The following is a 57,671-nucleotide window of genomic DNA, read 5'->3' on the forward strand; positions in this document are numbered from 1 at the left end:
GAAGATGTTGTCAGTGTGAAAGGCAACTCAAGTTCAGTGGTGACTGAGTTTGAGTTGTTTTTATTCCCTACAATTGCCACGCAGTGTAAACCAAAAATCTTTATATTGTGTGTGAAGATGTTGTCAGTGTGAAAGGCAACTCAAGTTCGGTGGATTCACTTCCATAAAGAACGAGTTTGAGTTGTTTTTATTCCCTACAATTGCCACGCAGTGTAAACCAAGAATCTTTATATTGTGTGTGAAGATGTTGTCAGTGTGAAAGGCGGCTCAAGTTCGGTGGTGACTGAATTTGGGCTGTTTTTATTTGTGCCACACAATTATTACTCCCTCCTGAAAACCTATAATCCTATTAAATATTTCTCTTTAAATTGTTTTTTATTTTAGCTAACCAAATGTTTTTTATCGTGTTATTTTTTATTAACAAAATAGCTTCGAAAGCTTAACTCAAATTAATTGATTTTTAGTTGAACAGAAAATTCTCTTTGTTATACTCACGTTCGAACTTTCAGTAAGTTTTGAAAGTTTGGTTGATACGGATCAATTTTCGCTAGGTAAATATGTGCTAGCTGGATTTGATTGTATTTAGCACCTGGTTTTAGGGTTTACAACAGCAATGTTTTTTAAATTTTTCCATTGCAAACTGTATTACTCTAATTTTGTTATAGTCATTTTAGTAGGTTAATGTTTTTGAACACACTTTCTTTGCATCATACAGCTACGGAACTTGCCTCTGGCGAGCCGCAGACGTGTGAACGCTTGAATAAAGCAGGCAAGGGCGTGTGTGTAGCTATAACTTTATTAGTGTTTAATACTGTAATGTTGCTAAGCGGTGCACTAGAGGATGCCTTCAAGCTTGAAGCGCTATTAAGTGATGGGTTTATTGTAGAGCCACTGTTACTTAATCTTGCGCAATTTTTAGCTCATCCGATCATATCAAGTCAGTTACTTATTGGCCTTTGTTGGTTATTGTTCCATATTTGTCCAGCGCGTCGTGCTGGCATAATCCTCCGTAAAGCAGCCTTTGCTTTTAGCGAGGCTAAAGTTCTTCAGCCTGTGATCTCTTCACATGGTTGTCGTGCTCCACCTAGCTTTACAGGTTGCCTGTAACGCTGCATCTTGTTGCTGGTTTTAATTATTTGTTCTTGCTGTAAATAATTAAGGTTAGCTAAAACAAAGTAGCTCCGTGTTTTTTTAAACACATTTCAGCCAACCACCACTCACCCAAGTTAACTTTTATTACGTTATATAAATGCGTTTAGAAAGCTGGGTTTGTTGCTAGGTCATTAATGGCATGAGCTTTAGGTTTTTTTGAATAGCCCCCTTATTTTTATAATTTAATTCTAGTTAACTTGGGTTTTTATTGAAAAATCGTTGCTTTGGTTTTTATTTTAAGCAGCAAATTGAAACTCTAGGTTTGTAGGATACTCCCTTGTTAATTCGTAACCTTTGTAATATTGCTTTAGCTAGTACAGTGCTGGCGTTGTCAGGCTGTAAAGGCGGGATACTCGATCCAAAAGGGCAGATAGGCATTGATGAGAAAAATTTAATCATCATCGCAACCGTGCTTATGTTGCTTGTAGTCGTTCCCGTTATTGTGATGACTTTGTATTTCGCTTGGAAATATAGAGACACTCAAAACCAAGAAATTTATGCTCCAAAATGGGCTCATTCAAATAAAATTGAAGCCGTTGTTTGGGCTGTTCCTATTGTTATTGTAATCATTTTAGGTGTTATTACCTGGCAGTCTACCCAAGACTTAGACCCCTATAAACCCATTGAAGGTAAAGGTGAACATCTTACTGTTGAAGTGGTTTCACTAAACTGGAAGTGGCTATTTATATATCCTGAGCAAGGTATTGCTACGGTTAATGAATTAGTGTTCCCAGCAAATGTACCTGTTGAATATAAAATCACCTCAGAGAGCACAATGAATTCATTTTTTATTCCGCAATTGGGTAGTCAAATATACTCAATGGCTGGGATGGAAACCAAGCTTCATTTAATTGCAAATGAGCCAGGTACGTTTAAAGGCTTTTCAGCAAATTACAGCGGCGCAGGTTTCACTGGCATGAAATTTAATGCCATTGCTACACCTACTCAAGCAGACTTTGATAAGTGGGTGAGTGATGTGAAAGCGAATTCAAGCGCTAATAACCTGACTCATGCAAATTATGTTGAGCTTGCAAAAGCAAGTGAAAATAACCCAGTAGCATATTACGGAAAAGTTGATGACGGCTTATTTCATACCATTGTTATGAAGTATATGCAGGCGCATGGCGATATGAACAAAAAACACCATGCATTGGGCGAACATGGGCAAATGAGTAAAAAGCATCATGAAATGAGTGAGCACTCAATGCCTTCATCTCACAGCCAAGGCGAGGAATAATAATGTCGTTATTAGGTAATCTTTCACTCGACGCAATTCCGTTTCATGAGCCAATTCTTGTGTTCACGATGTCGGTTATTGCGATAGCTGGGCTTATTATTGCCGGGCTTATTACAAAGTATAAAAAATGGGGCGTGCTTTGGCGCGACTGGATCACGTCTGTTGATCACAAACGCTTAGGCGTAATGTATATTCTTTTAGCACTAATAATGCTGTTTCGTGGTTTTTCTGATGCAATAATGATGCGTGCGCAGTTGGCACTTGCTACCAGTGGTGCGCCAGGTTATTTACCACCAGAACACTACGACCAAATATTTACTGCCCACGGCGTAATCATGATCATATTTATGGCAATGCCATTTATGATTGGTCTAATGAACATCGTATTACCACTTCAAATTGGTGCTCGCGATGTTGCTTTTCCATTTTTAAATAATTTAAGTTTTTGGTTTACAGCCAGTGGTGCAATTTTAATTAACTTATCACTTGTGTTTGGTGAGTTTGCAAAAACAGGTTGGGTGGCATATCCGCCGCTTTCGGAGCTGACCTTTAGCCCTGGGGTGGGGGTCGATTATTATATTTGGGCCTTGCAAATATCCGGGCTCGGTACACTTCTAACAGCCGTAAACTTTTTAGCAACCGTGTTTAAAATGCGTGCACCAGGTATGACCCTAATGAAAATGCCAATTTTTACATGGGCATGTACATGGGCAAACATCTTAATTGCAGCATCATTCCCAATTTTAACTGCTGTACTTGCAATGCTAACGCTTGACCGTTATCTAGACTTCCACTTCTTTACCAATGAATTGGGCGGTAACGCCATGATGTACATCAACCTGTTTTGGGCATGGGGTCACCCTGAGGTATACATATTAGTATTACCAGCGTTTGGTATTTTTTCTGAAATTATTTCGACCTTTGCCGGTAAACGTTTGTTTGGATACAAATCGATGGTTTATGCCAGCGGTGCAATCTCAATTTTAGGCTTTATTGTTTGGTTACATCACTTCTTTACTATGGGCTCAAGTGCTAACGTTAACGCGTTCTTTGGGGTAATGACTATGGTTATTGCCGTACCAACTGGGGTTAAGTTGTTTAACTGGTTATTTACTATTTACCGAGGTCGATTACGTATAAGTGTACCGGTACTTTGGACTCTTGGCTTTATGGTTACCTTTACCGTAGGCGGTATGACCGGTGTATTACTTGCCATTCCTGGCGCCGATTATGTACTGCATAACAGCTTATTCTTAATTGCACATTTCCATAACACAATTATTGGTGGTGCTGTGTTTGGTTACCTGGCCGGTTTTGTATTTTGGTTCCCTAAAGCAATGGGCTTTAAACTTAATGAAAAATGGGGCAAAGCATCATTTTGGTGTTGGATTATTGGTTTCTTCGTAGCATTTATGCCGCTGTACGTACTTGGTTTCTTAGGTATGACACGTCGCTTAAACCACACTAACAACCCAGATTGGAACATGTGGTTATACATTGCCGCAGGCGGTGCTGTAATTATTATGTTTGGTATTATCAGCCAAGTAATTCAATTATATGTGAGCTTTAGAGACCGTGAAGCGCTTGACGATACAACAGGCGATCCGTGGAACGGCCACACACTTGAGTGGGCTACAAGTTCACCTCCGCAAATTTATAACTTTGCAACAATTCCACATATTGATGATATTGATGCATGGACCGATATGAAAGAAAAAGGTCAAGCATATCAAGATAAAGCAAACTACAGTCCTATTCATATGCCTAAAAACACATCAGCTGGCGTGTTAATGGCAGCAAGTTTAACAGTATTTTGTTTTGCAATGATTTGGCATATTTGGTGGTTAGCTGTGGTTGGACTAGTAGGCGGAATTGCCATATTTATCAAACGTTGTTACACCAGCGATGTAGATTACTATATACAACCTGATGAAATTGCACGCATTGAAGCTGCATATAATTCAAGTGGCGTTAAGGAGTTAAAAGCGTGAGTACACTTTCTGCAAATTTAGACTCTGTATCACACGATGATCATGCCCACGCGCATGATCACCACGATACTTCGGGTGATACCGTATTTGGTTTTTGGTTATACCTAATGACCGATTGCCTACTGTTTGCCTCGTTTTTTGCCACTTACGCTGTGTTATTTATGAACACAGCCGGTGGCGTATCGGGTAAAGATATTTTTGAACTCGACTTTGTAGCAGTAGAAACTGCAGCACTACTGATTAGTAGTATTACTTTTGGTTTTGCCATGATTGCCGCTCAAGGGCAAAAAAAGGCACTAACACTGACTTGGTTATTTGTTACGTTTTGTTTAGGTGCTGTGTTTATTGGTATGGAAGTATACGAATTTCATCACCTAATTGTGCATGGCAATGGTCCACAACAAAGTGCCTTTTTAACATCGTTTTTCTCATTAGTTGGCTTACATGGTTTACATGTAACAGCGGGTCTAATTTGGATGACCATAATGATGATTGAAGTTGCTAAACGCGGCTTAGGTAAAGCAACCGTAACGCGTTTAAGCTGCTTAAGCCTATTTTGGCACTTCTTAGACATTGTCTGGATTTGTGTATTTACCGTTGTTTATTTAATGGGAGCAATGTAATGAGCCACAGCGAAACGCATGCGTTAAAGCAAACGCAAAGTGATCATCATGATGAATCTCATGGCAGTGTTAAAACTTACTTAATTGGCTTTGTGCTATCGGTAATTTTAACTGCTATACCGTTTTACATGGTAATGGAAGGTGACTTCTCAAAAGCAACAACGCTTTGGAGCATTGTTACTTTAGCAATCGTACAAATTTGGGTGCATTTAAAATACTTTTTACACCTTAATTTTACCACCGAAGATGGCCGTGCAAGTACTTTTTCATTCCTATTCAGTGCTCTGATCATCGTAATGGTTGTTGGGTTATCTGTTTGGATCATTTATGAATCTAACGCAATGATGATGTACTAGGAGTTGAAGATGTTTCGTCGTTATTTATCAGTGACAAAGCCGGGTATTATTATGGGCAATTTGATCAGCGTAGCGGGCGGGTTTTTACTTGCCTCGCGCGGTGATATAGACCCATGGTTAATGATTGCCACATTAATTGGTTTGTCGCTAGTGGTTGCATCAGGTTGCGCTATCAATAATGTTATAGATAGAGACATAGATGTGGCCATGGCGCGTACTCGTACGCGGGTTACAGTAACGGGCGAAATGTCGGCCTTTGCTGCACTTAGTCACGGTATTTTATTGGGTGTTGTGGGCTTTGGTTTACTTATCGCCTACACCACTCAAGCCGCGGTATTTTTTGCAGCCTTTGGCTACGTAATTTATGTAGGGGTTTATAGCCTCTACATGAAACGCAACTCAGTATATGGCACTTTTGTAGGCAGCCTTTCTGGCGCTGTACCGCCAGTAGTAGGTTACTGCGCCGTAACAGGGCTGTTCGATATGGGCGCATTAATACTGCTAGTCATGTTTAGCTTGTGGCAAATGCCGCACTCTTACGCTATTGCTATTTTTCGCTTTAAAGATTATCAAGCTGCAGGTATTCCTGTATTACCAGTAGCGCAAGGTATCGACAAAGCAAAACGCCATATCGTACTTTACATTGCTGTATATGCCCTAGTTGTGATGTTACTGCCAATTACTGGCTACACAGGTGCTGCTTTTATGGCTGTTGCTTGTATTACCAGCTTTTGGTGGTTGCTAATGGCGCTGCGCGGTTATCGTCGTAATATTGATATGAGTAGCTGGGCACGTAAAGTGTTCGCATTTTCAATTATTAATATTACAGCGTTAAGTATTGCTATGGCTGTTGATTATCATAGTGTTGCTCCACAGCTATTAACGCTTACCTAATTTAAAAATTTTTAACTATTCCAAAGTTAATCCAAAGGCTCGAAAGGGCCTTTTTTTATGCCTAAATATTAAAATAATTGAACATCAGTATTCTCACCCTTTTACTTTCTAAAATCATCAGCATTGTAATAAAGTGGTTTAAGGGTGCCGCAGTTAATAAATTTATAGGTAAGCTCATTTTCAGCTGGGACACGTTTTGAGGTACGAAGCTTTTGCATACATGCATTAACTAAATCAACAAAAATAAGATGGTTATAGCTCGGCGCTTGTTGAATTTTATGAATATAAATATGCTCAGTACCGCCTAGATTAATCATGTCGTAATCTTGCCATTGCGATGATTCACTTAAATCTTTTAGCTCTCTGGCATACAGTTGCTTACTCAGTTCAAGCTCTTTTTTTGAGTAAATTAAACTACCACCTTGTTGATAATCACCCTCGTAAATATCGGCAATAATCGTAATTTCTTCACCACGCATTAAATGTTGAATATTAAACGCTTGTGGCTTAACCGTGATTAGCTCAGCATTTCTAACAAAGTTTAAGAGTGCGACATCGGGGGGTTCCTATTTTATAAACAACTTGCACATCATCTGGAGAATTATAACTAGGTAAGTTAATCGCAATTATAGATGAGCCTTGATTAACCAAAGCCATAGGATGCTCAGCATTGTAAGCGGGGTCTACCGGTGGTAGTTCTGTTTTTTCTTCTTCTGCTACAGCAAAGCCACTTAAAGTAACTAGTAATAAAGTAAGTAGTAGGCGCATTATAATCTCAATTAATTTATGAGCTTAAATTTTAGTATAAAATATACATTACATTGAGTTAATTGCACTTAATACTTAAACGCCAAGCATTGTATAAAAGGCTCAAATGAGCCTTTTATACAATTTCAAGGTAATCTCAAAGCGACATTAAAATAATGGCGACTAAATAAGCACTACTTAATTGCTTTTTTTACTTCTCGCCAATCTATTATTTTAAAGTTTTGAGGCTGCTGTGGCATACGATTATAACCATCTTGTACAACTAAAATACCTTCAGGATAACCCGGAAGAGACTTAGATGTTACTGTTAACCCGTCGGTTTCTGATGAGCCATCAATACCATTAACCAAATCACTTATTACACTAAACTTACCTGCAAACTCTAAGCTAGGTGTTTTAATGCCCGCAGTACCATTCTTTATTTTATACAGTACGTAGCTGTTATCACCTTGGCTCGAAACAACTAAATAACGTGTTTTGTCGCTGTGGTAAATTTCCATACCTTCAACATCATCAACAAGTTGCTCATTTATACCTTGCAGCATAACCGGTGTACTGCCTGCCGTTGGCTCTGCACCTATAAACCAAATACCGGCATCTTCTTCGCCTACAAATAATTGTCCTAGTTCATCATCTGCACTACAGCCTTCTGGTTGGCTTGGTAGGTTAAACTCGCGAACAAGTTTACCTGTTATTTTTTCGTTATTCTCACTGATTTTATATTGCTGATATAGCCCCGATTTATCATTTACAAATACATAGTTCCCCGTATTTGACGAGTACATACATAAGCCATAAATTTCATCAAGATTGGTATTAATATCAGCAATGTACTTCACACTATTATTAGCTTGTACTGAAAATACACTAATACCGTTAAGCGTTCGGTTACTGGCAGTTATTAATGTATTGGTACTGTTTTTAATCGTGCTATTTTGTCGCAGGTCTACGTTATTTAAACGACCAACTTCAAGTGACTGTTCAAGCTTGCCATTTAGGCTGTATACCATTAGTCCACGGCGTTTATCGGTGCCTAAAATTAAGCTGTTTGCTGCATCTTTAGGGTTAACCCAAATTGCCGGATCGTCTGCTGCATCACCAAATGCTTGAACGGGAGCCGTTTGTGCACTTGCCTTTATTTGAGTGATTGATTGAGTGTTGGTTTTTAATGATTTTATGATAGGTGTTACAGGTAATGTACTTTTAATATAAGCGCCTGTTTCGTCGTTATACAGCACTGCCGTTGCCGCGTTGTTACTTGTGTAATTTACCGCTACCGATTCTAAGCTCAAGTCACCATTTAACATCCAGTTATTAAGCATTTTACTAATTGGATCATAAGCATACACAGTATTGTTTTTGGTACTAGTAAACCAGATAATACCATCTTGCGAAGCTGAAATAGCTCCTAGTTCACTGTGTAACTTTCCAAAGGGGGCGACTAAAGCAATCGGTTTTTTATCTGCTTGCGATTCCGCGTTCGCGTTTATTGCCCAAATGCCTACTTCGCTTTCACTTACATATAAGGTATTTGTTGTTGTACTTACAGCACAACCCGACGCCTCACTAACGCCAGAAAATTCACGTACATTTACGTTAACCGCTTTATTATTCGCTGTATCAAAAATAATAGTTTCGGTAATTAGCCCGCGTACATCAGGTACAAATGCCGATATTGATTCACTCGCTTTATTAGCAAATAAACACACCGTATCGGGTTGTGCTTGTGGTGGGTTAATGCGGGTTAGTTCAATTGTATCCCAGCCACTTTGAGTGTGCTCAAGCTTAAATATAACAACGTTATCTTGATTGTTATCAATAGTTGCAACCAAAAATGAGTGTGCTGTTAGCTTAGTGACAGCAAGCGCTTCAAAGTTACCTTTTTTTATAATGCGGCTTTGTTGCGTTTCACTTTCAACTAACACTAAGCCTTTGCTTTCGCTTGCTAGCAACCAATTGTTATTATTTAACCATGCCGCTTGTGAGCCTTGCATGTTATCTGTTGGACCAAATTCAGTACTATTAATGACTATTTTATCGGATGTGTTTTTTACTGCCGTATTTGTAGCCATATTACTATTGCTACACGCACTTAATGTACTAAGCACTAAGCTACTTACAATTAAGCTAATAGATGTTTTTAATTTAAAGTTCATGTTGTAACCCTTTATTGGTCAAAGCGCTTTTGAGTGCTGTAACGCACTTCGCCTTTATAGTTAATAGCCGTTGCTTTTAGTGCTTCATTGTTAATCGAAAAGCTCAAAAATCCTGGAGTAGCTTCTGCAAAACGCGTAAATTCACGTTGTTTTACGTAACGCGCTTCGCTACCACCACCAGATACAAAGTGGTCGAGTTTACTGCCATCTATTTGGTTATGTTGCAGGTCATGTTCGTGTCCTGCTATGTATGCTTGCACACCATTTTGCTCAAATATGGGCTCGAGTAAATTACGTAAACCTTCAGTAAGTCCGTAACGTTTTCCACTGCTATAAAGTGGGTGATGACCAACCACTATTTTCCATCGTGCCTGGCTATTTGATAGTTGGCTATCTAACCATGTTAATTGCGCTTGGCTGTTTTGCCCTTGAGTTGCTTTGTATTTTTCGCGTGTTTTGTATTCAGGATTTAAAGTATTAGTGTCTAAAAACACCATTAATATCTGCTCGCCACCTTTTAAAGTAAAGGTTTTGCTGTAATAGCGTGCAGGTAAATTCCAGCGCTGACTTTTTTTACTGTAATCAAGTTGTGCTTGCGCATTACCTAAATAATCATGATTACCCAGTACTACATACCAAGGCTCGAATGTATGTGGACCATGGTAAATATCTTCATAGGCACTTTGCCAAAGCGGGTCGTTAACACTTGCCACGCCATTGGGATAAAAGTTATCGCCAGTTGAAATAGTAAAATCACCATCCGTTTGAAACATCGCTATTTCTAACTGGTGTGCTACGTCTTTTTGATAAAAGTGCCCGTTATGTCCCCAATCACCAATAACCGTAAAATTTAAGCTCTTAGGCAGCACCGTCAAGTTGGCAATTTTTTGTTGCTCGTATAATACATCTGTGTACGTTACGTTTGCCAATACGCTTTGTATACTGCATAAGCCAAGTGTTATTAGCAGTAATGTTTTTTTTATCATTATAGTTCTCTCATGTTTGGTAGCGCTAAATAAAGTGATTAGCATTACCTCATAAACTTATTTAAAACGCGTAACGCAGCATAAGTTGATAAACCGGTCCCGCTTCTTCAGATTCAATTTCGTACTCATCAAAGCTTCTACTAAACTGATCTTCAACGGTATCAAATTTATTAAAGGTTTCGTCTTTACTTGCATCAAGTAGGTTTGAACCCACCAAGCGTAGCGTTACATCTTCCCAACGTTTTTCTAAAAACACTTCAAAGTCGGCACTGTAAGATGTAGTTATTTCTTCACCTACAATACGTCCATAGGCATCACCTTGCTTACGGTAAGTTACGCCAAATGCAGCTTTGAGTTCGGGTAAGTCTTGAATAAACCCAATGTTATAAACGTAGTCTGATTGGTCGTTAAATTTGCGAGTTCCAAAAAAATCGGTTACTTCACTATCAAGCCATGAGTAGTTTAAAAATACACCCGTATTAGGCATGCTAAATGCGCCAAGTGGAGTAGATAAATCAAGCTCAACTCCTTTAACATTACCATCGCCGGTGTTGCGTGGTTGCAGTACAAATGTACCTTCGCCCTCAGAGCCTTCTTGTCCTGTATTTGCTATTTCTATTAGGTCATTTACTTTGCGATAAAATAAATTAATACCTACAACGCCACTTTTTCCTAAGCGATACTCGTAGCCTAAGTCCATACCCCAAGCTGATTCTGGTTTTAATTCAGGGTTCCCTAGTTGGTCGTTATCGCCAAGCTCTTTTTCGATAAGTGCCGGCGTTAAAAAATCAAACTCAGGGCGGCGTAAACTACGCGCAATCGATGCACTTATACGCCCATTTTCGCTAACGTTATAACGAAAGTGTGCCGAGGGGAGGATAAAGTCGTAACTATTATTTTCGGTCACGCCAATTGTTTTATCATTAATTTTAGAATCGGTAGACTCCCAGCGAACGCCCAGCTCCCAAGCAAATAAATCATCTTTGTGCTTAACAAGGGCAAATAAGTCAAAGCGATCTTCTTCTAAAGTATTTACACCACCAGTAACCGCTTCGTACTCGCTATTAAATGCAGCAAGCGTTAAAGGTGATGCTGCGTATTGATCCCAACTGGTAAGTGCAAGTTCTAATTCGTTTTGCGATTCTAAAATTTCACTGTCGCGTTTTTTATTTTGTAAAAATGCACCAAGCTGAATTTCTTTGCTGTCACCCCAAGGTTGGCTGTGTTGCCACTGTAGAGTCCATTCTTTATCGTCTATGTTGCTGCGAGCTTGTTCTTCTTCAAATATCATTGGCAGCTCAGACGTATCTAGTTCTACTTCTTGCTCATAAACAGACTCTTCAAACCGAGCAAAGCCAAATTTAAACTTACTTGTGCCGCTTAGTAGTGGAAATTCATAAGCGGTATTGATGTTGTAATTAGTTTGGTCAATATATTTAACATTGGCATTATCTGTTTCTAAGTTACCGCCATTTACAATATCGTTATTGGTTGCAGTTGGGTCGTTGTATTCAAATGAACGTTCATCCTCAGTACGCTCTGTATCAACCCACATAGCGCTAATATTAAACTGACTATCGTCGTCAAAAACAATTTCGTAGCTGGAGTTAAGTGACGTGTCGTCGCCATCGCGAGTGTCTGATTGGTCTTCGCGGTTATCAAACTCTTCTGTTTGAAAATTTATATTGTTTTCAGGGCTATCGCCGTAGCGCAAACTAGTTTTTTGTTTTGGGTTATATCTGCCTTGTAAATTTGCACCAAGTAATAAGCGCCCACCACCAAATTCAGTACCGTACACAGCAGCCAAGCTTTCTTTAAATTCACCATCGTCATAAAGCAAGCCACCAGCACGCAAGTAACCGCCATCTAAACTGTAACCATCGCGCAATACAATATTTAATGTGCCCGCAATAGCATCGGCTGAGCGGTTAGCACTTGATGAGCGAATAATTTCAACGCGTTCAATTAACTCAGCCGGAATTCGGTCAACAAAAAATGAACGGTCGGCACCAGCGCCAGGTACTTCTTCACCGTTTATAAGCACCTTTGTATAAGCAGGGCTTAACCCCCGCATACGTGCACCATCCGATTCAAGCACATCCGATAAAAATGTAACACTGGGTACTCGTTTTAATGCATCACCTGCGGTCAATGGTTCAAAACGTTGAAAGTACTCTTGTGAATATTCTAAGGTTGGTGCGAGTTCGTCTGAGCGGTTTCTGTAGCCAATTTCACCGTATACAACAATTTTGTCAGAAACTTCGATGTCTTTTTTTGTGGTTTCTTTTGCATCATCTTCTGCATAAGCCGTTAAATTACATAAGGCTAATGCGGCTACCAGTGCTTTTATTTTAAAGTCTTTCATTGTATTTGCTCTTGGTTATTGCTGGGTTGTTTCTTGATATGGCGAGCAAGCTAAAGATATTTGATTACGTAAATGTGACAGTGTTCAGTTTAACTACATGTATTTAGAGGTGTTTGAGCAATATCTAGAGCGTATTGAGCTTTTATCACTCCTCGTAAAGTCAGGTGTTATGTACCGTGCAGGGCTGTTTTTAAAGTAGGTATCATTTAGTTGTCATATAGCTGAGCTAATATGACCCTGCTAACAAAAACTTGTATGAACTAACTTTAAAACTCATTTATAAACGAGATACCGCACATGCGATTTAACCCCTTTATCAGCCACCGATTATTAATAAACGCTATTATTGCGATGTTTTTTAGCGCTGTGTTTTTAAGTAGTTATTTAGGTGTATTAAAAACTTACGCCAGTATTCAGTGGCTCGATATTATGGGGGAGGGCGGTATTGTATTAATGACTCTCGTATGGATTGCCGCGTTATTAATTTCAAGACCACCGGGTAAAGTAACCACTTACTTAGTGATAGGTGTTGGGTTATTTATGTTCTCGGCAACCCTCGATTTACTTGATGAATGGCTAATGCATCCCGCCCATCAATGGCTCAGTTGGATTGAATCTCTGCCAGCACCTTTAGGCATGTTGTTAACGAGTGTGGGTTTGTATTATTGGCATCAAGAGCAGTACGTATTAAATCTTCAGCTACGCCGCCGTGAAGCGCATTTACGTGAGCACGATAAGGTGTGTTCAGTTACAGGTCTTTATAAGGCGCAGTACCTAGATTCTGCAATTAAAGAGCAACTTACGAGCAAACAACCACTCTGGCTTGGGGCTATTGATATTCGTGATTTTTCGCATTTTAATAGTGAGTTTGGCTTTAGTGAGGGCGACCGGTTACTGCGTGAAATTAGCGAGCTATTGTTAATGAATTGCCGACTAAGTGATGTAGTGTGCCGCTACGCAGGAGATTGCTTTATGGTATTGATGCCAGCCACCACAGAGCAGCAAGCTAAAGAGTTGATGGCACAAATTAAAGGAGCTCTAAAGCATTGTGCATTTAAAGTTGAAGCATCTAAAAAAGCAAAGTTTCAATATGTCACTACCGCCTTAATACAAGGTAATACGCATAGCAGTACAGGTAAACTAACAAGCCAATTGCATAGTCAATTACAACAAAAAAAGCATCAACTAAAAGTAGCGCACCGTGCACATGTTTGTTAGCCAAGACGACAAATATTTAAGCGCTCAAGGGCTTATTACGTCAGCTGTAGAGCTTGCTCAAAGCCGAAACATAAATTTACATAAGCTGCTACGCGGTACCGGTATTTTTGAACAAGACTTACTTAATTTTCAGCATACATTTAGTGTGTCTCAGCAGGTGCGTTTATTAGCTCAATTTAAGTTGTTGATGAAAAGTACTGACAGTGGTTTTTTACTCGGTAGCCAACTTATTAACGACACTCGAGCCGAAGCTCAGGCATTAAAATATAGCGATAATTTAGCTCAAGTATTAAAGCAATTATCACTTTTAAGAATGCAATTAGCGCCTTTGCTGTTTAGCCAAACGTATATTAAAAACGATAATGTTTATATTTATATTCAGCCAGCACATGGGTTTGATGAAAGCCTTTACCACTATGTGCTAGAGATATACAGCACTGCATTTTATAGTTTACTTAAACGAGTGAGCGAAAGTTACCCGCATTGTCAGTTTGACTTTGCTTTTAAACGCCCTCGGCATATTCAAGAATACGAACAAAATTTAGGGCTAAAGGTAAATTTTGATAAGCCATGTACTCGCTGGGTATTAAATAAAACTATGTTAAGGGCTAAAAACCCGCACGCGAGTCAATTACGATTTATGCAAGCGCAGTCGCAGCTACATAATAAAAGCGTAGTTAGCATGACTTTTATTGAAGCCGTCTGCAGATACTTATACTCTCACCCAAGTGCTAATTTAGAGTGCACCGCAAAGCACTTTGCTATGAGCTCAGCTACATTTAAGCGCAGACTCAAACTCAATGGGGTACGCTTTTCAGCGTTAATAGATGAGCAAAATAAGCACAAAGCTATTTACCTACTTACTCTGTGCGCTAAACATAACGAACAAGTCGCTGAACATTTAGCTTTTTACGATATACCTAACTTTCGGCGCGCCTTTAAACGCTGGACAGGCTTAACACCTAATCAGTTAAAAGCGCAATAAGTTACTCAGTTGCCATGTCTATGGAGTGCAACAATGTTCGTGCATTTAAATGAAGATTTGGATCTTCTGGGTTTGACGTATTAGTCAGCCAAATTACATTGCCTTCTTTATTTACAAACAATGTAGTAGGTGTGCCTCGTATACCTAATTGCTGTGCTATTGCATCGGCTTTTACAGCTGTTTTAAAAGTATAACCTCTTTCGCTAAGTGCTTTAGCGGGAGTAGCATCGTCATCTTCTTTAAAGCTCACGGCAATAACTTTTAAGCCCATATCATCAATTTTTTGAAGTGCTGGCTGTAGCTTTTTACAGTACGGGCACCACGTTGCCCAAAAGTGTAAAACGTAAGGTTGACCTAATAAATCTTGAGTGTTGAGTGGCGACCCATCAGCCATTTGTAAATTTAATGTAGGCAATTTAGGATATGTTGCTTCTGAGCTTGTATCTTGTGCGTAAGCTGTAAAGCTTAATAAAATTAGCGTGATGGTAATAAATAGCTGTTTCATAATATGCTCTTTTTTATTTTACATATTAAACAAGAACGATAATTTAACATTTTCATTTCAAACTAAAAGCCAGCAGCTTGTTCAACAACAATAGCGTGGCGTTTAGCGAGGCGTAGGTGATCTCTATCGTAACCTCCACCTATCACAGTAGCTACAGGTGTATTGTGTTCAAGGCAGCGTTTTAGCACTAAATGGTCACGTTTAGCTATGCCATCCCAGCTAATATCTAACTTACCCAAGCCATCACCTTGCCAAATATCAACGCCAGCATCGTAAAGTACTAAGCTTGGGTTTAGCTCTTTAAGTAAATAACTTAGTGTTTCGTTAACTATGGCAAGGTATTCGTCGTCCTTCATATTATTTGCCAGGCCAATGTCTAAATCGCTAGCGGACTTTCTAAAGGGGAAGTTTTTTTCACAATGGATAGAGCAAGTATACGCATAGGGTTGATGCTGTAACATTGCAGCTGTGCCATCACCTTGGTGCACGTCTAAATCAAAAATAAGTACGTTAGTTACCTCACCCGATTTAATTAAAGTTTGCGTGGTAAAGGCCAAATCGTTAACCATACAAAAACCTGAACCAAAGTCATTATGTGCGTGATGTGTACCACCAGCAAGATGACACGCTATACCGTGTTTAAGTGCTAAGCGGGCTGTCTGTAGCGTTCCTTGAGGGGCTGTAAATGTACGTGCCATAAGCTCTTTTGACCAAGGTAGACCAATGCGACGCATGGCTTTTTCATCTAAGCGGTTGTGCCATAAATCTTGGATATAATTATCGCAATGCACAAGCTCAAGCGGCTCTGGCGTGCCTAATATTGGCTCAACTAGGTTACTGCCGATTAAACCAAGCTCTGCAACATGTTGATATAAATGTGCAAATTTACTCATTACAAAGCGATGCTTAGGATCAAAGCTAAACGAGTAGTTAGGATGGTATACCAAAGGCAAATGAGGATTTAAGCGCATATTTACAAGCTTTATAAAGTTTGCGCTATGGTAATCAACTTAAGAGAATGAGTCTATTGTGAGTCATTAATAAGTGACGCTAATTCGCGATGCAGTAGCTCATCATCGGCTAAGTTTAGCTCTATTAAACGCTTTAAATAAGTAATACTGTCTATATCAATGTGATGGCATTTTAAACCAATATGATCGGCTTCAATATGGCAAATCACTACTTCCATTTTTATTTCTATATCGCTTTGAGGTAATGTAAAACGCAGTATTGCTTGCGTATTGTGGCTGCCAATAAATGCATCACAATTAGTAACCAACGCGCCATGTAACGATAGATCGAGTAATTTACACGGATACTGTTGGCTATCAAAACATAACAGAGCGTTAGTTGAAAATAGCACACGAGAAAACTGTCGACGATTTTGCATAACCTAATTTAGCCTTACTGTTTTTATAATAAATTAAGCATAGCGGGTAATTCTCTACATGCTAGCAAGATGTACTCCTGTAATGCTGGTGACATAAAAAAGCCCTGCAAAGTGCAGGGCTTAAGTTATACAAACATAAAATTAACCAATATTTTTAGCCAATTTTTTTGTACTTAATACGTTTAGGTTGAGTTGCCTCAGCGCCTAGGGTCTTTTTAAGCCACTCTTCATATTCAGTGTAGTTACCATCAAAGAAGTTAATTTGACCTTCATCACGGTAATCTAAAATATGTGTAGCGATACGGTCAAGGAACCAACGGTCATGCGAGATACACATTACACAACCTGGGAACTCTAAAATAGCGTTCTCCAGTGCACGTAGTGTTTCAACGTCCAAGTCATTGGTTGGCTCATCGAGTAGTAACACATTGCCGCCAGCTTTTAATAACTTAGCAAGGTGTAAACGGTTACGCTCACCACCTGATAGGTCTTTAACAAACTTTTGCTGATCGTTACCTTTAAAGTTAAAGCGACTTACATATGCTCGGCTTGGGAACTCAAAGTTACCAATTTTCAGTACGTCTTGTCCGTCTGATATTTCTTGGAAAACAGTTTTGCTTTCGTCCATACCGTCGCGGAACTGATCAACAGTAGCTAGGTGTACTGTTTCGCCAACGCTGATGTTACCGCTGTCTTGCGTTTGCTCACCGCTTATCATTTTAAACAGCGTTGATTTACCCGCGCCATTCGCGCCAATAATGCCCACAATGGCACCTTTTGGCATGCTAAAGCTTAAGTCATCAATTAAAACTCGATCGCCAAAACTCTTACGAAGATTAGTTACTTCAAGTACTTGGTCACCTAAACGCGGACCAGGTGGAATAAACATCTCGTTAGTTTCGTTACGTTTTTGGTAATCAGACTGCTGCATTTCAGTAAACTGAGCCATACGTGCTTTTGACTTAGCTTGACGACCTTTAGGGTTTGAACGAACCCATTCAAGTTCTTGCGCAATTGATTTTTGACGTGCTTTTTCAGATTTTTGTTCTTGCTGTAAGCGCGCATCTTTTTGTTCAAGCCAAGAAGAGTAGTTACCTTCCCATGGAATACCTTCACCACGGTCAAGCTCTAATATCCAACCAGCTACATTATCAAGGAAGTAACGGTCATGCGTTACAGCCACAACAGTGCCTTCGTAATCGTGTAAGAAGCGCTCTAACCATGCAACCGACTCAGCATCCAAGTGGTTAGTAGGTTCATCAAGGATAAGCATGTCTGGTTTTTCAAGTAATAATCGACATATAGCAACACGGCGACGCTCACCACCTGAAAGGTGCTCAATTTTAGCATCCCACTCTGGCAGGCGAAGTGCATCAGCTGCGCGTTCTAAAACGTTGTCGATGTTATGACCATCGTGCGCCTGAATAACAGCTTCAAGCTCGCCTTGCTCTTTTGCAAGTGCGTCAAAGTCAGCGTCTTCCATGGCGTATTCGTTATACACTTCGTCAAGACGTTTAAGTGCATGTTTAACTTCGCCAACAGCTTCTTCAACAGTTTCACGTACTGTTTTACTTTCGTCTAAAACAGGTTCTTGCGGTAAATAACCAATTTTAGTACCAGGCTGAGGATGTGCATCACCTTCAAAATCTTGGTCAACACCGGCCATAATACGTAGTAACGTAGATTTACCAGAACCGTTTAAACCAAGCACACCAATTTTAGCGCCAGGAAAAAAGTGCAACGAAATATCTTTTAAGATAGTGCGCTTAGGTGGCACAACCTTAGATACTCGACTCATCGAGAATATAAATTTATCAGGTAAAACCATGGAGGAAAGCCTTCAAATAATAATAAAAATTTCAATGTTGTATTGTAGTGGCTGACGGGTGAAACAGTCAACGAATGGCGGGTTTTAAAGCACCAAAGGATGCTTGTAAGTAAAGTATAAAATCATGAATAAATTTCATTTGGACATCTATACATCTAGAGGTTGATATTTTTTACTTTCAGTTCATAATTAAGCCTCGGTTTTTATGAGCAGGAGTAAAGTATGCCAATTACAGTAAAAGACGAGTTGCCGGCAATTGCACGTTTACGTCAAGAAAACGTATTTGTAATGCCAAAAAGTCGTGCAAAAACGCAAGAAATACGCCCAATGCGTTTGGCTATTTTAAACTTGATGCCTAATAAAGTAGAAACCGAAGTTCAGTTTATTCGCTTACTTGCCAATTCGCCTTTGCAAGTAAACGTAGAACTACTGCGCCTCGACACTCACCGCAGTAGCAGCAACTCAGAAGAGCACCTTGATACCTTTTACCGTTACTTTTCTGAGGTTAAAGACAACAATTACGATGCATTAATAGTAACCGGTGCGCCACTTGCGCATTTAGAATACGACGATGTAGCGTATTGGGATGAGCTAAAGGTCATTATTGATTGGGCTGAGCAACACGTTACCTCTACGTTATTTTCGTGTTGGGCAGCGCATGCAGCGTTATATCACCGTTACAATTTAAAACGCGATTTAAAAGACGATAAACTGTGTGGCGTATTTACTCACCAGTGTTATTTTGATCACGGTGCACTGACTCGCGGATTCGACGATACCTTTTTGGTACCGCACTCACGCTACGGCCATATTGATATAAATAAAATAAACGCCTGTGAAGAACTCGTTGTACTGGCAGGTTCTGAGCGAGTAGGGGCTTACTTACTTAAAAATAAATCGGGTAGCCAAGTGTTTATAACCGGCCACCCAGAGTACGACGCCGACTCGCTAAAAGCAGAATACGAGCGCGATTGTAAAAAAAGCCCTAATGCACCAAAGCCCGAAAATTACTTTCCGGATGACGATGCAACCAAACAACCTTCAAAAACGTGGCAAAGCCATGCTTTTTTACTTTTTTCGAACTGGTTAAATTACTACGTGTACCAAACCACACCGTATGATATTAATTTAGTTAGCCAAGACGTGAGGACTAACAACTATGCCGAATAACGCGCCTACAAATAATAAGCAAGCCGAAATAAGTGCCGCATTAAAAGAACGCATTTTAATTTTAGATGGCGCAATGGGCACCATGATCCAAGATCATAAGCTAGAAGAAGAAGACTATCGCGGAGAGCGTTTTAAAGACTGGCATGTATTAATTAAAGGTAATAACGATTTATTAAGCCTAACCAAGCCCGACTTAATCACTGATATTCATCGTGGTTTTTTATCAGCGGGCGCCGATATTATCGAAACCAACACGTTTAACTCGACCACTATTTCGATGGAAGATTACGACATGGCAAACCTAAGCCGTGAAATAAACCTAGAGTCGGCTAAATTAGCACGCGCAATTTGCGATGAATTTACGGCTAAAACGCCAGAAAAACCGCGCTATGTAGCCGGTGTTTTAGGGCCGACATCTAAAACGTGTTCAATTTCGCCAGACGTAAACGATCCGGGTTACCGAAACGTTACTTTTGATAAGCTAGTTACTGCGTATGTAGAGTCTACCCTTGCATTAATGGAAGGCGGCGCCGATTTAATACTAATCGAAACTATATTCGACACGCTTAATGCAAAAGCCGCCTCGTTTGGTGTAGAAGAAGCCTTTGAACAAGCAGGGCGCACATTACCAGTTATGATCTCGGGCACTATTACCGACGCTTCTGGTCGTACGCTTTCTGGGCAAACAACCGAAGCATTTTATAACTCTATTCGCCATATTAAGCCTATTTCGATTGGTTTAAACTGCGCGCTTGGCCCTGATTTACTGCGCCAATATGTAGAAGAGCTTTCGCGCGTGTGCGAAACCTTTACATCGGTACACCCTAATGCGGGCTTGCCTAATGAGTTTGGTGAATACGACTTAGAAGCGCCTGAAATGGCAGCCGAAATTATCGATTGGGGTAAATCGGGCTTTATTAATATAGTAGGTGGATGTTGTGGCACCACGCCTGCGCATATTCGTGCTTTTGCAAAAGGTCTAGCGGGCGTTAAACCACGCCAATTGCCAGAGCTTGAAGTACGCATGCGTTTATCAGGCCTTGAAGCCTGTAACTTAAATTAAGGAGCCAACATGACCCAACAAATAGCAGTATTTACTAATGTCGGCGAACGTACCAATGTAACCGGTTCTGCCATGTTTAAACGTTTAATCATGGAAGAAGACTTTGAAGCCGCGCTAACAGTGGCCCGCGAACAAGTAGAAAATGGCGCACAGGTTATTGATATAAACATGGACGAAGCCATGTTGGACTCAAAAGCCGCGATGGTTAAGTTTTTAAACTTAATAGCCTCAGAGCCTGATATTTCACGCGTACCCATTATGGTCGACTCCTCTAAATGGGAAGTAATAGAAGCAGGCCTAAAGTGTATTCAAGGTAAGGCCATTGTTAACTCTATATCGCTAAAAGAGGGCGAAGAGCCGTTTATTCGCCAAGCTAAAATAATAAAACGTTTTGGTGCAGCTGCCGTTGTAATGGCGTTTGATACTGACGGGCAAGCTGATACAGCAGACCGCAAATATGAAATATGTGCCCGCAGCTACAAAATATTAGTAGAAGACATTGGTTTTCCACCAGAAGATATTATATTCGACCCTAATATATTTGCCGTAGCCACCGGTATAGAAGAGCACGACAACTACGCAGTAGAATTTATTGAAGGCACACGCCGCATTAAACAAAACTTACCGCACTGTAAAGTGTCGGGCGGGGTGTCAAATGTATCGTTTTCATTTAGGGGTAATAACCCAGTACGTGAAGCTATTCACTCGGTATTTTTATACCACGCCATAAAAGCGGGTATGGATATGGGCATTGTAAATGCAGGGCAACTCGCCGTTTACGACGACATCCCAGAAGAGCTTCGTAAAGCCGTTGAAGACGTAATACTTAACACAGACCCAGGTGCAGGCGAGCGTTTAGTAGAGCTTGCACCAAAATACTCTGGTATGGCACAAGCCGAGCGAGTAGAAGATTTAGAATGGCGCACATGGCCTGTTGAAAAACGCCTTGAGCACGCGCTTGTAAAAGGCATTACTACCTTTATAGATGAAGATACCGAAGAGTGCCGCGCTGCTGCCGATAAACCTATTCACGTAATTGAAGGGCCGTTAATGGATGGCATGAACGTGGTAGGTGATTTATTTGGCGCAGGTAAAATGTTTTTACCACAAGTGGTTAAATCGGCGCGCGTAATGAAACGAGCCGTAGCCTACCTAGACCCATTTATTGAAGCCGAAAAAGAAGAAGGTTCAACCAATGGTAAAATAGTGATGGCGACCGTAAAAGGCGACGTACACGACATAGGTAAAAATATTGTAGGCGTGGTACTACAGTGTAATAACTACGAAGTTATTGATTTAGGCGTAATGGTACCTGCCGATAAAATACTGCAAACCGCCATCGACGAAAAAGCCGATATTATTGGTTTATCGGGCTTAATTACCCCATCGCTTGACGAAATGGTGCACGTAGCAAAAGAAATGAAACGCCGTGGTTTTGAACTGCCGCTACTCATTGGTGGTGCAACTACCTCTAAAGCGCACACCGCAGTAAAAATTGAGCCGCAATATGACAAAGGCGTTGTGTATGTAAATAACGCAAGCCGTGCAGTTGGTGTGGTTTCAAACTTACTATCAAGAGACATTAAACCTGACTTTTTAGCTAAAACTAAAGCTGAATATGTAAAAGTACGCGAGCAACAAGCGCGTAAAAAACCACGCTCTAAGCCTGTTACAATCCAGCGCGCACGCGATAACGCAGCAAAGCTTGATTGGGATAACTACACACCACCAGTGCCTAAAAAGCTGGGCGTGACCGAGTTTAAAAATGTACCAATTGCTACTTTGCGTAAATACATAGATTGGACGCCATACTTTATGACGTGGTCAATTGCCGGTAAATACCCGCGCATAATGGACGATGAAGTAGTAGGCGAGCAAGCGCAAAGCTTATTTAAAGACGCTAACGATATGTTAGACGACCTTGAAAAAGCAGGCAGTTTGCAACCACTTGGTGTAATTGGTTTATTCCCGGCTAACCGCGTGGGTGATGACATAGAAATATACACCGACGAAACACGCAAAGAAGTATTAACTACTTCATGCCATTTACGCCAGCAAACCGAAAAAACCGACTTTGCTAATTATTGCCTAGCCGACTACATAGCACCAAAAGGCACGCCTGATTACTTTGGCGCGTTTGCAGTAACGGGCGGCCTAGAAGAGGACGACTTAGCAAATGCGTTTGACGCACAGCAAGACGATTACAACAAAATAATGGTTAAAGCGGTTGCCGACAGGCTCGCCGAAGCGTTTGCAGAATACCTGCACGAAAAAGTACGTAAAGAGTATTGGGGTTTTGCACCAGACGAAAACCTAGCAAACGATGAGCTAATACGCGAAAACTACCAAGGTATTCGCCCTGCGCCAGGTTACCCAGCGTGCCCAGAGCACACCGAGAAAAAGAAAATTTGGCAGTTGCTCGATACCGAAAAGCGCATTGGTATGCAGCTAACTAGCTCGTACGCCATGTGGCCAGGTGCTGCTGTTTCGGGTTGGTACTTCTCACACCCTGAGGCTAAATACTACGCAGTAGCCGCTGTGCAAAAGGATCAGGTAGAAGACTACGCTAAGCGAACCAATATGACGCTTGAAGAAGCTGAACGTTGGCTATCGCCTAACTTGGGGTATGAGCCGGAATAAAAGCGAAAAGGTTAAATAGCGAAGCGGTCAAAGGTTAAAGCGGTCAGTTTTTAGCTTTCAGCTATCAGTAAAACAAAAACGAGCCAAATTGGGCTCGTTTTTGTTTTAAAGTTTATTAGTGAGCAACTCATTTATTTTATTCGTAACATCTTTTGGAGTTGGTTTAGTCGTTTGGTGTTTTAACCAATCTATTAGCTCCACTCTGACTTTAAAGCCTTCTTTAATGCAATAGCTTTGGGAGCTTACCCAAATATCAGGTGCACCAATTGAGCCTCGGCCATACCAATTACAAATACTATAACCTTCACTCTCAATTTTATTTTCAATAATGTTAGTGTAAACGGGTATGGTAACAACCATAACTAATAAAGTTATTCCACACAGTTTGAACCACTTATTCAGTAGGCTTGGGCTAATTTCAGTGTTCTTAATTTTTAGCCAGAGTAAGCCTGTTAGCGTCCCAAACATTGGAACGCACAAAATTAAACTTGGGCTAAAGCTGCGTTCTTTAAAAATGAGGGCGTTGTTGTTTAAAGCTTCAATTACTGACGATACTTCAACCCATGCCGCAAAAGGTGAGGCTATGGTAAAAATTAAAAACAGTATAAATAAAAAAGCATGTTTAATATTTTCGCTTAAAGTTAATTTTTCAGATGTCATTAAATTATCGTAATTCATTTTAAGAAAGGTAAACCGAAAATTCGGTGCATAAATTCTATGGGGCTTTCTTCATACAAGCGTTGAGCATCATGCAATTGATTTTGTGCTCTTTGTATATTACTTTTTAAGTTTTTTTCCGCTACTCTTAAGCTTGAAGCAATTTTTTCAGATAACTCATCACTATCGATAAAAGTATAAGCAAAAAAAGTTAATGCAGTACCAATCACTATTACAGCTATCATCGGACCTACAGCAACAACAGCAGCTGTGCCTACAATAGAAGAGACAGCATACCATGCAATGCTAGATGATGTAGCGGCAATAGCAACATCAACAGAGAAACCACCTATAAAGTCGTGCCACAGCTTCTCATCATTAACTAATTGTTCTACTGTATGAAATCCTGCAGATATAAGAATGCTAACCAAAAAGCCTGTTTTAATTGATTTTTTTGCGCCGAGTTTACCTATACCAAATGATACAAGTTGTGGGTTGTTCGCTAAATAGCGAGTTCCAGTGAGGTGCCGTCTTAGACCTGGATAACCTTTGAAAATTATATAGTTTTTCCCTGAATAACTTTTTACTTTAAAAGTATCAAAAGCTTTTCCGCTTCTTTTCATTTCTGTTGCTATAGCCGTAACTGCAACTATATCCATCCCAATTGGAATAAGGCCTGAACTATTTTTTATCCAGTCTCTATAAAGTGGCCATAAGTCAGATGAAATATTATTTTTCTCAAATACAGTCTCAAACCAATTAATAATTTTACCAGGACTTTGCCCAGCAAGCTTTTTTAGGCTAACAATATAATCAACAAATTCAGATGCATTCATGTGAACTAGATTATACTGGTTTGACTTTAAGGTTGCAGATAACTGCTTTTCTTTTTGGCGGCTTCTAAGATCTTCCCTGGCGGATATTAACATTTTATTTCCCTATAAATAGTATGTACCTATAATGCATCTATATTATACAATTTGTATGTATAGTCAAAGTTTAAAGTCGGGATTTAGATTTTTAACTCAAAATTATAAATGTCTTAAACATTTAACTTTAAACGATAACACTCAAAACTTTTTATTTGTTACATATTAATAGGCTATTAATGAAGTATCTAAATTACATCTTACTTTGCATATATCTATTTTTCACATCGAACACATTTGCGCTTGAGCAGAAATATCACGAGAGTGTTTTACCTGTTATTGCTGCTTTTAAAACGCAGGATAAAACTGCGATTGCTGCGCATATTCGCTACCCTCTAAAAAGGCAATATCCATTGCCTGACATTAAAAATGAAGCTGAGTTTATTAAACGCTTTGATGAAGTGTTTGACGATGAACTTGTTGCCGTTATTGCCAGTTCAAACATTAATACTGATTGGGAGAAAGTAGGTTGGCGCGGTATTATGCTATATAACGGTGTTTTGTGGGTAGATACAGACGGCAAAATTATAACTGTAAATACTCAAAATGTTAAAGAGCAAGCATTTGCTGAACGATTAATTGAACACGATAAGCAATCTCTGCATTCAAGTGTTAATACTTTTAAAAAACTAATACTCAATTGGAAAACGGCTAACTACCATATTCGCGTTGATGATCTAGACGATGGGAATTACCGTTATGCTGTATGGAGTATTGATAAAAAAATTAGCGAAAAGCCCGACATGATTTTATTAAACGGTGATATTACCTTTGAGGGTAGTGGCGGGAATCATCACTATACGTTTAAAAATGGACGTTACAGTTATGTGTTACAAGTAACCATTATTGGTTGTGATACATCACCGCCAGGCTGGCTTGAAGTTTACAAAGACGAACAACGGGTTTTATCTGAAGATGTTATAAGCGCTATTTAATTTAGTATTAGCAACTTACTTAATAATGAGTAATGTTTTTTAGTACCAAACGTTCTAGTAATTAGTATTTTAATAAAATAGTTCTAAGTGGTAGGCTAAAAAGTAGTAAGTAAATTAAAACCGTCCACGCGCTGTAGGGAGTCGTCCTGTAAAGCGCTTTGCAAGGAGTCTAGTATGATCACCCTTACCATTAATGGTAATAAACATGAGTTTTCTGGCGACCCGTCAACGCCAGTATTATGGTACCTGCGAGATGAATTGAATTTAACGGGCCCTAAATTTGGCTGTGGTATGGCACAGTGCGGTGCGTGTACTGTGCATATTGATGGGGTAGCGCAGCGCTCATGTGTATTACCGGTATCGGCTGTAGTGGGGCGCAATATTACCTCTATTGAAGGGCTAAGCGAGCAGGGCGATCATCCAGTGCAAAAAGCGTGGGTTGAGCATAAAGTGCCGCAATGTGGATTTTGTCAGTGCGGACAAATTATGCAAGCGGCAAGCTTATTAGCAGCTAACCCCAACCCAACTGATGATGAAATAGTGAGTAATATGTCGGGCAATATTTGTCGTTGTGGTACATACCCACGTATTCATAAAGCGATTAAGTCGGCGGCTAAAACCATGGCGGGGGTTGAATATTTTGACCCTAATGAACAAGGGGAAGAGGTATGAAAAACGACAATACGTACTTTGACCTAAACCGCCGCCAATTTTTAAAAACTAGCGCAATAGGCGCATTGGTATTAGGCACATATTTTGTAGGCAGTGCGCCAAAAGCATTTGCTGGCGTGTTAGAGCAACCGTCTGAGCAAGCAAAACGTGCTAACTTATTTATAGCTCTGCGCCCCGATGGCATGGTTGAAATAACCTGCCATCGCTCTGAAATGGGTCAGCAAATTCGCACCGCGATTGCACAAATAGTTGCCGATGAAATGGAAGCCGCGTGGGATAAGGTTATTGTTATTCAGGGTAAGGGCGACCCTAAATACGGCGATCAAAATACCGATGGCTCGCGCAGTATTCGCTACAACATGAAGCGCCTGCGTGAAATGGGCGCAAGTGTGCGTTACATGATGCAGCACGCTGCCGCTAAGTATTGGAAAGTTGACCCGCAGACCTGTACAGCCAATCAACACGTTGTTACACACAGCTCAGGTAAATCGCTTACTTATAAAGATTTAATCGACTTAGCGCTTACAATAACGCCACCAGAAGCTGACAAACTAACACTTAAAACACGCAAAGAATGGCGCTACATTAATACTGGCATGGCGCACATAGATTTAGCCGATTTAGTAACAGGTAAAGCAATATTTGCAGCCGATGTACGCGAACCACAAGCGCTAGTGGCTATAATTGAACGCCCGCCGGTAGTAGGCGGTGTTGTTAAGTCATTTGATGCCAGTGCTACAAAAGCGATAAACGGCGTTGTAGATGTTATTGAAATTCCTGCACCAAAAGGCGCACCGCAGTTTCAGCCAAAAGGCGGTATTGCGATTATAGCTAAAAACACATGGGCTGCATGGCAAGGGCGTAAAGCATTAAAAGTCGTATGGGATGATGGCAAAAATGGCGATTACAATTCAGAAGAATTTAAAAAGTCATTACTAAAAACAGTACAAACTCCACAGGCAAACATACGTGATAAAGGCGATGCCATGGGCGTGTTGGCTAAATCGAGCAATAAACTCGTAGCTGATTATTACGCGCCGCATCTTGCTCAAGCACCAATGGAGCCGCCGTGTGCAACAGCTATGTACAACAAAGATAGTGTTGATATATGGGCTGCTACGCAAAATCCACAAGCCGATATGAAAACAGTGGCTGCAATGCTTGGCATGGATGAGAGCAAAATTAATGTTCACGTTACTATGCTCGGCGGCGGCTTTGGGCGTAAGTCAAAACCTGACTTTTCAGCAGAAGCAGCTTACCTTTCAATGAAAGTAGGCAAACCTATTCGTGTGCAGTGGACGCGTGAAGACGACATACAACATGGCTTTTACCATGCAGTTTCAGCTCAGCACATTGAAGCATCGCTAGATAAAAATGGCGCTATAGAATCTTATTTACACCGCACCGCGTTTACACCCATAGCATCTACTTTTAAAGATGGTGCAGCCACTCCTATGAGCGGTGAACTGCGCTTAGGGTTTACCGATAACCCAATTAACACACCTAACATGAAGTTAGAAAACGGTGATGCGCAAGCCAAAGCACGAATTGGTTGGATGCGCTCTGTATCAAATATTTTTCATGCCTTTGCTATTCAGTCATTTATTGGCGAAGCGGCGCACAAAGCCGGTCGCGACCAAAAAGACTATTTACTAGACACCATAGGTCCGAGTCGCATTGTTGATGTAACTGAGCAAAATGCCACATACGATAATTACGGTGGCGATAAAGAGGTTTACCCTTTAGATATTGGCAGACTGCGCCATGTTATTGAAAAAGTAGCTGACATGAGTAAATGGGGGCGAGAACTTCCTAAAGGGCGAGGTTTAGGCATAGCAGCACACAGAAGCTTTTTAACTTACGTAGCTACGGTAGTTGAAGTAGAGGTGTCGGATGCTGGCGATTTAAACGTAATTAAATCGTGGGTTGCCATTGATGCGGGTACGGTTGTAAACACCGACACCGTTAAAAACCAAACCCAAGGTGGCTCTATTTACGGAATTACAACTGCAATCAGCGATGGTATTACCTTTGATAAAGGGCGCGTACAGCAAAGTAACTTTCATGATTATCGCGTACCGCGTATGAGCGATTCACCTCTTGAGATTGACGTTGAAATTGTACAAAGCGATGCACCACCAGCAGGGGTAGGAGAGCCATCTACACCAGTTTATGCGCCAGCATTATGTAATGCTATTTTTGCAGCGTGTGGAAAGCGTATTAGGCAGTTACCAATAGGTGACCAGCTAAAAGCGTAACTAAATAACCTACAGCTTAAACAAAAAAACCGCCAAAATGGCGGTTTTTTTAGAAGTTAGCGATTAGTGAGTTTTTTCAAACTCATCAACTTCACGCTCTGCTTCTTCTTTAGATTTACCATACTGCTGCTGGATTTTACCCACTAGCTCTGTACGGCTACCTTCAATTTTATCTAAATCGTCGTCAGTAAGATCGCCCCATTTTTGCTGAGCCTTACCTTTAAGTTCGTTCCAATTACCTTTCATACGATCGCTGTTCATAAGTTTCTCCTTACTTAGATTTAATTAACGTTCAGTATAAAAGGAGCAAGGCGTATACCAATAAGTTAAATTTTTATTTTGCATTTATAATCATGGTGTTATGTTTTTATTGGGGCAGTAATAATTAATTTTTTGAGCACATCCTTAAAAAATGTACAGAGCGGTCTGTAATTATTTCTGATTATGTAACCCTTAATTAAATCCTTTATAACCACATAGCTTTAGCGGCGCGTTTATTTTTGGTTTTTGTTACAATGCACACAAAGCAATTTTGGGTAAATAGCTGTGCTGCCGGTTCAAGACATATATCAACAACTCGTTACTACATTACAAAGTAATCCTATTACGTTATTACAAGCACCGCCTGGTGCGGGTAAATCTACGTGGTTGCCGCTACAACTAATGCGTGACGGGCATTTTAAACGTATTGTAATGCTAGAGCCTCGCCGTTTAGCTGCACGTAATATTGCAAGTTACTTAGCAAAGTGCCAAAACGAGAGTGTTGGGCAAAGTGTGGGTTTGCGGATTAGGGGCGAGAGTAAAGCAAGCGCTAATACGCGCCTCGAAATAGTCACCGAAGGCATGTTAACGCGCATGTTGCAAAACGACCCCGAATTAAGCGATATTGATTTACTGATATTTGATGAATTTCATGAGCGTTCAATTGCAGCCGATACCTCACTTGCCTTTGCGCTCGAGACCCAAAGTGCGCTGCGTGAAGATTTAACCATTATGCTTATGTCGGCAACTCTTGATACTGAGCGTTATACAGCGTTTTTTGACTGCCCTGTAATTCAATCAAGCGGTCGCAGCTACCCAATAGACGAAATATACATACCCATAAAAGATGAAAGCCGCTGGCTTGATGCAATTCCTAACATAATAAAACAAGCACTTAATGAGCAAACAGGCAGCGCATTGGTATTTTTACCTGGGCAATTTGAAATACTACGCGTGCAACAAGCACTGAGCGATTTACCCAGTAACTGCCAAGTTGCAACACTATTTGGCGAGCAAGATAAAGCCAATCAGCAAACTGCTATTGCTCCTGCACCAAACGGCATGCGCAAAGTAGTGCTTACCACCAATGTAGCCGAAACCAGTTTAACTATTGAAGGCATACGCATTGTAATTGACAGCGGCAAGCGCCGTGCAGCGACCTTTAATTTAAAAACAGGAGTTACAGAGCTCACAACACAAAGCATATCGCGCTCGTCTGCTGTGCAGCGTGCAGGGCGTGCAGGACGAATAGAGCCGGGCATTGTTTATCGAATTGGCTCAAAGCAAACCTTCGAGCGACGTAATAGTCACGACAATCCCGAAATACTCACATCAGACATAAGCCAGCTTATGCTTGAGGCAAAGCAGTGGGGAGCCAGTATTGATGAGCTAACCTTGCTCGATAAGCCCACTGAACAACAATGTGAGCAAGCAAGTAACCTGCTTAACATGCTAGAAGCTATTGATAGCAAAGGTAAGCTCACACCGCTTGGCAGTAAAATGTTAGGTTTTGGTGCTGATATTCGTTTGGCGCATATGCTATTAAAAGCACAAATACTTGATGACCAACTCCCTGGTATTTTTAGGCTCGCTATTTATTTAGTGGCATTACTTGAGAGCCGAGTAAATAGTGCAAACGAGTTGAGCTTAGCGCTGCATAGCCAGCAGCAACGTCCGCATCCGGTATTTAAACAACAGTTAAAATATTGGCAAAGCCGCTTAAAAGTAAAAGACGAAAACAGCGAATTAAATACGCATTATATAAGTTTGCTGGTGGCATTGGCATACCCCGATCGCATCGCTAAAAAACGTGGTAATGGTTATTTACTTGCCAATGGTGCTGGTGCTGAGTTAAATGCCGATTACTGGCACAACGACGATTACTTAGCTATAGCAACCATGGGCGGGCACAAAGGTGGGCGTATATTTGCAGCCACCGCGCTTAACCCATTTGAGTTACAAGAATTTTTACCGCATTTATTTAGTGAACTTACTCGTTGTGAGTTTGATGAAAAATCAGCGCGCTTTATTCACCAAGATGAAGTAAAGCTCGGGGCTATAACGCTCAGCAGCCAGCCTAGTAAACAAAAACTAGATAAGAGCGAGCGTGCTAAAGCGTGGCTTAACTTATTTGCTAAACACGGTTTTGCATTATTTAACGAGCAACCTGATGCGCAACAATTGCTGATACGTATGAGCCTAGCAAGTAATTTAATGCCCGATAAATTCCCGCAAATAAACGAGCAACAACTTATTCAAAATGCAGCGCAGTGGCTAGGCGTGTTTTTAGAAGATATTAAAACGCTCACGCAGCTTAAAAAGTTTAACTACTTTGAAGCATTACAAAACTGCTTTGATTGGCAACAACAAACCACGTTAAAAGCTTTGTTACCTTTGCGCTTAACGGTGCCCAGTGGCTCAAATGTAAAAATAGAATACCAACTTGATGGCCCCGCAAAGCTAAGCGTGCGTATGCAAGAAGTTTACGGCTTGACCAGTACGCCTATGCTTGCCAACGGTAGATTGCCATTGCTTATGGAGCTGCTATCGCCAGGTAAACGTTCATTGCAACTTACTCAAGATTTAGCCCACTTTTGGGCTAGCAGTTACCGCGATGTGCAAAAGGAAATGAAAGGCCGCTACCCTAAACATTTTTGGCCAGACGACCCAGCCAACAGCGTTGCAACAAATAGAGTAAAGAGCAAAATGTAATTTGCCGTATTTTATAACTTTATTTACTTTAAATAGTGTGTTTTTATATTAAAAACAATAAGGAATGTTAAAAATGAAAATTATATTTGCTGCTTTACTTTTACTCTCATCGGGTGTCAGTGCTAACAATTACCAAGAAGAAGTTGATAAATTTTTTGAATTGTACTCTGATGAAAAAATAAGCGATGCTGTTGATTCCATTTACGCAAGTAATAAATATGTATCGTCGATACCTGACCAGGTAAAACAGATAAAAACACAGCTATCCTCACTTGATGATCTTGTTGGTGAAATTAATTTCATTAATAAGGTTTCTGATTATAAAGTTGGGGAGCTTTTTGTTCATGTAACCTACCTAGTAACCTACGATAGGCAGCCTATTCGTTTTGAATTTCAATTTTTTAAAGTGAAAGAAGGTTGGAGAATTTATTCAATGTCTTTTGATGACAATATCGATGAAGATATAAAAGAACTAGCAAGAAAAGCTGCGCTAAAAAATTAATGTATTAATAAATTTAGTCGTTTTAGTAAAAATACTTCTTTAGAAAGAATCGTTATGAAGTGCAAGCTAAGCTTTCTATTAATTATATTTCTTAGCCTTTTAGCCCGTGCCGATGATATTGGCAATCAGCATATTCCGTATCAACCGGATGACTCACGTACTCCTGATGGCAAAGAGCAGATGCGCAAAGGTATGAGTTTTTACTTAGGTGCGCACACGTTGTTTGAAAGCACACTGCTTAATACATTTGTGTTTAACAATACAGGCTTTGCTATTCGTTATAAGAGTCATGCAAAGGGCATTCACCCACAAAGTAAGCAGCCAATAGAATACACCTCCACAATGATGGAAGTAATAGAAGTTGAAAACGGTAAAGTGGCGATGATCCGCAAGTATCACGAATAACAAATAAGGATATATATGAAACATTTACTTATCGCACTATCAATATTAATGCTTAGTGCATGCGCTAGTACAAAAAGTGATTTTAGATTTGATGGTTCTACACCTGAGTCAACTCAGGCCGGAGTTAATAAAGTTTTAAAGACATTAAAATCTCAAGATGTAATGCGCTTTATAGGCGCCTTAATTACAATTCAATTTTCTGATGTGCAAAGCGCAGAAGATGTTTTAGGCGACCCAACCATGATGAATGAAATGAATTATTTTATTATTGGTAAAAAAATTGATGGCTTAAATTATTATGAAGTACTGGATCTTGCGAGTACATCTTCATCGAAAGTGGAAGTTTCGGTAGCGAAATAGTTTCAGCTTTTTGCATTACATTAAATGTGTAATACCAATTCGCAATAATACTTAATCATTTTGCGGGGCTAGACGTCTCGCTACCTGCGTTAAAAAATTCTCATTTAGAACAACTAAATAGCTAATTTTTTGCCTAGCTATCAACACGTTTTTCCGCCCTCACAATAGACTACTTAATTAAGCGAATTGGTATAATTTTATGTCTATATTAAATATATTATTGAAAGTGCTAACGTTTTAACGCTATAAAACTTAATAGTAAGCTTTGTTTATACCTGCTCATGAATTTATACTACGCTTTAGTAAGAAGCTAATTATTATAATTTAGATGAAGAAGTCTAAAACATAAAACGTAAGCTACTTTGACTTAATTCTACACGATTAGATAGAGACTATGACATTAAGATTTTTTGTAATAATAGGTACTTTGATTTTAATGTGCTTTGTAACAGGTTTATTAGTTGGGTACCGCTATTTTTTTAGCCTGCCGACTATAAACACTAGTATTGAAGATTATCAAAATCGTGAATTGCTGAGTCTTAAAATTGCGCTTGATAGAGAGTTTATATTTTTAGAAACACTCAATTATGACTACGCCGTATGGGATGACACCTATGATTATATGGCTGATTTTGACGCAGAATATGTAGATTCAAACTTTGTAGGGGATACCTTCTATTCTCTCAAAATTGATGGTGTGTTTATCTACGATGTAAACTTTAATATGGTTTACGGACAAGCGTATGATTATATGAAGCATACGGAGTTTGATGCGCCTGATTTAGATTTACAGGTTAATAAATTAAACCGCGCAATTATTCCTAATCCAAAAGCCTCTGAAGACGACAACAGTTTAAGCCATTCTGGTTTTTTACAAACAGCGGGCGGCCCTATCATGTTTGCATCGCATGTAATAAAGCGAACAGATAAAACAGGTGAGCCTGTTGGTAGTATTGTTTTTATAAAAAAAGTAAGACCGTCGTTGATCAAATCCTTAGCGGAAATTGCACAAGTGGAGCTTAGCTATTCACAAATAGAACACGGTAGTTCTTTAAACGATATTGCGACGCTTAAAGGGAGCCTCCAAGAAGAGGACATTGCCACTCAAAGGAAGAGGGTGATTCTAGATGTAAATGGTAAGCCATTGCTTGCTTTGAACATTAAGCACCATCACCAAACACTGCCAGTTTTATTTGATCATTATTTAAAGCTAATTTTGTTAATGTTTTTTGCAATGTCATTATTAGGTTTTTATATTGTAAATCGTTATTTTATTGAACCGCTTATTAGTGGTGCGTCCGCTATTAATTCAATGTTGGTTAAAAACGATTTACAGCCTTTGAGGTTCACTAATCAATTTTTAGAAATGCGCGTTTTAATTAGCGGTTTTAATGCGTTAATTAAACAAGTAAAAGAGCAAAATTCTAAGCTCGAAAAAATAAGTAAAATTGATGGGTTAACCCAAATTTACAACAGGCGTGCCTTTGATGAAATTATAGCGGCTCAGTGGAAGCAGGCTCAACAGCAACAAAATGCCTTTGGAGTAATATTACTTGACGTAGATCACTTTAAAAATTATAACGATTTTTATGGTCACCAAGGCGGAGACAACGCTTTACAGCTCCTAGCTGGTAAATTACAACAAATGGCAAAGCAAAACACAGGAACAGTTGCGCGCTATGGCGGCGAAGAGTTCATATTATTCTTTAAAGAGCTTTCTTATGAAGAGTTTGTAGATATATCTCAGCAATTGCTTTTGGCGGTTCGGGAGTTAAATTTACCTCATGAAGCGTCGCCTATACGTAAATATTTAACAATTAGTGCTGGGTGTGTATTTGCTACAAAAGAAACCTTAAGTGGTAATAATGTGTCTATCCAATCACTAATTAAAGAAGCCGACATAATGCTCTACGAAGCGAAAAACTCAGGTAGAGATAAAACATCAATCAAATCTGTATAATTTAAGTCAATTATTAAAGATGCATCAGCTGTTTTTTATTATAAAACGCTTAAACCTCTTTCCCGCCATGGCTCTGTGCTAGGTCATCAAGTTCGGCGCAAGTGTAATCAAAACCACTTTCGTCGTATTCGTATGTCACTTTTACACTATCGCCGCCATTAAAAAGTCGTGTTTTTACATCGTTAACCGGCCAGTCTTTGAGCTCGTGTAAAAATCGGTTAGCAACTTGTGATGATTCAAAACAATAGCGAATTTCTGTTTTCATAAATAATAAAGCTCTGGCTGTTTACCCCAGCTGCTAGCGCATTATTAATGGGGCGTTCATGATTCGGTTACAAAAAATAAAGAGTTAAATTGTAAATTTTGTGTTTCAATAAATGCATTAAACTCGGTACACACTAACGTACTTTAATTAACAAATGATGACGACTTTACATGCATTATAAATTTGCTCTTATCGCAAGCTCGGTTTTTATACTAAGCGCTTGCGGTAGTTCAGGCTCCGATGATACGCCAAGCGTTAACGGAAATAAAATCCCCATTTTGTCAGTCGCTGATATTCCTAGTGAATTAAGTAAAGGCCAAACAATTGAGCTAACAGCAACAGCCAGTGATAAAGACGGCACTATTACATCTGTTGTGTGGCAACAAACGCAAGGGCCTGAACTAATTAGTGGGCCTTTAAAGGCAACAACTACTTCAGTAACACTGCTAAATGCGCAAAGTTATAAGCCTGTTGATTATGCTTTTTCGGTAACAGCAACCGATAACGAAGGGGCAAGCAGTGTAAAAACGCTAAGCTTTACTGCACGTAATAATATGGATGACATTAGCGCCGCACGGTTACTACACCAAGCAACAATGGGACCTAAGCTTAGTGAAATACAAAACGCACAAGGTTTAAGCGAGCAGCAATGGCTTGATAAACAAATAGCGCTACCTATTAATTATCACCGTGATTATTTAGTAAAGTTAAATGACGATGATGACTTTAAATACATAAGCCGCATAGACGCATGGTGGAAGGCAGTAATGCAAAGTGACGATCAACTTCGTCAACGTGTTGCATTTGCGTTAAGTGAAATATTAGTAGTGTCGGATGAAAACAGTGCCTTAAGAGGCCAACCTGAGGGCATGATCACTTATTACGATTTGCTACTAAAGCATGCCTTTGGTAATTATCGTGACTTACTCGAAGATGTCACGCTTTCGCCTATTATGGGAACTTACTTAAGCCATTTGGGTAACGAAAAAGCAGACGATGCACTTAATATTCGCCCAGATGAAAATTACGCACGTGAAGTAATGCAGTTATTTACTATTGGCCTTGAAGAGCTAAATCTAGATGGCAGCGCCAAGCTTGATGCACAAGGTAATACTATTGCTACTTACGGACAGGTCGAAATAGAGGGTTTTGCACGCGTATTTACTGGTTGGACGTTTGCCGATAGTGAAACATTTAAGCGTAAAAGTCGTGACTATATTAAACCAATGGAAGCATTTGACGAGTACCATTCTAGTAAACAAAAAACCTTACTAAATGGCGAGGTTATACCACAAGGTTATACAGCAGAAGAGTCATTGCAAATAGCGCTCGATAATTTATTTAACCATCAAAATGTTGCGCCATATATTACTAAGCAACTTATTCAGCGATTAATTACGTCAAATCCAACCCCCCAATACGTTGAACGAGTAGCTAATGTATTTATTGATAATGGCGCCGGTGTACGCGGCGATTTAGCGGCTGTAGTAAAGGCTATATATTTAGATGATGAAGCACGGCATTTTGGCTCAGTGCTTAACTATCAAGGTAAAATTAAAGAGCCTATTTTAAAAACCGTACAGTTTTGGCGAAATCTCGATGCTAAATCTTTGGCTGGTTACTATAAAACATGGAATTTAATAAATAGCTACGGGCAAGGACCCATGCAGTCGGCTTCGGTATTTAACTTTTTTAGGCCTGATTATCAAACCGCAGCTTTGCGAAATGAAGGTATTGTTGCGCCAGAGTTACAAATAGCAAACGATGCGACACTGATTGGCACCATGAACGCGCTTTACGCAAGTTTAGTGTGGAGTACCGCTGAAGCACACAGTGATTTAAATTCAAATGGTATTTATGTTTATATTCAAGACGACATGAATGTTTTAGAGAAAAACGGTGTTAGCGCGCTATTAACTCAGTACAACACGTTATATTTTGCAGGCGCAATGAGCAGTGGCACACGCCAAGCATTACTTGATTTAGATGCCTACTTTAATGAAGAGCAATACCGTGAACGGGTTTCGTATTTATTATATATGATTGCTATTTCACCTGAATTTAACGTGCAGTATTAGGAGCGCATAATGAGCATTAATAGAAGAGAGTTTTTGTCGTTATGTGTAAAAGGCAGCGTATCGGCTGCCGCGTTAACGAGCCTGCAATTACAAGCATTAACTGGAGCGACTAATGCCGTTGAGCTAGGTGATTATAAAGCATTAGTGTGTGTGTATTTATACGGGGGGAATGATTCGTTAAATATGCTCGTTCCGCTTGAAGGCGAGCAACGGAGTTTGTACAAGCAAAGCAGGCAAAACCTAGCGGTAGAGAGCCCACTTGAGCTAAGCATTAAAAGCCAGTTTGCAGGTGGCGTAGGTATTCATCCTTCACTTGAACCGATACAAAATGTGTTTGAATCTCAAAATTTAGCATTTATAGGCGGGGTAGGTACTTTACTCGCTCCCACAACATTGAATGACTATAAAAATAAAACAATAGGTTTGCCTAAGCATTTGTTTTCGCATAACGATCAGCAAGCTGCGTGGATGTATGGTCGAGAAAAACAATCACTTAATAGCGGGTGGGGCGCACGACTTTTAGAGCGTTTAGAGTTACAAGATGAGTTTGCAGCTAATGTATCACTCGACGGTACTAATTTATGGCAAACGGGAAGTGCTAGCAATGCATTTGCGCTTAACAAAAGCGGCATTAGTAGTATTAACGCGTTTGGAGGGTATCAACCTCGTAGCGAGCACGTAACCGCTATTATGAACCGCTTACTAGGCAATACGAGCCATCCGTTAAGTACAGCTTATGCCAATGGCTTAACAAGTGCGATAAATAACACTCAAGCAATGAACAGCGCGTTAGAAAGCGCGCCTGCACTTATTACCCCATTTAGCGATAATAGCCTTAGTGAGCAATTTGCCGCAGTCGCTAAAACAATTAGCGTACAGGCAAAGTTGAGTACTCAACGCCAAGTGTTTTTTGTTTCTATGGGGGGGTATGATACCCACGACAACCAATTAACAACGCACCCTGCTTTATTAAATACGTTAGCTCAAGGGTTAAGTGAATTTGATAGTGCGATGAAAGAGCTTGATATGGCTGATAAAGTGACTACGTTTACTATGTCTGATTTTGGTCGCACGTTGACCTCAAATGGCGATGGCACTGACCATGGTTGGGCAGGGAACCAAATAGTAATGGGCGGCGCAGTAAAAGGCGGCAATATATATGGCGAGCTATTAACTCAACATTTGGATGGGCCACAAGATACCGGTGGCGGGCGTTTAATTCCTAGTGTTGCTAATGAGCAGTACTTTGCCACATTGGCTCAGTGGTTTGGTGTGCCAAGCTCTGAGCTTGTTGATATTTTTCCAAACTTGAGTAACTTTGATCACACAACATTGGACTTTTTTGTGTAATTAGTCGCTAATAGTAATCTAAAAGCGCTTGTTAGTAGTATAAGCTACTGTTTAATAGTGCTTAATTGTTTTAATAATAAAAAATCACACAATATAGGAATCATAAAATGAAAGTTTTAGTGAGCTTAGTTAGTCTAATCGCCTTTTTACTCGTCATACTGCCGGGGCCTTTGTATAAATTTGGTATTGTAGAGCTAGGAACTGCGTTTGCTGGTTTTAAATTTGGTGTTTACGCTGGTGGCGCTGCATTGGTGCTACTTATAGTACAAGCGTTATTTATGCGTAAAACGTTAACGCTAAGCAGTGGTGTTATTGCGCTTGTGTTTTCGGTTGTGGCTATTGCTATGCCACTTAACATGATGAACAAAGCTAAAAGCGTACCGGCAATTCATGATATTTCAACAGATTTAGTTAACCCACCAAAATTTGTAGCAATTGCGCCACTTCGTGCTGAAGCACCAAATCCAGTAGAGTACGCGGGTGAAGAAACGGCAGTACAACAACGCAAAGCATACCCTGAACTGGCAACGTTAAGCTTTGCACAATCTAAAGCCGATTTGATGGCAGCAAGCGAACAAGCAGTTAAAAATCTTGGCTTTGCAGTGGTAAGTGCAAATACGGCTACAGGTATTGTAGAAGCTACTGATACAACCACATGGTTTGGTTTTAAAGACGATGTGGTAATTCGTATTAAAGATGAAGGCAGCCAGCGTTTTGTTGATATTCGTAGTAAATCGCGAGTAGGGCGTAGTGATTTAGGAAAAAATGCAGAGCGCATTCATTCAATTATTAATGAACTAAACAGCTTACTTGCAAAATAATTAAATTTAGCGCCCTAGTACTAACGATTGAGCCCAAACACTGTTTGGGCTTTTTTGTGCCTATTTTATATTGTCAGGTTCTATTCACGGGCTATGGACTATGCTGTTGATGATTTAAATTTTTAACCACTATGGAGTTATTATGAAAACAGTAGGATATGCAGCAAAAAGCCAAGGTTCTGAATTGACAGAGTTTTCTTTTGAGCGCCGCGATTTGCGAAATAACGATGTAGAAATTGAAATTTTATACTGTGGTGTGTGCCATTCAGATTTACACGCCGTACGAAATGATTGGGGTGGCAGTGACTACCCGCTAGTACCTGGGCACGAAATTGTTGGTAAAGTTATGTCGGTAGGTAGCGACGTTAAAAAATATAAGCAAGGCGACACAGTTGCTGTGGGTTGTATGGTTGATTCGTGCCAAAGTTGCGATCAATGTGATAACGACGAAGAGCAATTTTGCCGCGAAGGCATGGTTGGTACGTACGCAGGCAAAGACCGCGTTAGTGGTGAAATGACCCAAGGTGGATATTCTAAGCATGTTGTTGTACGCGAAGAATTTGTACTTTCTGTACCAGAAAATTTAGACCTTTCACGCGTTGCACCGCTACTTTGTGCAGGTATTACTACGTATTCGCCACTTCATAAGTGGGGCGTAAAAAAAGGTAGCCGTGTTGGTGTTGTTGGTCTAGGTGGTCTTGGTCACATGGCCGTTAAAAATGCAGTTGCAATGGGTGCAAGCGTTACGGTAATTGGCCGTAGTGAGTCTAAAAAAGATGATGCGGTTAAATTAGGCGCTCAGCACTATTTAGTGTCATCTAATGATGACGAAATGAAAGACTCGCAATCTGCCTTTGACGTCATTATAGATACAGTCCCTGTAAAACATGATTTATCTATTTACACACCGCTACTTGATGTAGATGGTACATTAGTTATTGTTGGCCAAGTTGGTCCAGTGGATGAGCTAAGCACGGTGCCATTATTAATGGGTCGCCGTCGTATTGCAGGCTCACTTATTGGTGGTATTGCACAGACGCAACAAATGCTCGACTTTTGTGGTGAAAATAACGTGCTACCTGAGTGCGAAATGATCAACATTGACGAAATTAACACGGCATACGAGCGTATGGAAAAGTCAGACGTACGATACCGCTTTGTTATTGATATGGCATCGTTAAACGCTTAATTTACTAGGTAAATTAAAAATAAAAGAGCCGCTAATTAGCGGCTCTTTTTGTATTTTAAATTAACTCGAACTCAGTTAATTAGTAGCTTGCGCTGTTGGTTGCTGTTTGTTTAGTTGTAAGTAACTTAATAGCCACATACCCAAACCACCTAAAAACAATGCAGCTGCTACGTAACCTGTTTGATTAGGTGCAGCACCTTGCGCTATTGCTATTCCGCCAACCCAAGGACCTATAGCATTGGCAGTATTAAATGCGCACTGTACTAAGGCACCAATCATAGCGTGGCCTTCGGGCGCAACGTCCATTAAAAGCGTTTGAATCAGCGTAGCCAAGCCCACACTGCAACCAATAAAGAAGATCACCGCGTAAAGAGCCCAAATATTATGGCTTGCCGTTACATATGCAAAGGCAAATACAATAGTACATACAAGCGCAAGGCCAGTCGTTTTAATTGCTGATTTATCGGCAGCTTTACCCAGTACATAGTTACCGAGTGTACAACCGATACCAAACATTACCATTGCGATAGAAATAGTATACGGAGCTGTTTTTGTTACCACTAATATGGTGTCGGCAATGTAAGTATAAATACAAAACACTCCGCCAAAGCCAATAATTACAATACCCAAAATGGACCAAACCAGTTTATTTTTAAGTACGCCAAACTCGTTTAGTAAGTTAGAAGGCTTAGCGTTATCGATACTAGGCACTACTTTATAAACAAAAACAAAAGCAATAAAGGCCAGTACTGCAGCGCCAGCTAAACAATAACGCCAACTTAAATTTTGACCTACAAGTGTAACTATAGGCACGCCAACAATAGTAGCCACAGTTAAACCCATAAACACCTTAGACATAAAGCTTGCACGCTTACCTTTTGGGGCAATATCTGATGCTAATAAAATAGCAGCACCAAAATATGCACCATGAGGTAAGCCACTTAAAAATCTAAATATTACAAGCTGCTCAAGCGACGTTGCCATCGCGCTTAACCCGTTTGAGATAAACATTAAGCTTATAAAAATGAGCAATGCTTTGCGCTTTCTCATATTAGCAGTAGTGAGCATTAAAATAGGGGCGCCAACTACAACACCAATGGCGTAAGCACTAATTGCGTAACCACTTTGTGAGGGCGTTGAGCCAAATGTTTCGCTAATTAGTGGCAGCATAGGCATCATCGAAAACTCAGATAATCCTAAAATAAATGTGCCAAGTGCTAATACGAGTAAAATAGCGGTTCTGTTAAGTTGACTAGATGCCGACGTTACATCTGATGTCATAGATGATCCCTTAAGATTTAATTTTAAAAGTGAAACAGCACAATAAATTCTGAATAGAAAATATTATATGTATGCTTAAATTTTGGTGTGAGAGGGTAGTCTGTGAGAGTGCTATTTTAAGTTAAAAAAAGTACAGAGTCATGCATAAATTAGTGTTTTTGTTAGGTTTTTGAAATGTTAATTAGAAGAAAATACTACTTAAAATTTATAAAATAAAAAAACTATTTATAAAGCATGCATCTATAAGGTGTTAAATATTCGCCGAAAGGTTATTTAGAGCTTATATTTACAGTATAGTTACATATTTGTTTAACGTTATTCTGCTAATGTTTTTACTAATTTACTCCTTAAGGTTTTTATATGTTTGGTATTTCTAAAAGAAACGCAAAAATTGAAGAAATGGAGCTTCAATTAATTCAAAAACAGTCTATCTTGTCGGCAATTAACAAGCATGTGGCTTATATAGAGTTTACACCTGAAGGAATAATATTAGACGCAAATCAGTTATTTCTAGCTACTGTTGGTTACAACAAAGAGCAAATAATTGGCAAACATCATCGCATGTTTTGCGAACCTGAATATGCAAAGTCAGACGAATATAGCCAATTTTGGCAAGCATTAAAAACCGGAGATTCTAAATCAGGATCGTTTTTAAGATACAAAGCTAATGGCGATAAGCTTTGGCTTGAGGCAACTTACTTTCCTGTAGAAGAGCATGGCGTAGTCACTAAAGTGATTAAAATAGCCTCTGATATTACGACTAGTTACATACAACGAAAGGCACAAGAAGCGATAGCTAGTGCACTCGATAAAGCATTGGCTACAATAGAGTTTACCCCACAAGGTAATATTTTAAGCGCAAATCAAAACTTTTTAGCGACAGTAGGCTACAGCTTAAAAGATATTGTAGGTAAACATCATAAAATGTTTTGTACTGAAGTGTTTTATGAGAAAAACCCACACTTTTGGAATGAATTAGCGCAGGGGCAGTTTAAGTCAGGAAAATTTAAACGTATTGCCGCCGACGGCTCAGAAATTTGGCTAGAAGCTACTTATAACCCAATATTAGATAGCAAAGGTAATGTAATTAAAATAATTAAGTTTGCATCAAATATTACTGATCGTATACACAATAATAATGCAGTGACTGAAGCCGCTGCAATCGCGTATGAATCGGCGGTAGCTACAGCGCAAACCGCTAAAAAAGGTTCTGAGATACTACAAAGTTCTGTTGCAAACTCAGATGCCATTGTAAGCCAAGTTCTTAAGTCAGTTGATTTAATTAAAAATCTTAATGAACAATCAGCTGTAATAGGCTCCATTGTTTCTACAATCAGCAGCATTGCTGATCAAACTAATTTACTTGCACTCAATGCTGCTATTGAAGCTGCACGTGCTGGTGAATACGGTCGAGGTTTTGCTGTAGTAGCTGACGAAGTAAGGCAACTTGCAGCCAGTACGAGTAGTTCAACTAATGAAATAGCGACCGTTGTTAAAAATAACCAAGAGCTCACTAATGATATATCAAGGCAAATTACGTCGGTTTCAGACTCTTCAGAGCAAGGCCGAGAGCTTATTGCGAATGTATCTGAGGTTATTAAAGAGATTGAGCGAGGGGCTGATATTGTTTCTCAAACAGTCGCTGAGTTAAATACTTAATTTATTATATGACCTTTTAGATTAAACACGCCTAACAACATTCAAAATTGATAAAGTGCGACAATATGTCGCGCTTTTGCTTTTGCAGTTCACACTATAATTACGCCAATTATTACAGTGGCATAAATTAACAATGGTTTATAAAAGCAAAACTCAAAAAACTTACTTACTTTCCCCTGTCGCACTTTTTATTAGCGGTGTGCTATCTACTTTTGCATTTGCCGACGATACGTCTTTAGAAGTAATTGAAGTACACGGACATGCTCAAAATAAGCACTTAGCACTTGGTTCGTCAGAATCGTTATTAAGTGATTTAGGTGTCGACTTTTCAGCTGCGGGCGGCGTATCTAACCTACCTATTTTAAATGGTTTAATGGGCGACAGAGTTAAAGTGTTAATTGATGGCGCAGATGTAACCGCTGCATGCGCTAATCATATGAACCCGCCACTTTCGTATATCTCGGCTAATCAAATTACGTCTTATAATGTGGTTGCAGGCGTGTCGCCAGTGAGTGCGGGCGGCGATAATATTGCTGGCGTAATAAGCGTTAATTCTATTTCACCACAGTATAGCGATAGCAATGAATTAGGTTGGCACTCAGGTTATGTGTCAGCAAAGTACAGTAGTGTTGATAACGGACGTAAGCTTGGCGTAGGTGCACGTTTAGCAAGTGACAAGTTTAGTCTTAATTACCAGGGGTCGTTTAGTGATGCAGGTAGTTATGAAGACGGTAACGGCGATGTAGTGTTAGATACATTGTATCGAGCACAAAATCATAGTTTAACCGCAGCTATGCGCGATGATAAACAGCAATTAGTTATAAAGCTAACGCATCAAAAAATCCCATATCAGGGATTTGCAAATCAGTATATGGATATGACCGATAACACCAGCTACGGTGCAATAGCTCAATACAAACGCTCCTTTGAAAACAGCGAGCTTGAAGGGCAAGTCAACTGGCATAGCGTAAAGCACGAAATGGGTTTTTTCAGTGAAGAAAAAACAGGCATGATGCCAATGAAAACTGATGCACAAGATATAAGTTCGCAGTTAAAATGGCGTATTGCGCTAGATAAAAACAGCAGTATTTTACTCGGCCAAGAATATTACAATTACAGCGTTGATGATTGGTGGCCAGGTATTGAAGGCTCAACCATGATGGGACCAAACGATTACGTAAATATAAATAATGGCAAACGAGAGCGCATAGCAGCATTTGCTGAATATGAGAACCCAATAAATACAAAACTGTGGTTAAACGCAGGCGTACGTATTGAAAGTATTAATACCCAAGTAGGTGAGGTTCAGCCTTACAACGACGGTATGAGCATGATGGATATGGACGATATGAGCAGTATGGATACTATGACCATGAGCGATACGTCTACAGATAATACAGTTGCTGCACAGAACTTTAATGCTGGCGACAGAGATAAAACCGACACTATAGTTGATGCTAACTTATTAATTAACTACCAAATAACAAATTATGATGAGCTGCAATTTGGTCTTGCCCGTAAAAACCGCGCGCCTAATTTATACGAGCGATACAGCTGGGGCGTAAGTAATATGGCAACCACCATGATTGGTTGGTATGGCGATGGTAATGGCTATATTGGTAACCCTGATTTAGACGTTGAAACAGCGCATACTTTAAGTGCTACTTATATTAAATCGGCTAAAGATGACCGTTGGCGATTAAGCACCAATGTTTGGTATACCGATGTGAATGATTATATTGATGCTGATATTGTAAGAAGCTTCAATAGTTATGACTTGGACAACACTGCGCGTAACATTTTGCAGTTTACTAATGTAGATGCCATTTTATATGGTGCTAAAATAGATTTAACAGCCAATATTTATGAATCTAAGGATTTAGGTAACTGGCAGTTACACGCTAATGTTACTAATACGAGAGGCAAGCGCGACGATACTAACCAGCCGCTTTATCAAATTAAACCACTGCAAACCCAGCTAGGTATTAGCCAGCAAATAGGTCGGTTTGAAAACGCATTATCTTGGCAGTGGGTAGATACTAAAAGCCGTGTAAATAATAATCGTTTTGAAAACCAAACAGACAGCTACAGCTTGGTTAATTTAAGCTCAAAAGCCACATGGGATTCATTAACGCTAAGCGCAGAAGTGAGTAACGTGTTTGATGAGTACTACCAACTCCCACTAGGCGGCGTAAGTATTGCAGCACTTAAACAAGATAGCAGCAACGGGTTTGAACAACTTGCTGGGCAGGGGCGTTCATTTAATGTAAGCATTAGTTACGCGTTTTAACTAAATTAAATTTTAAAATAAAGTAAAAGCCATAACTGTGTTATGGCTTTTTTCATACGCTTTAATATGTAAGCCGTAAACTTATTTTTATGAAATATTTGTACGCAAAAAGCGTTCTATTAAGCACGCTTGTACTAATTTTACAGCGTTATTTTAAGGCAATGCAGTAAAAAGCAGTAACTTGTTCATCACCCAATGATTAGGAAATACAGTGTTTAAGCAATTTAAAAATAAAGTGATGGGTGCGCCAACAGCTATGGCCGGTTTAGCTTTGGGTATTGCCAGTATGGGGGGGACATGGGAAAACGTTTTTAATTTAAACTCCCAAGGGCAATTTTTGGGAGCGGTATTAGCTGGCGTATTAGTTTTACTTTTGGCTGCTAAGTTTTTACTACACCCTCATTTATTAAAAGCCGATTTAGCACACCCAGTTGCAGGAAGTGTGATCCCTACATTTGCAATGGCTAATCTTGTTATTTCAAACTCAATTGGGCAATTTAACCCATTGGCTGGTGATATTATGTGGGTTTTAGCTTTTGTGCTGCATCTCACATTTTTGGTGAGCTTTTTATACCAGCGAGCAAAAAAGTTTAACTTTGAGGATATGGCGCCCAGCTGGTTTGTGCCACCAGTAGGGATAATTATTGCAGATGTTACTTTTTCGGGAAATCCGACATTAGCGTGGTTAGCTTATAGTGCGCTGGTTATTGGTATATCAACGTACGCGATAATGCTGCCAATTATGTTTTATCGTTTTTTATTAGCCTTAAAAAGTGACTACGAAATACAGCCAACACTTGCCATTTTAGCTGCGCCTGCCAGTTTAACATTAGCGGGGTATTTTCATATTGTAGCTAATCCATCACTTGTTATAGTGGGGGCATTATTTATATTAGCGATAATAAAAACACTGATTGTTTATGTGTTATTTATAAAGTTATTAAGCAGACCTTTTACGCCGAGCTACGCTGCTTTTACATTTCCAATGGTTATTGGGGCAACTGCATTATTTAAAATGGCTGATTGGATGCAAAGTATAAACCTCGCAATGCCATATGTAGATACAGTTAATTACTTAGCCACGTTTGAACTTATAGTTGCCACGACAGTGGTATGTTATGTAAGTGGTCGCTACTTTTGCCACTTTAAATTATCAAAGCAACAGGTAACATAAAGCTACTCTTGGGTTGCCTGTGGCTCATTACTTTCTTGTTCAGCTAGTTTTTCGCGCTCAGCTTTTGATACATAAGACGGTTTGTTGCTTTTATGCAATTTAGCGTTAGTGCGTTTATCTTTTTTTTGAAATTTAGTGACGATTTTTTTACGACGGTTCACAATTAAATACCCTGTTAATTTTAAGTCGCGCATTATACAGTCATCCTCATAAAAGCTGCTATATAAATATTTAACATGAACTCTGGGCAAGAGATTTACTTGGCCTATTGCAAGTAAGTTCAACGCAGTTAGCGCTGAAAATAGCTGCTTGAGATAGATTTATTATCCAGAGTTCCGGTTATTTACCTTAAGTTACCTGTGTGTTTGGCGTAAAGAGCTATAAGTAGGCACTTCATAGCGTTATAATTACCGCTCTTAGTTATTAATTAAATGGGAATTGTTTTGAAAAAGTTAGCTTTAGCCAGTATTGCTTTATTTGCATTTGGCGCTCATGCGCAGTTAAATAAAAATATTGATAGCGTTGCCGATTACGCAGTAAATACCTACCAAAATGCTCAAATACACACACTAACTAACTTAGTGGCTTTTCCGACGGTTAATAAAAGCGACATTAGCACTCCTCAAAATCCCGATTTTATTGGCTTTAAAGCACTTTTAAAAATGAAAGCCGCAGAGCTTGGTTTTGACTACCAAGATTTAGGCTACACCGTATTAATTGGTATGGGCGAGCAAAGCGAAAAAGTAACGGTAGTAACCCACGGCGACGTGCAACCTGCTAATGCAAGCAAATGGAAACAAAGCCCTTTTATTATTGATACATCTGAACCGGGTAAATTAGTTGGTCGTGGTACTGAGGACGACAAAGGTGCAATAGCAACAGCGCTTTACGCCATGAAAGCAATTAAAGATAAAGGCATAGAGCTTGATAACCGCATAGAGCTGATGATTTACCTAGCTGAGGAATCTGACTGGGGCCCATTGACCGAGTTCATGAAAACTTACGATCAACCAAAGTATGCCGTAACCATTGATGCATCATACCCTGTAGTGGTTGCCGAGAAAGGCTGGAGCTTAATTGCACCTACTTTTAATGCAACATCACCACAAACGGGTTTATATGTAAAGGATGTAACTGGTGGTGCGTTTAGAAGTCAAATTCCAGAAGATGCCAGCTTAGTGCTTCACAATGCAGACGCGGCACTTATTAATACATTAAAAGCAAAAGCTAAAACATTAAATAAAGTTGAATTTAACTTTAGTGAAAAAAGTAATGGCTTAGCAATAAGCGTTAAAGGTATGTCGGCGCATTCATCTGAGCCGGAGTCGGGTATAAATGCTATTGCTTATTTAGCTGAGTTATTTAAAGGTGTGGAGCTTGAAAATAACAGTGACGGCGAGCTAATCGACTTTGTGAATCAGTTAATTGGTTTAGACATTCACGGTAAACAATTTGGCGAAATAGCTTACAAGCACGACTTTATGGGCCCAATGACAGTGGCACCAACCGTTATTGAGCGCGATGGTAATGCGCTAACACTTGCTGTAAATGCACGTCGTCCAATGGGTAAAGATGAAGCTGTATTACAAAAGCAAATTGATGATGCACTCGCTAATTGGCAAGCTACTAACAATGTAACACTTGCTAACATAGAAACAATTATTGGCACACCTATGCTACTTGATGGCGCGCCACATGCGCAAAAGCTGCTTGATATTTTCAAGCATTTTACGGGCGACGAAAAAGCTGACTTTGTATCAATAGGTGGTGGCACTAACGCAAAGCTGTTTGATAATGCGGTATCGTTTGGCCCTTCAATGCCGGGTAAGCGCTACACAGGTCACTCAGAGCATGAATTTATGACACTTGAGCAACTTGAACTGAATTTACGTATGTACACAGCAATGATGATAGAGCTTGGTAATATGTAGTTATAGTTGTTTAGTAAAAGCCGCCTTGGTTAACTGAGCAGACCCAGCAAGGCGGCTTTTTTTGTGTTTATTAAAACTGGGCTACAAAGCTAAGGTTGTATACATCGTAGTTATCATTATCAGTGTAATTAGCTGTGAAGTAGTAGCTATCATTAATAAAGTACTTACCTTCAATAACTAAATCAGAGTCGTTTGAGCCAATACCGACTGCAACATGTTTATTGAAGTAATAGTTTGCGAGCACATTAAAAACTGAGTCGTCGCCAACATCTAGATAGTCAACATTTACAGCAAAATAGCTGTCATCATAAAGATGGGCAAAGTAACGTGATGATAGGTCCCACGACTCTGTTTCATCATCTGTTTCAACAGTAAAACCAATGTAGTCGGTGTCGTTAATTTCATGATTATACTGAGCTTTAAACAAATAAACTGTATCGCTATATTCATAATCTAACATACGTACAGATACTTTTAGTGAATCAGCAAATAAGTAACCTAAACCTAGTGAATAGTTGTCGGCATCACCAATATTAGGTAGTTCAAAAGTTGCAAAAGCATTGCCGTAAAAACCTTCTCCAAAAATACCTTTTCCACTATAACCATCTGAATTAAAATAATTTAAGCCTATATTGCTATCTGTATCTAAGTAGCCAAAATCATCCCACACACCTGAATTTTGCTGCTTCTCAAAGTAATAGTGAGTTGATAACCCGTACACATCATCGTTGTAATAATCAGAATCAATTTTTGCGTAGTTTATAGAGTTAAACCATTGTTTTGATTCTGACTGCTCAGCGTTTACAGACGCTGTGCAGCTAAGTGTGAGTAAAGTGAGTGGCATTAAAAAGCGCATAAGTATCCCTTCTTATAATTGAGTAAACTTGTTACTAAAATGGGTATTATATTAATGCAGTTTTATAAGGAAATTAAATAATTGTAATAAAGTGTTTGCATATTGTAGGTTTTCCTAATTAAAAACGTAGGTTACCTCAGGCAAGTTTTCGAAGCTTGGTTTGGCAAATAAATACCCTTGCATAAGCTCAACACCTGCGTTTTTTAGCCACTTATATTCTTCTACTGTTTCAATTCCTTCAGCCAGTGCGGTAATGTTTAAGTCGCGAAACATATTTAAGCAATGAGTTACTATTAATTGGCGTTTTTTATCGTTGTTAATATTGCGTATGAGCGCCATATCAAGCTTGATAATATCTGTTTGAAAGTCAGCCAGTAGATTTAAACCAGAATAACCTGCACCAAAGTCATCGGTAGCCGTTTTAAATCCGAGAGACTGGTAGTAATCAACAACGCGTTTAATGTGTGCGGTGTCTTCTATTTTTTCTACTTCAGTAAATTCAAACATAATATTTTGAATAGGAAAGTTATACTTTTTTGCAGCTTCTAGTGTGGTGCGTATACATCGTTCTGGTTTATAAATAGCATTAGGTAAAAAATTAATACTTAGCATTGATGTTATGCCCAGCTTTGCGGCTAGTTGAATGGCTTTAATACGGCAAAGCTGATCAAATGCATAGCGGTTGTCTTCATTCACTTTTGAAATAATTGAATAAGCAGACTCGCCATTTAAACCTCTAACCAATGCTTCATAGCCATAAATTAGGCGAGTTTTACAGTTTATAATCGGTTGAAAAGCCATAGAAAAATCAAATTCAAGATCGTTGGCGTCAGCACAATTACTACATGTCACTTTTTCACAATCTTTTGATTTTTCGATCACTTAGTTCACCCTCTGATGTTTATTTTTAAAGTTAGTTGAGGGTAGATCCTAACACAAATAGATTAAAGTATTAGTTTATATTTTTTTTAACATAATAAGTGATTGTTTATATGTGAGTAATATGATGACTAATGTCATGCTATTTAATGACATTTGGCAGGGGTTTACATTTCGTTTTTATATAAAAATAGATTTATACATTATCAGGAGGATAAACATGAATACATCAACAACAATATTTCAAAGTTTTAAACAGTATGCAGTTGCTTTAGTGTTTTTAGGATTAATTAATTTAATTACATCACCAAACACCTTATGGGTGATTTGGCCCGCGCTTGGCATGGGGATCGCTTTATTATCTGAAGTCTTAGGTATAAGCAGCTCTAAAAAGGTATCTTGATGATTAGTAAGCCAAGTAATAATTTACTTGGCTTTAATTTAATGTGCTTTATTTACAGTAATCTAAACCTAAATATTTAAAATGCTGATTGAAGTGTCGCATCTAGTGATATTTCGGTATTTAAGAGTTTTGAAATAGGGCAGCTCTTTTTGGTTTGCTCACATAAAGCTTGAAACTGCTCGTTTTGAATATCATCAATACGCGCTTTTACCTCAAGGGCAATATGCGTCACCGAAAAACCATCATCTACTTCATCAAGGCTTACAGTGGCTTTAGTATCAATTTTATCTGCGGTAAAGCCTGCATCACCTAATGCAAGTGAAAGCGCCATACTAAAACATGCACTGTGCGCTGCACCTACTAATTCTTCAGGGTTTGAGCCCGCCTCATCTTCAAAGCGGGTATTAAAACCATAAGGTTGTTTATTAAGCGCGCCACTTTGAGTTGATATGCTACCTTTGCCTGTTTTAATGTCGCCAGACCATGTTGAACTTGCCGTTTTTTTAATCGTCATCATCTTCTCCTTGCTAGAGTGTAAGCTTTTCAGGTTATCTAAGCGTTATTTACAAAATAAACTTATATAAAGCCTTAAAAGCACTAATTACTGATGATGTTGCAAAATAGGCGCCAGTTAATTGTTACCCCTGTTTATTTCGCTTACAGCGCTCTGAACAGTAAATAACGTTATCCCAGTCGCGCTGCCATTTTTTACGCCACGTAAAAGGTTTATTACAAATAGGGCATATTTTTTGAGGTAAGTTTAGTTTTTTGTGCGCCATGCTTACTTAGCCTTACTGTTATTTTTAGTATCCGTTTTACTTTTTGTTCGAGTAACTTTTTGAGTACCCCCAACGTGCTTTTTAAGAATTTTCCCTATGGCACCTTTAACATCGGCTCGCTCACGGTATTGCCATAAGCGTTCGCGTGCTTCTTTTGAGGCCGCTGTTAAATCAAGCATGGGTTCAGGGTAATCCTCCCCTAACTTAAAGTCGTTAAAGAGTGCTTCCATTGGAGTTTGCTCCCAAGGCTGATGTAAATATTCAATAGGGAGTTTTTCAAGCTCGGGGCACCACTTTTTAATAAACGAACCTGTTGGATCTTGATCTTCTGATTGCTTAATTGGGTTGTAGTGCCTAATGGTATTAATACCTGTGACCGAGGCTTGCATTTGAATTTGCGGATAATGAATCCCTGGCTCAAAATCTAAAAAGTAATTAGCGAGCGGAAAGCTTGCTTGCTGCCAACTTATATTTAAATGATGGGTTACAAAGCTTACAAGCATGGCGCGCATTCTAAAGTTTATATAACCGGTGGCTTTTAAGCAGCGCATGCAAGCGTCAATAATGGGAATACCTGTTTGACCTTGCGCCCAGCGTTCAATATCGTTTTTAACATGTTCATCATCGCGATACGGAAATACGTGATAACCCGAATTAAGGGCTAAAAATTCCATAGAGCATTCGCTTTCAAACTTTTGCATAAAGTGGCAGTGCCAATGCAAGCGCGATACAAACGCAGCAAGCGGGCGCTTCCAGCCTCTTTTATCGGGGTGCTTTGAGTGATATTCATCAATTGCCATTTGATACACTTGCCTAAGGCTAATGTTCCCCCACGCTAAATAAGGCGAAAGCCGAGAGCAATGGGTTTGGCTTAAACTTGGGCTCGATATTCCTTTTTGATAACCTTTACCGCGCTCGGTAAAAAAGCTCTGCATTACTTGGCGTGCATGCAACGGGCCGCCTTGTTGAAAGCTGTCGTGATCTTGCGTGTAAGCGCTTGGCAGCTCAGGTGCTTGGTAGTTATTGAGGGTAATTGTTTTTATACTCTTCCAATTAGGAACAGCAATAGGTGCTTGCATTGTTTGCTGCCAGCGTTCATTCCAGTTATTACGATTTTTTTTGCCGCGAATAACCGCGCCTGTTTGCGACTCTTGCCAATTAATGTGGTTATGCTGGCACCATACTTTTATTGCCTTATCGCGCTCAAAGGTGTTGTTTAAGCCTATTTCTTGATGGCTAAAAATATTAACTATTTCAAACTGCGTCTTTATCGACTCAAGTAAATCGTTCATATTTAAATTAAATATATAAACACAGGCGTTAAAACGCGCTAGCTGATTATTTAACTCAACTATCGATTGATACACAAAGCGCCAGTGCCGCTCATTGTAGTGTGCATCTTCGAGCAGTAATGGCTCAAAGTTATAAAATAACAGGGTCGGTAAGCCATTACTAAATGCATTTTTTAATGGTTGATGATCGCTAAGACGTAAATCACGTTTAAACCACACGATGTTTATTTTTTCTTTCATACTGGCAATATTAAAACCGTGGCATTATAAATAATAGGACAAAACCAATACGTATTAAATGTAAAAGAAGACTAGTGTAAAAACGATTTTGATATAGGCAACTCATGTTAAGGTGATACTAAAATGAGTCGCCAATAAAAGAAGTATTATAAATAGGGAGAATTACCGTGATACTTAAGCAATTTTGGCACTTGCAGTCATGTGAGAGTACACCTATTAAAGCTTCACCAATTGCAACTACTTCCATTATCTTTTCCTAAAACTTGCGAGGGTATCGCTTTGTATGACGATACCCTCAGTTAGGGTAAAATTAAAAACGCTTACCAATAGTAAAGCTAAAGACACGAGATATGACAACGCGCGCATTAAATATAATTGATTGATCTGCTACCGTTTCACCTGAGTGAAACTTCCCTCTGATAAGTTTCCTGAGTTATTTAGGTTTTTAACATCGACACGAAGATTTAAGGGTACTCGCCGAGATATCATGGAATGTAGGTAGGGCATCAAAGGCTCCAAACGTTGCTACTGTTTTGGCTCCGCACTTAGTAGCAAAGTCGATAGCCTTTGAAACGTTAGTAAAGTTACTTGCCCAGTCAGTAAATTCTGTTTTATTACTCACTAGCGAAGATATTTGATATAAAAAACCACCTACAAACGCATCGCCTGCAGCTGTGGTATCCACAACATATGCCTGAGGGCAAGGATAAGTACCACTAAATGAGCTAGATGAAAAAGTAATAGGCTCGCCACCATCGGTCATTAAAACTAAAGCTACGCCACTATCTACCCAACTTCTAATGGTGGTATCAATATGCTCTATTCCATAAAGCGAGATCAGCTCATCTTTACTCGCTTTAATAACATCAACTGTTTTAGCAACATCCTCAATAACAGATTTAGCTGTGAGTGGTTCATCCCAGAAGGCTGAACGAAAGTTAATGTCAAAGCATGTAACCGAGCCTGATTCTTTAAAGTGTTTTAGCGCATGTAAGGTTGTATTTAATACTAAAGGTTTTGCAAAAGAGCCTGAACAAAAACTCACAATTTTAGGTGTTGAAAATAAAGAGGGCTCTAAATCGGTTATTTGTAAATCGTAATGTGCAGCATCTTTATCGTAAAATTCAAATGTACGTTCACCGTTTTCATCCAACGATACGAACGCGAGTGCCGTCTTCCCTTTTTTTGAAAAGCCAACATAAGATGTGTTTACATTATACATTTTGAGTGCATTTATTAAAAAGCGACCAAATTTATCATTGCCTACTTTACCAAGCAAATAACTTGAACCACCAAGCTTTGCTACGGCTACAGCAACATTAGCGGGTGCGCCTCCGGCAAACTGTGTGAAGTCTAGTTCGCTATTTGATGCCTTATTGTGCATGCAGTCATGTGAGAGTATATCTATTAAAGCTTCACCAATTGCAACTACTTCCATTATATTTTCCTAAAAATTGCGAGGGTATCGCTTTGCATGACGATACCCTAGATTAGAGTAAAATTAAAAACGCTTACCAATAGTAAGGCTAAAGGTACGAGGTAAGACAACGCGCGCATTAAATGTAGTTGCTTGACCTGCTACCGTTTCACCTGCGCGAGGATCCCCCTCTGATAAGCCTTCTGAGTTATTTAGGTTTTTAACATCGGCACGAAGGTAATAACCGTCTTCGTTTTCAAGGGATAAACCAAGGTTTAACATGCCATACATAGGCAGTTCTGCTGTGTTGGCGTCGTCGGCATAACGTTTACCGCTCCAAGAGTAGCTACCATGAATAGCTGCCATACCCCACGAAAAATCTTCAAACTGATAGCTACTAGTTAATTGGCCAAAGTGCTTAGGCACACGTACAGGTAAGTTGCCGTTTATATCAATAGAGGCAGAGCTTCCATTAGCATCCAAGTATTGCGCCGCTGGTGTGTTTACAAATTCGGGTGATTGGTACGTTGCAGATACACCAATGCGCCAGTCTTGGGTGATTTGCAGGTTAAATTCGGCTTCTACACCTAAGGTTTCTGTGTTTCTAAAGGCTTGACGTTGCACTACTTGACCATTTTCAACAGTAGGTACATTAAAGAATAAATCATCCGCAGCGGCGAAATAACCGGTTACAAATGCTGCGACATCACCTTCGTTATATTTAATGCCCACCTCGGCCATTACCGTTGAAGCTGGTTGTGTTTCGCGTCTCTCAGAGTTATTAAATTGATTAATTTCCTCTTGACTAGTTAGGTTGGTAATCGCCATGTATTTATCTACATCAGGCATACGAAAACCATCTGCATATCGAGTGAATACCGCTAAGTCGTCGTTAAATTTGTAGTTAGCTGCAATTGTCCATGCCATTTCGTTGTATTCAACATCAAAGTTTCGGTAAGTCCCATCACCAAAGGGCAGGGTAATATTCCCATTGACGGTATCAGTATCGCTGGCAAAACTGTCAATTGTGTAATTAGCTTGGTTTTGCGCTTCCCCATCTGCTTTGAGGGTTTCGTACCTTAGGCCCAGATTAAACGACACATCTTCAAGCTCGTATTCAAAGTCAGCAAAGGGCGCAAGGGTATTTTCACTATAAACAATATCGGCAAAACCATGTGATCCAGCCTGAATACCTTTGTAAGTACCGCTGGCAATGTCAAGACCTTGTGCATCTGTAAATACAACATCTAAGCGCTGCGGCAGGGGCTCTACTGATTGCAGTGTATTAATTCGATAGTCGGTAACATGGCCATTAATATTAGAGAAGAATAAGCCAAAATTAGCATAAAGAGTCCCTTCGCCTACATCATCAAAGGTGTAGTTGAATCTGGTTTCGTTTTGAAAGTTATCGCCTTCAAAACGTCTATGCCAAAAGCCTGCGTTTATTCCGTATCCATTGGTGTTGTAGGTATTTACGTTGCTTGAATCAGCCAATACAAAGCCGTTTCCTGCATCGCGTATATCGTAACTTAGGTTACCATCAACCATGGCACCTGCAAGGACATCAGTATTTGCAGCATATATAGCTTGTGCTTTACTAGCTAACGATTCGGCGTTACCTACGTTAATGATGCCGGTAAAGGTTGTTAGCATATCGGTATAACGCATTTGATTTGAAAAGACTAAGTTTTCGTTGATTTCAATTTCGGTTGTATTGCCAAAGTAGGTCACATTAGCGTAGTTACCATCTGCAATATCCAAATCAATGTCGCCGCTTGGGGTGTTATTAAGAGTTAATAAACGCGCACCTGCTGAGTTACCGGTGGTGCCATCTCTGATATCCATCCCGCCTGGGATTGTTTTAGCATTGGTGGTTGAGCCTATTAATGGCTGAGGAATAAAAAAGAATGATCTATCGTTTTGTTTATTAAACTCAAAGCGGGTAAAGCCGCTGCCATCTTTAAAAAAGTGCTTAATATTGCCATTAAGCTCACCACCTTGGTTAGCTGTATACCCCGGATCGCGTGCGGAGTCATCCTTGCGATACCAAGCGCCAACAGCATAGGTTGTCTGATCGTCTATTGATCCGCTAACCCAACCTTGTCCACCTAGGCGGTTGTTGCTGTTGGTTTCAAAAAACACATCACCTTGGGTATCATCGGAGCCTTCACGAGAAATAAAATTAATAAACCCAGCTGGCGCGCTACCAACAAAAATTGACGAGGCACCACCACGAATAGCTTCAACGCTGCCAACAAAATTAGACAAACGGGTAAAGCGATCATTTTGAGTAAATAAAATATCTTGATTATAAAACACGGTCATACCATCACGAAGTAGTGCTGTAAACTCTGTTTGCGTTGATAACGGAAAGCCTCGTGGGGCTACGTTGTTACCGGTTTCTCCACCGGTGTCTTCGGCATGAAAACCAGGAATACTTCGCACTAATTCAGCAACACTGTGCGGAGCCAATTGCTCTAACTTTGCTTCGTTAAAGGTAGTTATTGCATTAGTTGATTCGATTTTCTCTTTTGGCCGAGATGTTCCCGTTACAATGATGCGCTCAAACCCTAAATCACTTTTTGCTTCTTGTTGCTCTTGTGACAAGACGCTAGGGGATATGGATAGACCTACAGCGACTGCAATTAGAGTCATTTTTGCTGATACTTTCATTTTTCTGTTCTCTCTTTGTTGTGTGTGTATACAAATTTGCGGTTTTATTAATCAAACATGTCAGTGTTATCAAATTTGTAAATAGAATGTAGAGAACTTAAAATAATAAATCAACT

General features: G+C 39.6%; 47 protein-coding genes and 2 pseudogenes. 28 read left to right on the forward strand and 21 right to left on the reverse strand.

What is annotated here, in order from left to right:
* Positions 1-687: 687 nt before the first annotated feature.
* The 6 genes from GQR47_RS11520 to cyoE all read left to right on the forward strand — a co-directional run bounded on the left by GQR47_RS11520 (position 688) and on the right by cyoE (position 6,253).
* The gene (locus tag GQR47_RS11520; protein WP_002958097.1) at positions 688-1,107 is read left to right on the forward strand and encodes a hypothetical protein; all 420 of its coding nucleotides are present in this window, start codon (positions 688-690) and stop codon (positions 1,105-1,107) included.
* 322 nt (positions 1,108-1,429) lie between these two features.
* On the forward strand, positions 1,430-2,389 hold the full coding sequence (gene cyoA, locus GQR47_RS11525) for a ubiquinol oxidase subunit II (RefSeq protein ID WP_165723814.1): 960 nt from the start codon (positions 1,430-1,432) through the stop codon (positions 2,387-2,389).
* A gap of 2 nt (positions 2,390-2,391) precedes the next feature.
* The gene (cyoB, locus tag GQR47_RS11530) at positions 2,392-4,380 is read left to right on the forward strand and encodes a cytochrome o ubiquinol oxidase subunit I (protein WP_024596558.1); all 1,989 of its coding nucleotides are present in this window, start codon (positions 2,392-2,394) and stop codon (positions 4,378-4,380) included.
* Complete coding sequence (gene cyoC / locus GQR47_RS11535; RefSeq protein ID WP_002958100.1) at positions 4,377-5,003, forward strand: cytochrome o ubiquinol oxidase subunit III; 627 nt, start codon at positions 4,377-4,379, stop codon at positions 5,001-5,003. Before cyoB ends, cyoC begins: the two co-directional genes overlap by 4 nt.
* Entirely contained in the window at positions 5,003-5,359 is a 357-nt protein-coding gene (cyoD, locus tag GQR47_RS11540) for a cytochrome o ubiquinol oxidase subunit IV (protein ID WP_002958101.1), read from the forward strand. Before cyoC ends, cyoD begins: the two co-directional genes overlap by 1 nt.
* A gap of 9 nt (positions 5,360-5,368) precedes the next feature.
* Positions 5,369-6,253, forward strand: coding sequence for a heme o synthase (cyoE, locus tag GQR47_RS11545; protein WP_165723815.1), 885 nt, complete (start codon positions 5,369-5,371; stop codon positions 6,251-6,253).
* A gap of 101 nt (positions 6,254-6,354) precedes the next feature.
* Here the strand turns inward: cyoE and GQR47_RS11550 are convergent.
* The 4 genes and pseudogenes from GQR47_RS11550 to GQR47_RS11565 form a co-directional block, all read right to left on the reverse strand.
* Positions 6,355-7,021: pseudogene (locus GQR47_RS11550) on the reverse strand (hypothetical protein).
* Between the two features lie 173 nt (positions 7,022-7,194).
* Positions 7,195-9,177 carry a phytase gene (locus GQR47_RS11555; protein WP_165723816.1) on the reverse strand — a complete coding sequence of 661 codons (1,983 nt, stop codon included), beginning with the start codon at positions 9,175-9,177 and terminating at the stop codon, positions 7,195-7,197.
* Positions 9,178-9,188: 11 nt separating this feature from the next.
* Entirely contained in the window at positions 9,189-10,163 is a 975-nt protein-coding gene (locus GQR47_RS11560; RefSeq protein ID WP_165723817.1) for a metallophosphoesterase, read from the reverse strand.
* Positions 10,164-10,224: 61 nt separating this feature from the next.
* Positions 10,225-12,528, reverse strand: coding sequence for a TonB-dependent receptor (locus tag GQR47_RS11565; protein WP_165723818.1), 2,304 nt, complete (start codon positions 12,526-12,528; stop codon positions 10,225-10,227).
* A gap of 297 nt (positions 12,529-12,825) precedes the next feature.
* On the opposite strand from GQR47_RS11565, the gene GQR47_RS11570 reads away from it, so the two are divergent.
* Together GQR47_RS11570 and GQR47_RS11575 are read left to right on the forward strand one after the other, a co-directional pair.
* Positions 12,826-13,746 carry a GGDEF domain-containing protein gene (locus GQR47_RS11570; protein ID WP_165723819.1) on the forward strand — a complete coding sequence of 307 codons (921 nt, stop codon included), beginning with the start codon at positions 12,826-12,828 and terminating at the stop codon, positions 13,744-13,746.
* Positions 13,730-14,731 (forward strand): AraC family transcriptional regulator, encoded by a 1,002-nt coding sequence (locus tag GQR47_RS11575; RefSeq protein WP_165723820.1) that lies wholly within the window; start codon positions 13,730-13,732, stop codon positions 14,729-14,731. Before GQR47_RS11570 ends, GQR47_RS11575 begins: the two co-directional genes overlap by 17 nt.
* Position 14,732: 1 nt before the next feature.
* On the opposite strand, the gene GQR47_RS11580 is transcribed toward GQR47_RS11575, so the two are convergent.
* The 4 genes from GQR47_RS11580 to ettA form a co-directional block, all read right to left on the reverse strand.
* Positions 14,733-15,236, reverse strand: coding sequence for a TlpA disulfide reductase family protein (locus GQR47_RS11580; protein WP_138489503.1), 504 nt, complete (start codon positions 15,234-15,236; stop codon positions 14,733-14,735).
* A 62-nt stretch (positions 15,237-15,298) separates the two neighbouring features.
* A complete protein-coding gene (locus GQR47_RS11585) occupies positions 15,299-16,207 on the reverse strand; it encodes a histone deacetylase (protein WP_024596551.1) in 909 nt (302 codons plus the stop codon).
* A 53-nt stretch (positions 16,208-16,260) separates the two neighbouring features.
* Positions 16,261-16,626: a PilZ domain-containing protein gene (locus GQR47_RS11590; protein WP_002958114.1), complete on the reverse strand. Its 366-nt coding sequence runs from the start codon at positions 16,624-16,626 to the stop codon at positions 16,261-16,263.
* A 154-nt stretch (positions 16,627-16,780) separates the two neighbouring features.
* Positions 16,781-18,454: an energy-dependent translational throttle protein EttA gene (gene ettA / locus GQR47_RS11595; protein ID WP_024596550.1), complete on the reverse strand. Its 1,674-nt coding sequence runs from the start codon at positions 18,452-18,454 to the stop codon at positions 16,781-16,783.
* A 222-nt stretch (positions 18,455-18,676) separates the two neighbouring features.
* Between ettA and metA the strand changes: the two genes are divergently transcribed.
* From metA to metH, 3 genes are read left to right on the forward strand one after another with little or no spacing between them, the layout of a single operon-like run.
* On the forward strand, positions 18,677-19,624 hold the full coding sequence (gene metA, locus GQR47_RS11600; RefSeq protein WP_002958117.1) for a homoserine O-succinyltransferase: 948 nt from the start codon (positions 18,677-18,679) through the stop codon (positions 19,622-19,624).
* Positions 19,614-20,687 carry a homocysteine S-methyltransferase family protein gene (locus GQR47_RS11605; protein WP_024605362.1) on the forward strand — a complete coding sequence of 358 codons (1,074 nt, stop codon included), beginning with the start codon at positions 19,614-19,616 and terminating at the stop codon, positions 20,685-20,687. The genes metA and GQR47_RS11605 overlap by 11 nt, the downstream gene beginning before the upstream one ends.
* A gap of 9 nt (positions 20,688-20,696) precedes the next feature.
* Positions 20,697-23,327: a methionine synthase gene (gene metH / locus GQR47_RS11610; protein ID WP_165723821.1), complete on the forward strand. Its 2,631-nt coding sequence runs from the start codon at positions 20,697-20,699 to the stop codon at positions 23,325-23,327.
* Between the two features lie 105 nt (positions 23,328-23,432).
* On the opposite strand, the gene GQR47_RS11615 is transcribed toward metH, so the two are convergent.
* Entirely contained in the window at positions 23,433-23,987 is a 555-nt protein-coding gene (locus tag GQR47_RS11615) for a hypothetical protein (protein WP_139015404.1), read from the reverse strand.
* 14 nt (positions 23,988-24,001) lie between these two features.
* The gene (locus GQR47_RS11620; RefSeq protein ID WP_024596762.1) at positions 24,002-24,913 is read right to left on the reverse strand and encodes a hypothetical protein; all 912 of its coding nucleotides are present in this window, start codon (positions 24,911-24,913) and stop codon (positions 24,002-24,004) included.
* Positions 24,914-25,092: 179 nt separating this feature from the next.
* Between GQR47_RS11620 and GQR47_RS11625 the strand changes: the two genes are divergently transcribed.
* The 3 genes from GQR47_RS11625 to GQR47_RS11635 all read left to right on the forward strand — a co-directional run bounded on the left by GQR47_RS11625 (position 25,093) and on the right by GQR47_RS11635 (position 28,778).
* Complete coding sequence (locus tag GQR47_RS11625) at positions 25,093-25,848, forward strand: hypothetical protein (protein ID WP_024596763.1); 756 nt, start codon at positions 25,093-25,095, stop codon at positions 25,846-25,848.
* Between the two features lie 174 nt (positions 25,849-26,022).
* Positions 26,023-26,520 (forward strand): (2Fe-2S)-binding protein, encoded by a 498-nt coding sequence (locus tag GQR47_RS11630; RefSeq protein ID WP_024598265.1) that lies wholly within the window; start codon positions 26,023-26,025, stop codon positions 26,518-26,520.
* The gene (locus GQR47_RS11635; RefSeq protein WP_154903657.1) at positions 26,517-28,778 is read left to right on the forward strand and encodes a molybdopterin cofactor-binding domain-containing protein; all 2,262 of its coding nucleotides are present in this window, start codon (positions 26,517-26,519) and stop codon (positions 28,776-28,778) included. Before GQR47_RS11630 ends, GQR47_RS11635 begins: the two co-directional genes overlap by 4 nt.
* Before the next feature lie 63 nt (positions 28,779-28,841).
* Here the strand turns inward: GQR47_RS11635 and GQR47_RS11640 are convergent, their stop codons facing one another.
* Complete coding sequence (locus GQR47_RS11640) at positions 28,842-29,039, reverse strand: CsbD family protein (protein WP_002958133.1); 198 nt, start codon at positions 29,037-29,039, stop codon at positions 28,842-28,844.
* 285 nt (positions 29,040-29,324) lie between these two features.
* On the opposite strand from GQR47_RS11640, the gene hrpB reads away from it, so the two are divergent.
* The 5 genes and pseudogenes from hrpB (at position 29,325) to GQR47_RS11665 (ending at position 34,978) form a co-directional block, all read left to right on the forward strand.
* Positions 29,325-31,751 (forward strand): ATP-dependent helicase HrpB, encoded by a 2,427-nt coding sequence (gene hrpB / locus GQR47_RS11645; RefSeq protein WP_024596003.1) that lies wholly within the window; start codon positions 29,325-29,327, stop codon positions 31,749-31,751.
* 73 nt (positions 31,752-31,824) lie between these two features.
* Positions 31,825-32,253, forward strand: coding sequence for a hypothetical protein (locus GQR47_RS11650; protein ID WP_024593532.1), 429 nt, complete (start codon positions 31,825-31,827; stop codon positions 32,251-32,253).
* Positions 32,254-32,340: 87 nt separating this feature from the next.
* Positions 32,341-32,658 (forward strand): annotated as a pseudogene (locus GQR47_RS11655) (nuclear transport factor 2 family protein); the annotation flags it as partial.
* 15 nt (positions 32,659-32,673) lie between these two features.
* Positions 32,674-33,018, forward strand: a complete 345-nt coding sequence (locus tag GQR47_RS11660) for a hypothetical protein (RefSeq protein WP_024596005.1) — start codon at positions 32,674-32,676, stop codon at positions 33,016-33,018.
* Between the two features lie 394 nt (positions 33,019-33,412).
* Positions 33,413-34,978 (forward strand): diguanylate cyclase, encoded by a 1,566-nt coding sequence (locus GQR47_RS11665; protein WP_240915887.1) that lies wholly within the window; start codon positions 33,413-33,415, stop codon positions 34,976-34,978.
* A 49-nt stretch (positions 34,979-35,027) separates the two neighbouring features.
* Here GQR47_RS11665 and GQR47_RS11670 read toward each other — a convergent pair whose 3' ends face one another.
* A complete protein-coding gene (locus GQR47_RS11670) occupies positions 35,028-35,243 on the reverse strand; it encodes a hypothetical protein (protein ID WP_002958138.1) in 216 nt (71 codons plus the stop codon).
* A gap of 170 nt (positions 35,244-35,413) precedes the next feature.
* Between GQR47_RS11670 and GQR47_RS11675 the strand changes: the two genes are divergently transcribed.
* The 4 genes from GQR47_RS11675 (at position 35,414) to GQR47_RS11690 (ending at position 40,681) form a co-directional block, all read left to right on the forward strand.
* The gene (locus GQR47_RS11675) at positions 35,414-37,321 is read left to right on the forward strand and encodes a DUF1800 domain-containing protein (RefSeq protein WP_024598264.1); all 1,908 of its coding nucleotides are present in this window, start codon (positions 35,414-35,416) and stop codon (positions 37,319-37,321) included.
* Positions 37,322-37,330: 9 nt separating this feature from the next.
* Positions 37,331-38,671, forward strand: coding sequence for a DUF1501 domain-containing protein (locus GQR47_RS11680; RefSeq protein ID WP_165723822.1), 1,341 nt, complete (start codon positions 37,331-37,333; stop codon positions 38,669-38,671).
* A 107-nt stretch (positions 38,672-38,778) separates the two neighbouring features.
* Complete coding sequence (locus GQR47_RS11685; protein WP_024596009.1) at positions 38,779-39,492, forward strand: DUF1499 domain-containing protein; 714 nt, start codon at positions 38,779-38,781, stop codon at positions 39,490-39,492.
* Positions 39,493-39,634: 142 nt separating this feature from the next.
* A complete protein-coding gene (locus tag GQR47_RS11690) occupies positions 39,635-40,681 on the forward strand; it encodes an NAD(P)-dependent alcohol dehydrogenase (protein WP_002958143.1) in 1,047 nt (348 codons plus the stop codon).
* A gap of 75 nt (positions 40,682-40,756) precedes the next feature.
* Here the strand turns inward: GQR47_RS11690 and GQR47_RS11695 are convergent, their stop codons facing one another.
* Positions 40,757-41,962 (reverse strand): MFS transporter, encoded by a 1,206-nt coding sequence (locus GQR47_RS11695; RefSeq protein ID WP_024598262.1) that lies wholly within the window; start codon positions 41,960-41,962, stop codon positions 40,757-40,759.
* Between the two features lie 360 nt (positions 41,963-42,322).
* Between GQR47_RS11695 and GQR47_RS11700 the strand changes: the two genes are divergently transcribed.
* The 3 genes from GQR47_RS11700 to GQR47_RS11710 all read left to right on the forward strand — a co-directional run bounded on the left by GQR47_RS11700 (position 42,323) and on the right by GQR47_RS11710 (position 47,085).
* A complete protein-coding gene (locus GQR47_RS11700; RefSeq protein ID WP_002958145.1) occupies positions 42,323-43,621 on the forward strand; it encodes a PAS domain-containing methyl-accepting chemotaxis protein in 1,299 nt (432 codons plus the stop codon).
* Positions 43,622-43,754: 133 nt separating this feature from the next.
* Entirely contained in the window at positions 43,755-45,911 is a 2,157-nt protein-coding gene (locus GQR47_RS11705; protein WP_024598260.1) for a TonB-dependent receptor, read from the forward strand.
* Between the two features lie 211 nt (positions 45,912-46,122).
* Entirely contained in the window at positions 46,123-47,085 is a 963-nt protein-coding gene (locus GQR47_RS11710) for a TDT family transporter (protein WP_024598259.1), read from the forward strand.
* A gap of 2 nt (positions 47,086-47,087) precedes the next feature.
* Here GQR47_RS11710 and GQR47_RS11715 read toward each other — a convergent pair whose 3' ends face one another.
* Positions 47,088-47,279 (reverse strand): DUF2986 domain-containing protein, encoded by a 192-nt coding sequence (locus GQR47_RS11715; protein WP_024597023.1) that lies wholly within the window; start codon positions 47,277-47,279, stop codon positions 47,088-47,090.
* Positions 47,280-47,528: 249 nt separating this feature from the next.
* Between GQR47_RS11715 and GQR47_RS11720 the strand changes: the two genes are divergently transcribed.
* Positions 47,529-49,016: a dipeptidase gene (locus tag GQR47_RS11720; protein ID WP_024597024.1), complete on the forward strand. Its 1,488-nt coding sequence runs from the start codon at positions 47,529-47,531 to the stop codon at positions 49,014-49,016.
* 70 nt (positions 49,017-49,086) lie between these two features.
* Here GQR47_RS11720 and GQR47_RS11725 read toward each other — a convergent pair whose 3' ends face one another.
* Both GQR47_RS11725 and GQR47_RS11730 read right to left on the reverse strand, forming a co-directional pair.
* Positions 49,087-49,872, reverse strand: a complete 786-nt coding sequence (locus tag GQR47_RS11725) for a putative porin (RefSeq protein ID WP_024597025.1) — start codon at positions 49,870-49,872, stop codon at positions 49,087-49,089.
* Positions 49,873-49,986: 114 nt separating this feature from the next.
* Positions 49,987-50,754 (reverse strand): EAL domain-containing protein, encoded by a 768-nt coding sequence (locus tag GQR47_RS11730; RefSeq protein WP_024598258.1) that lies wholly within the window; start codon positions 50,752-50,754, stop codon positions 49,987-49,989.
* A gap of 217 nt (positions 50,755-50,971) precedes the next feature.
* Here GQR47_RS11730 and GQR47_RS11735 point away from each other — a divergent pair, with 217 nt between their 5' ends.
* Entirely contained in the window at positions 50,972-51,154 is a 183-nt protein-coding gene (locus tag GQR47_RS11735) for a 2TM domain-containing protein (protein ID WP_002958152.1), read from the forward strand.
* 76 nt (positions 51,155-51,230) lie between these two features.
* On the opposite strand, the gene GQR47_RS11740 is transcribed toward GQR47_RS11735, so the two are convergent.
* The 5 genes from GQR47_RS11740 to GQR47_RS11760 all read right to left on the reverse strand — a co-directional run bounded on the left by GQR47_RS11740 (position 51,231) and on the right by GQR47_RS11760 (position 57,555).
* Positions 51,231-51,668, reverse strand: a complete 438-nt coding sequence (locus GQR47_RS11740) for an OsmC family protein (RefSeq protein WP_024593544.1) — start codon at positions 51,666-51,668, stop codon at positions 51,231-51,233.
* Positions 51,669-51,792: 124 nt separating this feature from the next.
* Positions 51,793-51,933 (reverse strand): DUF2256 domain-containing protein, encoded by a 141-nt coding sequence (locus GQR47_RS11745; RefSeq protein ID WP_002958154.1) that lies wholly within the window; start codon positions 51,931-51,933, stop codon positions 51,793-51,795.
* Between the two features lie 2 nt (positions 51,934-51,935).
* The gene (locus GQR47_RS11750; protein WP_024597026.1) at positions 51,936-53,465 is read right to left on the reverse strand and encodes a deoxyribodipyrimidine photo-lyase; all 1,530 of its coding nucleotides are present in this window, start codon (positions 53,463-53,465) and stop codon (positions 51,936-51,938) included.
* Between the two features lie 445 nt (positions 53,466-53,910).
* On the reverse strand, positions 53,911-54,903 hold the full coding sequence (locus GQR47_RS11755) for a carbohydrate kinase (protein ID WP_002958156.1): 993 nt from the start codon (positions 54,901-54,903) through the stop codon (positions 53,911-53,913).
* Positions 54,904-54,966: 63 nt separating this feature from the next.
* The gene (locus tag GQR47_RS11760; RefSeq protein WP_024597027.1) at positions 54,967-57,555 is read right to left on the reverse strand and encodes a TonB-dependent receptor; all 2,589 of its coding nucleotides are present in this window, start codon (positions 57,553-57,555) and stop codon (positions 54,967-54,969) included.
* Positions 57,556-57,671: the final 116 nt, after the last annotated feature.

Origin of the sequence: Pseudoalteromonas sp. Z1A2 (assembly GCF_011378755.1) — a bacterium.
GTDB lineage: Bacteria > Pseudomonadota > Gammaproteobacteria > Enterobacterales > Alteromonadaceae > Pseudoalteromonas > Pseudoalteromonas distincta.

What these genes read in the sequence shown, in the direction of transcription:
- cyoB (WP_024596558.1), top strand. Translation starts at nt 2,392, where the DNA reads ATGTCGTTATTAGGTAATCTTTCACTCGACGCAATTCCGTTTCATGAG.
- cyoD (WP_002958101.1), top strand. Translation starts at nt 5,003, where the DNA reads ATGAGCCACAGCGAAACGCATGCGTTAAAGCAAACGCAAAGTGATCAT.
- cyoE (WP_165723815.1), top strand. Translation starts at nt 5,369, where the DNA reads ATGTTTCGTCGTTATTTATCAGTGACAAAGCCGGGTATTATTATGGGC.
- GQR47_RS11555 (WP_165723816.1), bottom strand. Translation starts at nt 9,177, where the DNA reads ATGAACTTTAAATTAAAAACATCTATTAGCTTAATTGTAAGTAGCTTA.
- GQR47_RS11560 (WP_165723817.1), bottom strand. Translation starts at nt 10,163, where the DNA reads ATGATAAAAAAAACATTACTGCTAATAACACTTGGCTTATGCAGTATA.
- GQR47_RS11565 (WP_165723818.1), bottom strand. Translation starts at nt 12,528, where the DNA reads ATGAAAGACTTTAAAATAAAAGCACTGGTAGCCGCATTAGCCTTATGT.
- GQR47_RS11570 (WP_165723819.1), top strand. Translation starts at nt 12,826, where the DNA reads ATGCGATTTAACCCCTTTATCAGCCACCGATTATTAATAAACGCTATT.
- GQR47_RS11580 (WP_138489503.1), bottom strand. Translation starts at nt 15,236, where the DNA reads ATGAAACAGCTATTTATTACCATCACGCTAATTTTATTAAGCTTTACA.
- GQR47_RS11585 (WP_024596551.1), bottom strand. Translation starts at nt 16,207, where the DNA reads ATGCGCTTAAATCCTCATTTGCCTTTGGTATACCATCCTAACTACTCG.
- GQR47_RS11590 (WP_002958114.1), bottom strand. Translation starts at nt 16,626, where the DNA reads ATGCAAAATCGTCGACAGTTTTCTCGTGTGCTATTTTCAACTAACGCT.
- ettA (WP_024596550.1), bottom strand. Translation starts at nt 18,454, where the DNA reads ATGGTTTTACCTGATAAATTTATATTCTCGATGAGTCGAGTATCTAAG.
- metA (WP_002958117.1), top strand. Translation starts at nt 18,677, where the DNA reads ATGCCAATTACAGTAAAAGACGAGTTGCCGGCAATTGCACGTTTACGT.
- GQR47_RS11605 (WP_024605362.1), top strand. Translation starts at nt 19,614, where the DNA reads ATGCCGAATAACGCGCCTACAAATAATAAGCAAGCCGAAATAAGTGCC.
- metH (WP_165723821.1), top strand. Translation starts at nt 20,697, where the DNA reads ATGACCCAACAAATAGCAGTATTTACTAATGTCGGCGAACGTACCAAT.
- GQR47_RS11615 (WP_139015404.1), bottom strand. Translation starts at nt 23,987, where the DNA reads ATGACATCTGAAAAATTAACTTTAAGCGAAAATATTAAACATGCTTTT.
- GQR47_RS11620 (WP_024596762.1), bottom strand. Translation starts at nt 24,913, where the DNA reads ATGTTAATATCCGCCAGGGAAGATCTTAGAAGCCGCCAAAAAGAAAAG.
- GQR47_RS11625 (WP_024596763.1), top strand. Translation starts at nt 25,093, where the DNA reads ATGAAGTATCTAAATTACATCTTACTTTGCATATATCTATTTTTCACA.
- GQR47_RS11630 (WP_024598265.1), top strand. Translation starts at nt 26,023, where the DNA reads ATGATCACCCTTACCATTAATGGTAATAAACATGAGTTTTCTGGCGAC.
- GQR47_RS11635 (WP_154903657.1), top strand. Translation starts at nt 26,517, where the DNA reads ATGAAAAACGACAATACGTACTTTGACCTAAACCGCCGCCAATTTTTA.
- GQR47_RS11640 (WP_002958133.1), bottom strand. Translation starts at nt 29,039, where the DNA reads ATGAACAGCGATCGTATGAAAGGTAATTGGAACGAACTTAAAGGTAAG.
- GQR47_RS11650 (WP_024593532.1), top strand. Translation starts at nt 31,825, where the DNA reads ATGAAAATTATATTTGCTGCTTTACTTTTACTCTCATCGGGTGTCAGT.
- GQR47_RS11660 (WP_024596005.1), top strand. Translation starts at nt 32,674, where the DNA reads ATGAAACATTTACTTATCGCACTATCAATATTAATGCTTAGTGCATGC.
- GQR47_RS11665 (WP_240915887.1), top strand. Translation starts at nt 33,413, where the DNA reads ATGACATTAAGATTTTTTGTAATAATAGGTACTTTGATTTTAATGTGC.
- GQR47_RS11670 (WP_002958138.1), bottom strand. Translation starts at nt 35,243, where the DNA reads ATGAAAACAGAAATTCGCTATTGTTTTGAATCATCACAAGTTGCTAAC.
- GQR47_RS11675 (WP_024598264.1), top strand. Translation starts at nt 35,414, where the DNA reads ATGCATTATAAATTTGCTCTTATCGCAAGCTCGGTTTTTATACTAAGC.
- GQR47_RS11680 (WP_165723822.1), top strand. Translation starts at nt 37,331, where the DNA reads ATGAGCATTAATAGAAGAGAGTTTTTGTCGTTATGTGTAAAAGGCAGC.
- GQR47_RS11685 (WP_024596009.1), top strand. Translation starts at nt 38,779, where the DNA reads ATGAAAGTTTTAGTGAGCTTAGTTAGTCTAATCGCCTTTTTACTCGTC.
- GQR47_RS11690 (WP_002958143.1), top strand. Translation starts at nt 39,635, where the DNA reads ATGAAAACAGTAGGATATGCAGCAAAAAGCCAAGGTTCTGAATTGACA.
- GQR47_RS11695 (WP_024598262.1), bottom strand. Translation starts at nt 41,962, where the DNA reads ATGACATCAGATGTAACGTCGGCATCTAGTCAACTTAACAGAACCGCT.
- GQR47_RS11700 (WP_002958145.1), top strand. Translation starts at nt 42,323, where the DNA reads ATGTTTGGTATTTCTAAAAGAAACGCAAAAATTGAAGAAATGGAGCTT.
- GQR47_RS11705 (WP_024598260.1), top strand. Translation starts at nt 43,755, where the DNA reads ATGGTTTATAAAAGCAAAACTCAAAAAACTTACTTACTTTCCCCTGTC.
- GQR47_RS11715 (WP_024597023.1), bottom strand. Translation starts at nt 47,279, where the DNA reads ATGCGCGACTTAAAATTAACAGGGTATTTAATTGTGAACCGTCGTAAA.
- GQR47_RS11725 (WP_024597025.1), bottom strand. Translation starts at nt 49,872, where the DNA reads ATGCGCTTTTTAATGCCACTCACTTTACTCACACTTAGCTGCACAGCG.
- GQR47_RS11735 (WP_002958152.1), top strand. Translation starts at nt 50,972, where the DNA reads ATGAATACATCAACAACAATATTTCAAAGTTTTAAACAGTATGCAGTT.
- GQR47_RS11740 (WP_024593544.1), bottom strand. Translation starts at nt 51,668, where the DNA reads ATGACGATTAAAAAAACGGCAAGTTCAACATGGTCTGGCGACATTAAA.
- GQR47_RS11745 (WP_002958154.1), bottom strand. Translation starts at nt 51,933, where the DNA reads ATGGCGCACAAAAAACTAAACTTACCTCAAAAAATATGCCCTATTTGT.
- GQR47_RS11750 (WP_024597026.1), bottom strand. Translation starts at nt 53,465, where the DNA reads ATGAAAGAAAAAATAAACATCGTGTGGTTTAAACGTGATTTACGTCTT.
- GQR47_RS11755 (WP_002958156.1), bottom strand. Translation starts at nt 54,903, where the DNA reads ATGGAAGTAGTTGCAATTGGTGAAGCTTTAATAGATATACTCTCACAT.
- GQR47_RS11760 (WP_024597027.1), bottom strand. Translation starts at nt 57,555, where the DNA reads ATGAAAGTATCAGCAAAAATGACTCTAATTGCAGTCGCTGTAGGTCTA.